This is a genomic window from Sphingomonas faeni, from assembly GCF_024273235.1.
Taxonomy (GTDB): domain Bacteria; phylum Pseudomonadota; class Alphaproteobacteria; order Sphingomonadales; family Sphingomonadaceae; genus Sphingomonas; species Sphingomonas faeni_A.
Map to the genome: position 1 here is coordinate 113,125 of NZ_JANBVH010000001.1, position 57,671 is coordinate 170,795.

Sequence of the window (57,671 nt, forward strand, 5' to 3'; positions counted from 1 at the left end):
TTGAGCGCCACGTCAGGCGCCATCTCGCCCTCGTACTCGAAACCTACCTGCCGGCCATCCAGCACCGTCACCGCATCGCGGATGTTGTCGAGCCATTCGCCCTTCGGGTTGCCGAAATTCGAATAGCTGAGGAACGCCACGCGAGGCTCGTGGCCCATCCGCCGCGCGACCGCTGCGGTCTGTTCGGCGAAGTCCGCGAGTTGCTCGGCGGTGGGCCGCTCGTTGACCGTCGTGTCGGCGATGAACACCGTGTGGCTCTGGCCGACCAGCAGGTGGATGCCGAACGGGGTCTTGCCCGCGACGGGATCGATCACGCGCCGGATCTGGCGCATCGTCTCGCCGTAGGTGCGCGTGATGCCGGTGATCATCGCGTCGCCTTCGCCGAGCTGGAGCAGCAGAGCGCCGAAGATGTTGCGGTCCTGGTTGACCATCCGCTCGCAATCGCGGCGCAGGTATCCGCGACGCTGGAGCCGCGAATACAGGAAGTCGACCATCCGCGGCACCAGCGGCGAGACGCGGCTGTTGTGCAATTCGAAGCTTTCGGGATCGGTGACGCCGAGCGCGCGCAACCGGTCGGGCACGTCGTCGCGGCCGACCAGCACCGGCGTGCCGTAGCCGCCCTCCTTGAAGGCGATGGCGGCGCGGAGGACGACCTCTTCCTCGCCTTCCGCGAAGATCACGCGCTTCGGGTGCGCGCGGGCGCCTTCGTACGCCATAGACAGCACCGAGGTGGTTGGGTTGAGGCGGGCACGCAGCGAATGGCGATACGCTTCGATGTCGAGAATCGGCTTGGTCGCGACGCCCGAGGCCATCGCCGCCTTGGCGACCGCGACGGGGACGACTTCCATCAGGCGCGGATCGAAGGGCGCGGGGATGATGTAGGTCGGGCCGAAGCTGTGGCTGACTCCGTAGGCCGCGGCGACTTCCTCGGGCACGCGTTCGCGGGCGAGTTCGGCGATCGCGTTGGCGGCGGCGATCTTCATCGCGTCGTTGATGCCGGTCGCGCGGACGTCGAGCGCACCGCGGAAGATGAACGGGAAGCCCAGCACGTTGTTGACCTGGTTCGGATAGTCCGAGCGGCCGGTCGCGACGATCGCGTCGGGGCGCGCGGCCATCGCCAGTTCGGGGCGGATTTCGGGCTCGGGGTTGGCCATCGCGAAGATGATCGGCGCGGGGGCCATGTCCTTGACCATCTCCGGCGTCAGCGAGCCCGCCGCGGAGAGCCCCAGGAACACGTCGGCGCCGACCAGCGCCTCGGTCAGCGTGCGCGTCTCGGTGATCGCGGCGTGCGCGGACTTCCACTGGTCGACGCCGTCGCGGCCCTGGTAGATCACGCCCTTGCGATCGCAGAGGATGACGTTGTCGCCGCGCACGCCCATCGCCTTGACGAGCTCGGTGCAGGCGATCGCCGCGGCGCCGGCGCCGTTGACGACGATCTTCACCTCGGACAGCTTGCGGCCCGTCAGCAGGCACGCGTTGATCAGCCCCGCGGCGGTGATGATCGCGGTGCCGTGCTGGTCGTCATGGAAAACCGGGATGTTCATCCGCTCGCGCAGGGCCTGCTCGATGATGAAGCATTCGGGCGCCTTGATGTCCTCGAGGTTGATGCCGCCGAAGGTCGGCTCCATCAGCTCGACCGCGTCGATGAAGCGGTTCACGTCCTCGGTCTTCAGCTCGATATCGATCGCGTCGACGTCGGCGAAGCGCTTGAAGAGGACTGCCTTGCCTTCCATCACCGGCTTGCTGGCGAGCGGGCCCAGATTACCCATGCCGAGGATCGCGGTGCCGTTCGAGATGACCGCGACGAGGTTACCCTTGGCGGTATAGTCGTAGACGGTGGCGGGATCGTCGTAGATCGCCTGCACCGGCACCGCGACGCCGGGCGAATAGGCGAGCGCGAGATCGCGCTGCGTCGCCATCGGCTTCGACGCGATGATCTCGATCTTCCCCGGACGGCCTTCCGAATGGAAGAGCAAGGCTTCGCGTTCGGAGAATTGGAGCGTTTCGTCGGACATGGGCGGGGGCCTCGCACGGTCGTTGGGTTTGGAGGACCTTCTAGGCAGGTGGCCGCCGTTCGTCACCCCGGACACTTCGCCCTAGCCTGGGCCGCCGCGTACCATCACCACCCCGGCCTCCGCCGGGGTGGTGATGCCGGTGCGGGGTGGTGCCCTCAAATTCCTTCTCCCCCTCGGGGAGAAGGTGGCGCGCAGCGACGGATGAGGGGCGGTTGGGGCGAGCACCCGAGCCTCACTCCCCCTCACCCTCCCACGCTTCGCGCGGGCCCCTCCCTCTCCCCCTGGGGGAGAGGGGTTTTATGACGCCGGGCTTTTCGCTACCCGCCCATCATGTCGCATCCCGCCCCTACCCCAATGATGACGCAGTATCTCGGCCTGAAGGCGGAGGCGCAGGATTGCCTGTTGTTCTACCGGATGGGCGATTTCTTCGAGCTGTTCATGGACGATGCACGGGTCGCGGCGGGGGTGCTCGACATCGCGCTGACCGCGCGCGGCGAGCATGAGGGCAAGCCGATCCCGATGTGCGGCGTGCCGGTGCATGCGGCGACGGTGTATCTGCAGCGGCTGATCAAGGCGGGGCACCGCGTGGCGATCGCCGAGCAGGTCGAGAGCCCGGCAGAGGCGAAGGCGCGCGGCGGGTCGAAGGCGCTGGTGGCGCGGGCGATCGTGCGGGTGGTGACGGCTGGGACGTTGACCGAGGAGGCGTTGCTCGACGCACGCGCGGACAATTGGTGCGTGGCGATCGGCGAGGCTGGCGGGTCGGTGGCGATCGCCGCGGCGGACGTGTCGACCGGGCGGTTCGAGATCGTCGAGGTTGCGGGGGACGCGGTTGAGGCCGAACTCGCGCGGCTTGGCGGGGCCGAGGTCGTGGCGTCGGAGGCCAGCGCGTTCGAGCAATTCGCGACCACCCTGCGGCCGAAGATCGACTTCGACAGTGGGGCTGGCGAGGCGCGGCTGAAACGGGTGTACGGCGTGGCGACGCTCGACGGGTTCGGGCAGTTCGGGCGCGCGGGGCTGGCCGCGGCGGGCGGGCTGGTCGCGTATCTGGAGCATAATGCGAAGGGCGCGATGCCCTTCCTCCGCCCGCCGCGGATCGGTCGGGCGGCGGAGACGATGGCGATCGATGCGGCGACGCGGGAGAGCCTGGAACTGACGTGCACGACCGGTGGCGTGCGGAAGGGGAGCCTGCTCGATGCGGTCGACCGGACCGTGACGGGGGCCGGCGCGCGGTTGCTGGGGGCGGATCTCGGTGCGCCGTTGATGGACAAGGCCGCGATCGATGCGCGGCTCGATCTGGTGCGGTTGTTCCATGACGATCAGGGGGCGCGGGAGCGGTTGCGGTCGACGTTGCGCGCGTTGCCGGACATCGGGCGGGCGCTCGGGCGGCTCGCGGCGGGGCGTGGCGGGCCACGCGATCTGGGGCAGTTGCGCGATGGGCTGGACGGGGCGTGGAGCCTTGGCGAGCGGATGGACGCGATCGTCGATCCGCCGGTTTTGCTGCGAGATATAGCGCCAAGGTTGCGCGGACATGGCGCGCTGATCGACCTGCTCAAGCGCGCGCTGGTGCCGTCGCCGCCGATCGAGGCGTCGGACGGCGGGTATATCGCGGCGGGCTATGATGCGGCGCTCGACGATCTGCGCGATGCGGGCGCTGGCGGGCGGCGGGCGATCGCGGCGCTGGAGGCGGAGTTTCGGACTTCCACCGGCGTTACGGCGTTGAAGATCCGGCATAATGGCGTGCTTGGGTATCATGTGGAGGTCCCGGCGCGGGCGGCTGATCCGTTGATGAAGGCGGACAGTGGGTTCACGCATCGCCAGACTCTCGCGGGCGTGGTGCGATTCAATACGCCTGCGCTGCACGAGGTCGCGGCGAAGGTGTCGCAGTCGGGCGCGCATGCGTTGGCGGCGGAAGCGGCGCATCTGGAGGAGTTGACCGCCCAGGCCCTGGCGGGGCGCGAGGCGATTGCGGCAACCGCGGATGCGTTGGCTCGGCTCGACGTTGCGGCTGGGCTGGCCGAGCGGGCGGCGGAAGGCGCGTGGGCGCGGCCTTCGCTTGTGGATCACGCGTGCTTCGAGATCGAGGGCGGGCGGCATCCGGTGGTCGAGGCGGCGGTGGCGAAGTCCGGCGACCGGTTCGTGGCGAACGACTGCAACCTGTCGGAGTCGTCGCGGCTGTGGCTCGTCACCGGGCCGAACATGGGCGGTAAGTCGACCTTCCTGCGCCAGAACGCGCTGATCGCAGTCCTCGCGCAGGCGGGGTCGTACGTGCCCGCGACCAAGGCCACCCTGGGTCTGGTCGATCGCCTGTTCAGTCGCGTCGGCGCGTCGGACAACCTCGCGCGCGGCCGCTCCACCTTCATGGTCGAGATGGTCGAGACCGCGGCGATCCTCGCACAGGCGACGCCGCGATCGTTCGTGATCCTCGACGAGGTCGGGCGCGGGACTTCGACGTATGACGGGCTGGCGATCGCGTGGGCGGTGGTCGAGGCGATCCATGAGGACAATCGCTGCCGCTGCCTGTTCGCGACGCATTACCACGAACTGACGCGGCTGGCGGAGCGCTGCGAGGCGCTGTCGCTGCATCATGTGCGTGCGCGCGAGTGGAAGGGGGAGCTGGTGCTGCTCCACGAGCTCGCGGATGGGCCGGCGGATCGGAGTTACGGGCTGGCGGTCGCGCGGCTCGCCGGGATGTCGCCGGCGACGGTGGCGCGGGCGAAGGCGGTGCTGGCGAAGCTCGAGGCCGGGCGGGCGAAGACGGGCGGGCTCGCGGCGGGGCTGGACGACCTGCCGTTGTTCGCGGCGGCGGCGCAGGTCGAGGAGGTGGCGTGCGACGTATTGCGCGAGGATCTGGCCAAGCTCGATGTCGACGCGATGAGCCCGCGGGAGGCGCTGGACGCGCTGTACCGGTTGAAGGCGCTGGCGAACGAGGGCTAGCCCTTCGTCATGCCGGGCCCTTCGGCTTCGCTCAGGAGAGCATCGTTCCGGCATCCACTGTTCCGCATGGTCGAGAGAATTGGGTACGCGGGACGGTGGGCCCCGGCCTCCGCCGGGGTGACGGGATGGGTTGGTGGCAGGGTGGTTGCTCCCCTCCCTGCAAGGGAGGGGTTGGGGGTGGGTCGGGTTCCGCATATCCCTGACGTGGTGGCACGAGCAGGCCTACCCACCCCCTGCCCCTCCCTTCCAGGGAGGGGAGTCCGTTGCGCCAGAATGCTCTCCCGCGTCCTAGTATCTCATTATGCGGCGATGCTAGGCGGCGGCCGGATTAGCGGAGCGCGGGCTTTGGGCGGACATCATCACGGGCATTCACATGGCCATGGCCATTCCGGAGCCCACTCGCACGCGGGTCATGGCCACGGGGGCCACAGCCACGCGCCGGCCTCGTTCGACCGCGCGTTCGCGATCGGTATCGGCCTAAACATCGTGTTCGTCGCGGTCGAGGCGATCGTCGGCCTGCGGATCGACTCGGTCGCGCTGCTCGCCGACGCCGGTCACAATCTGTGCGACGTGCTCGGCCTCGTCGTCGCCTGGGGCGGCACGATGCTCGCGCGCACCGCGCCGACCAAGCGCTACACCTACGGGCTGAAGGGCTCGACGATCCTCGCAGCGCTGGCCAATGCGCTGCTGCTGCTGGTCGCACTCGGCGCGATCGTGCTGGAAGCGTCCCAGCGCTTCTCCGATCCCGCGCCGACCCCCGGCCTCACCGTGTCGATGGTCGCGGGCATCGGCATCGCCGTCAACGCACTCACCGCATGGATGTTCGCGCGCGGCCGCAAGGGCGACGTCAACATCCGCGGCGCGTATCTCCACATGGCCGCCGACGCGCTCGTTTCCGCGGGCGTGGTAATCGCCGGGCTGGTGATCTGGCGGACCGGGCTGACCTGGATAGACCCGGCGGTCAGCATCGTGATCGCGTGTCTGATCTTCTGGCAGACCTGGGGCCTGCTCCGCGAAACCGTCGAGATGGCACTGTCGGCGGTCCCCCGCGGGATCGAGTTCGACCATGTCGACGAGGCATTGTGCGGCCTGCCCGGCGTGCGCGAAATCCACGATCTCCACATCTGGCCGATGAGCACCACCGAGCCTGTGCTGACCGCACATCTGGTGATGCCCGGCGGCCACCCCGGCGACGATTTCCTGAGCGATGCCAGGACGATGCTGCACGAGAAGTTCGGGATCGGCCACGCGACCCTACAGGTCGAGACCGGTGCCGGCCACGACTGTTCGATGGCGGACGCAAAGGCGGTTTGAACTTTTAGGAGAAGGCGGGGGTTTAGCTGGCATAGATCAGGAGCACTTACCCATGAAGAAGCATTTCATCGCCGCCTTGATGTCGGTCGCCGTCGTCGCCCCCGCCATGATTCCCGTCGAAGCCACCGCCCAGCGCCGTGACGACCGCCGGGACGACCGCCGAGACGACAACCGACGCGTCGATCGTAACTGGCGCGGCGACAACGACCGTAACTGGGATCCGTCGCGCAGCTATCAGAACGGTAACTATCGCGAGCGCCGCCTGGGCCGCAACGATCGCATCTATCGTGGCAAGGATGGCCGCGCATACTGCAAGCGCAACGACGGCACGACCGGTCTGGTGATCGGTGCGCTCGGCGGCGGCGTGCTAGCCAACCTGATCGGTGGCGGCACGCTCGGCACGCTGGCGGGTGCCGGTGGCGGCGCGTTGCTCGGCCGGTCGGTCGACCGCGGCAACGTGAAGTGCCGCTGAGCTTCGACCGAAGCTTGCGCGAATGACGAAGCGGCGGCCGAGCGATCGGCCGCCGTTTTCGTATCCGCCGTTTGCGTGTTCAGAGCATGCCGTAGAGCAGCGTGCCGTTCAGGCCGATGATCACTGCGGCGATCACCCAGGCGAGCGTCTTCAGCCAGACCGGGCTGACCAGATCGCCCATGATCGTGCGGTCGCCGGTGAACTTGACGAGCGGTACGACCGCGAACGGGAGTTGGAGGCTGAGCACGACCTGGCTCAGCACCAACAGCTTCGTCGCGCCCGAATCGCCGGTCGCCCCGACGACGATCACGGCGGGGACGATCGCCAGCAACCGCGTCACCAGCCGCCGCGCCCAGACCGGCATGCGCAGGTTGAGGAAGCCCTCCATCACGATCTGGCCCGCAAGCGTGCCGGTCACCGTCGAGTTCTGGCCCGACGCGAGCAGCGCGACCGCGAACAGCACGCTTGCCGCGCCCATGCCGAGCATCGGCGCCAGCAATTCATAGGCCTGGTCGATCTCGGCGACGTCGGTGCGGCCTGCGACGTGGAAGGTCGCGGCAGCGAGGATCAGGATCGAGGCGTTGATGAAGAAGGCCAGGCCGAGCGCGACGGTGCCGTCGATCGTCGCCATCGTGATCGCGTCGCGCTTGCCAGCCGCGTCCTTGGCGAACGCGCGGGTCTGGACGATCGACGAGTGGAGGTAGAGGTTGTGCGGCATCACGGTCGCGCCGAGGATGCCGATCGCGATGTAGAGCATCGCCGGGTTGGTCACGATCTCGGTGGTCGGCGCCAGGCCGCCGAGCACGCCCGCCCATTCGGGCTGCGCGAGGAACAGCTCGAAGATGAAGCAGCCGGCGATGATCACCAGCAGCGCGACGACGAACGCCTCCAGCTTGCGGAACCCGAAGCGTTGCAGCGCGAGGATCAGGAACACGTCGAGCGCGGTGAGGACGACGCCGTAGACGAGCGGCAGGCCGAACAGGAGCTTCAGCGCGATTGCGGTGCCGAGCACTTCGGCGAGATCGCAGGCGATGATCGCGATCTCGCAGAGGAACCAGAGCACAAGCGAGACCGGCTTCGAATAGTGCGCGCGGCAGGCCTGGGCGAGGTCGAGGCCGGCGACGATGCCGAGGCGGGCGGACAGGGCCTGGAGGACCATCGCCATGAGGTTCGACAGCAATACGACGGATAACAGCGTGTAGCCGAAGGCGGATCCGCCGGCGATGTCGGTCGCCCAGTTGCCGGGATCCATATACCCGACCGCGACGAGGTAGCCCGGCCCGACGAACGCGAACAGGCGCCGCCAGAAGGATGCGCCTTCGGGGATGACCACGGTGCGGTGGCTCTCGGCGAGCGAGTTGGCGAAGTCGGACGCGGGGAGATTGGGGGCTGACATCGGAGGCTGCTTTGCCGGAACGGGGGGGAGGGGACAAGCGCCCGTGTCCTTACTAACCGCCAAAGCCGCCCTCTCCTGTTCCGTCATCCCGCCCCATCCGTCACCCCGCCTAATCCCCGTCACCCCAGCGAAAGCTGGGGTATCCTGGTTGGCGGGTGTCACGACCCGAACGGGGAGATCCCAGCTTTCGCTGGGATGACGGGTGGGCGGGGAACAGAAACGGAGAAGGAGGTCAGATCACCTTCATGTCCGCCTGGTAATGATGCCACGCGAAGATCGCCGCGGCGCCGCGGTGTGGGCGCCAGGCCTCCGCCACTTCGCGCGTCAGTTTCTCGCTCGGGCGGGTTTCGTGGCCGAGGATACGCCCGATCTCGATCTGGATGGCGAGATCGCCCGCCGGCCAGATGTCCGTCCGCCCTTCCGCGAACAGCAGGTAGATTTCCGCCGACCAGCGGCCGATCCCCTTCACGCGAACCAGCGCCGCTATCGCCTCTTCGTCGTCTTCGGGCAGGTTGGCCAGGTCAAGCCGGCCGCTCGTCACCTCATCGGCGAGGCTGCGCGCGTAGCCGAGCTTCTGGCGCGAGAGGCCGGCGCTGCGCAGCGTCTCGTCGCTGGCCGCGGCGATCTTCGTCGGATCACCCGCGCCGCCGACGACCGCGTCGAGCTTGGTCCACACCGCCGCGGCCGACGCCACGCTCACCTGCTGCCCGACGATCGTGCGCAGCAGCGTCGCGAAGCCGCGCTCGCTAATGCGCGGCGCGGGGTGGCCCGCATTGCCGATCGCGACCGCGAACGCGGGCTCGATCGCGCACAGGGCCGCCATCGCGGTTTCGAGTTGGTCTGCGCTCAGGCCCATGCCGGGCGCCAAGACGCTTGATCGCGCGCGGCGGTAACGCCATGGATCGGCGAAAGTTTTTCGGAGGACAGCATGCCCAAGCTTATCGTCGTGACGCGCGAAGGGGAAGAACGCGAGATCATGGGCGAATCCGGCCTTTCGGTGATGGAAGTCATCCGCGACGCCGGGATCGACGAGATTTTGGCGCTGTGCGGCGGCTGTTGCTCGTGCGCCACGTGCCACGTCCATGTCGATCCGGAGTTTGCGGGCAAACTGAAGCCGATGGGGCCGGACGAGGATGATCTGCTCGATTCGACGAACGATCGGGATGAGTTCTCGCGCCTGTCGTGCCAGATCGAGCTGACCGAGGGCTTGGACGGCCTGAAGGTCCGGATCGCAGCGGAGGACTGATTCCCCTGTCCCTCGCCCCTCCGGGGAGAGGGAGGGAGGAGCCGTAGGCGACGGAAGGGAGAGGGGCGTTGGGATCCAGGTCCCGAGCCTCACGCCCCTCTCCCTTCCCACCGCAAGCGCGGCGGGCCCCTTCCCTCTCCCCGCAGGGGCGAGGGAGCGAATTTTACCGCGTCGTGATCGCGTACAGCGCGATCGCCGCGGCGTTCGAGACGTTGAGGCTCTCGACCTTGTCCGAGATCGGCAGTTTCGCCAGTTCGTCGCAATGCTGCTCGGTATTCTGGCGCATGCCCTCGCCCTCGGCGCCGAGCACGATCGCGACGCGCTGCGTGCCCATGGCCTCGCCCAGCGTTTGCGTCGCGTGGCCGGTCAGCCCGATCCGCCAGAACCCCGCCGCCGCAATCTCTTCCAAAGCGCGCGCGAGGTTCACGACCCGGATCCACGGCACGCTCTCAAGCGCACCAGACGCAGCCCGCGCGATCGTCCCCGATTCCGGCGGCGCATTCCGATCCGGCGTCACGATCCCCAGCGCATCGAACGCCGCCGCCGAGCGCAAAATCGCGCCGACATTATGCGGATCGGTCACGCCGTCGAGGATCACGAGCGGGCGATTGTCGTCCTTGCCGTGCTCGAGCAGGTCGGCCAACCACATGTCCTCGAGCGGCTCGACCTCGATCACCACGCCCTGGTGCGGCGCATCGCCCGGCACCAATCGCGCCAGATCCATCGCCTCGGCATAGGTCACCGGCACGTCGGCGGGCAGGTCGAACCCGGCCAGCGCCTCGCGCGTGCCGAGTATTTTGCGCACCGTGCGCTCCGGATTGGCGAGCGCAGCGCCCACCGCGTGCTTACCCCAGAAGCGGGGGCGGCCTGCCGGTGCCTTGCTCGGCCTGTGTCCCTTGCGTGCCATATTCGCTCTCTATCGTGTCTGTGTATGGGGCGTCCTTGTCGGCATTCGGCCTGCGCGGCAACACCGAAGCGCGAAACTTCGCAAAAGCTGCGTTGACACACCGGGCGCGCTTCGCCATTGAGCCGCCTCGCTTGAGAGAGCGACGTTCGCAAGAGCGGCCTGGACAGGTGGCCGAGTGGTTAAAGGCAGCAGACTGTAAATCTGCCGGAGTTTCTCCTACGTAGGTTCGAACCCTACCCTGTCCACCACCGCCCCAGCGCGGTGATGCACAAAATCCTACAGCATGAGCTCAACAGCATTAGCAGGGCGAGTTCTTCCGATCGCGGAAGGAAGTCCGCGTGACAACCGCGCATGGACGGCTAGGATCACGGCGACCGTAACGATTTCGGAAGCCGCGTGACCTCAGATCCTGCCGTACAGCTGCCCGCCATCCAAGATCTCGCCGATTCGATCCTCGACACGCTCGTCCACCGCATCGGCAAGGATGCGCAAGCCGCGCGGCCGCACGACTGGCTGGCGGCGACGATCCTGACAGTGCGCAACGACATCGTCGAACGCTGGATGGCATCGACCAAGGCGGCGCACGCGGCCGGCGCCAAGCGCGTCTATTATCTCAGCCTCGAATTCCTGATCGGCCGGCTGCTGCGCGACGCAGTGACCAACCTCCAGCGCAACGACGAGGTCACGCGCGCCCTCGCCTTGCACGGCGTCGACCTCGCCGAACTGGAGGAGATCGAACCCGACGCGGCGCTCGGCAATGGCGGGCTTGGCCGTTTGGCCGCGTGCTTCATGGAAAGCATGGCGAGCCTCGCGCTGCCGGCTTACGGCTATGGCATCCGCTACGTGAACGGCATGTTCCGCCAGCGGATCGACGATGGCTGGCAGGTCGAGATGCCCGAGAACTGGCTCGCGCACGGCAACCCCTGGGAGTTCGAACGCCGCGAGAGCGCCTATTTCGTCGGCTTCGGCGGTGAAGTAACGGCATCTGACAGCGGCCAAATCCACTGGAGCCCGTCCGAGGCGGTCGAGGCGACCGCCGTCGACACCCCCGTCGTCGGCTGGCGCGGCAAGCACGTCAATACGCTCCGCCTGTGGACCGCCCGCGCGTTCGATCCGATCAAGCTAGACCGCTTCAACGCCGGCGATTTCACCGGCGCGCTGGCGGATCAGTTGCGCGCGGAAACGCTCACCCGCGTCCTCTACCCCAACGACTCCACCGCCGCCGGCCAGGAACTCCGCCTGCGTCAGGAGTATTTCTTCTCGTCCGCGTCGATCCAGGACATCGTCCGCCGCCACATCCAGTATTTCGGCGACATCCGCACGCTGCCCGACAAGGCCGCGATCCAGCTCAACGACACGCACCCCGCGGTGTCGGTCGCCGAACTCATGCGGCTGCTGATCGACCACCACGAGTTCGACTTCGACGAGGCGTGGAAGATCACCCGCGCCACCTTCGGCTACACCAACCACACATTGCTCCCCGAGGCGCTGGAGAGCTGGCCGCTGCCGCTGTTCGAACGCCTGCTCCCGCGGCACATGCAGATCGTCTACGCGATCAACGCCAAACTGTTGCGCGAGGCGCGCAGCACGGACGGTATCGACGACCGCGCGATCGCCGCGATCAGCCTGATCGACGAGGGCGGCGAGCGGCGCGTGCGGATGGCGAATCTCGCCTTTGCCGGCTCGCACAGCGTCAACGGCGTCGCCGCGCTCCACACGCAGCTGATGAAGAAGACGGTCTTCGCCGATCTCCACAGGCTGTATCCAACCCGGATCAACAACAAAACGAATGGCATCACGCCGCGCCGCTGGCTCCAGCAATGCAACCCAGGCCTGACCGCGCTGATCCGCGACGCGATCGGCGACGGCTTCCTCGACGATGCCGAAAAGCTCGTCGATCTCGATGTTTTTGCCGAGGATTCCGCGTTCAGGGAGCGGTTTGCGGTGGTGAAGCGTTCGAACAAGGTGGCACTGGCAAATCACATCAAGGAGAGCATGGGGCTCCGCGTCGACCCGGACGCGATGTTCGACGTGCAAATCAAGCGCATCCACGAATATAAGCGCCAGCTGCTCAACATCATCGAGACGGTCGCGCTCTACGACCAGATCCGCAGCCATCCCGAACGCAACTGGACGCCGCGCGTGAAACTGTTCGCGGGCAAGGCTGCGTCGAGCTACCACAACGCGAAGCTCGTCATAAAACTGGCGAACGACGTCGCGCGCCGGATCAACGCGGATCCGTCGGTCGGTGGCCTGCTGAAGGTCGCGTTCCTGCCCAATTACAACGTGTCGCTGGCGGAGAAGATCATCCCCGCCGCCGACCTGAGCGAACAGATCTCGACTGCCGGACTCGAAGCGTCGGGCACGGGCAACATGAAGTTCGCGATGAACGGCGCGCTGACGATCGGCACGCTCGACGGCGCGAACATCGAGATCAAGGACCGCGTCGGCGACGACAACATCTTCATTTTCGGCATGACCGCGGACGAGGTCGAGGCGAAGCGCGCCAACGGCTACGATCCGCGCGCCGTAATCGACGGCTCGAACGAACTGCGCCAGGCGGTGTCGGCGATCGCGTCCGGCGTGTTTTCGCCCGACGACAAGACGCGCTACGCCGGCTTGATGGGCGGGCTGTACGAGGGCGACTGGTTCATGCTCGCCGCCGATTTCGACAGCTATGCCAACGCCCAGCGTGCCGTCGACGCGCGCTGGAACGACCGCGATGCGTGGGTCGCCTCGACCGTCCGCAACGTCGCGCGCGTCGGCTGGTTCTCGTCCGACCGCACGATCCGCGAATATGCGCGCGAGATCTGGACGGTGATGTGAAGCCACCCGAAGGCGCCATTGTTGCCCTCCTCGAAGGGCGTCACGACGACCCTTTCTCGCTGCTCGGCGTCCACAAAGGCCCGACCGGTGTGTTCGCGCGCGTCTGGCTGCCCGGCGCGGACAAGGCGGAGGCACACGCGCTCGACGGCACGACGCTCGGCACTCTCCCCCGGATCGACGACCGCGGCCTGTTCGAAGGGCCGATCGAAGGTGACCCGCAACCGGTGAAATACCATGCCGAGGCGGGCGATACCTCGTGGTGGGTCACCGACCCGTACAGCTTTGGCCCCGTCCTCGGCCCGATCGACGACCTGCTGATGGCGGAGGGGACGCATCACCGCCTCCACGACAAGATGGGCGCGCACCTCATCGAGCATGAGGGCGCGCACGGCGTCCATTTCGCGCTCTGGGCCCCCAATGCGCAGCGCGTGTCGGTGGTCGGCGACTTCAACGACTGGGACGGCCGCCGCCACGCGATGCGCAAGCGCGGCGACGTCGGCGTGTGGGAAATCTTCATCCCCGACATCGCCGAATACCGCGCGTACAAGTTCGAGATCGTCGGCCCCGACGGCAAGCTACAACCACTCAAGGCCGACCCGTTCGCGTTCGCGAGCGAACTCCGCCCTGCCAACGCCTCGATCACGCGGAAACTCGGGCACGAGTGGGCCGACACCGATCACCGCAAGCATTGGTCCTCGGTCGATCCCCGCCGCGTGCCGGTCAGCATCTACGAAGTCCACGCCGGATCGTGGGACCGCGACGCCGATGGCTGGTTCCTGACCTGGGACGCGCTCGCCGACCGACTGATTCCCTACGTCGTCGAGATGGGCTTCACGCACATCGAATTCCTGCCGATCAGCGAACACCCGTACGACCCGAGCTGGGGCTACCAGACCACCGGGCTCTACGCGCCGTCAGCCCGCTTCGGCGACGTCGATGGGTTCGCGCGGTTCGTCGACGGCGCGCATCTGGCGGGGATCGGCGTGCTGCTCGACTGGGTGCCCGCGCATTTCCCGACCGACGCGTTCGGGCTCGCGCATTTCGATGGCACCGCGCTGTACGAACACGAGGACCCGCGGCTCGGCTTCCACCCCGACTGGAACACCGCGATCTACAATTTCGGCCGGCGCGAGGTCGCGTCGTTCCTCGTCAACAACGCGCTGTTCTGGGCCGAGCGCTATCATATCGACGGCCTCCGCGTGGATGCGGTCGCGTCGATGCTGTACCGCGATTACTCGCGCAAGGCCGGCGAATGGATTCCCAACGAGCAAGGCGGCCGCGAGAATTGGGAGGCCGTCGCGTTCCTCCGCGACATGAACCGCGAAATCTACGGCCAGCATCCCGGCGTCTTCACTATCGCCGAGGAATCGACCTCATGGCCCGGCGTGTCGGCACCGGTCGGCGACGACGGCAGGAGCGGCGGACTGGGCTTCGGGTTCAAGTGGAACATGGGCTTCATGCACGACACGCTCCAGTACATGGCGCGCGATCCCCTGCACCGGAAACACCATCACGGCGAGATCAATTTCGGCCTCGTCTATGCGTTCAGCGAGAATTTCGTGCTGCCGCTCAGCCATGACGAGGTCGTCCACGGCAAGGGTTCGCTGCTGACCAAGATGCCCGGCGACGACTGGCAGCAATTCGCAAACTTGCGCGCCTATTACACGTTCATGTGGGGCTATCCGGGCAAGAAGCTGCTCTTCATGGGGCAGGAATTCGCGCAACGTCGCGAGTGGTCCGAGGACCGCGCGCTCGACTGGGACCTGCGCAACGCGCGCAGCCACGAAGGCATCCGCAATCTCGTCCGCGACCTCAACACCGTCTACCGCGAGAAGCCCGCGCTCCACGCGCGCGACTGCGAGGCGGAAGGGTTCGAATGGCTGATCGCCGACGACGCCGCCAACTCGGTGTTCGCCTGGCTGCGCAAGGCCCCCGGCGCAAAGCCGGTCGCGATCATCGCCAACATGACGCCGATCGCCCGCGCGCCCTACCGCATACCGCTGCCGCTCGACGGCCGCTGGTGCGAGATCATCAACAGCGACGCGCATGAATATTGGGGCAGTGGCCTCGGCAATCTCGGCGGCGTCGTCGCGCAGGACGGTGCGGCTTGGGTCACCTTGCCCCCGCTCGCGACGATCATGCTGGAGTTCGAAGAGTAACGCGATCTGGCAGGCATCGGAACCAGATCGGGGTTACCGGACGTTATTAATACGACCTGATAACAGAGACTGGAGAGCGAAAATGGTAGAACGGCGAGGACAGCCTCTCGCGCGCGACGCAATGGCGTACGTGCTGGCAGGCGGCCGTGGTAGCCGTTTGATGGAACTGACCGATACGCGCGCGAAACCCGCGGTGTATTTCGGCGGCAAGGCGCGGATCATCGATTTCGCGCTGTCCAACGCGATCAATTCCGGCATCCGACGGATCGGCGTCGCGACGCAGTACAAGGCGCATTCGCTGATCCGCCACCTCCAGAGCGGCTGGAACTTCCTGCGCTCCGAACGCAACGAGAGCTTCGACATCCTCCCCGCCTCGCAGCGCATCAGCGAGTTCCAATGGTACGAGGGCACCGCCGACGCGGTCTACCAGAACATCGACATCATCGAGAGCCACGCACCCGAATACATGGTCATCCTGGCGGGCGATCACATCTACAAGATGGATTACGAGCTGATCCTCCAACAGCATTGCGAGACCGGCGCGGACGTCACCATCGCCTGCCTCGAAGTGCCGCGGATGGAGGCGGTCGCGTTCGGCGTGATGGCGGTCGACGAGCATGACAACGTCACCGACTTCGTCGAGAAACCCGCCGATCCGCCCGCCGTGCCCGGCAACCCGGACATCGCCCTGGCATCGATGGGGATCTACGTCTTCCATACCAAATTGCTGTTCGACGAACTGCGCCGCGACGCCGAAACGCCCGGTTCCGCGCGCGATTTCGGCAAGGATATCATCCCGTACCTCGTCAAGCACGGCAAGGCGGTCGCGCACCGCTTCTCCGACAGCTGCGTGCGGTCGGGGCTCGAGGTCGAGGCCTATTGGCGCGACGTCGGTACGGTGGATGCGTATTGGGAGGCGAACATCGATCTCACCGACGTCGTGCCGAAGCTCGATCTGTACGACCGCAGCTGGCCGCTCTGGACCTATTCGGAGGTCACGCCGCCGGCGAAATTCGTCCACGCGGACGATGGTCGTCGCGGCGAGGCGGTGTCGTCGCTGGTCTCGGGCGACTGCATCATCTCGGGCTCGTCGATCCACCGCAGCCTGATCTTCACCGGCACGCGGGCGCATAGTTATTCGGTGCTCGATCAGGCGGTGATCCTCCCGCATTGCGTAATCGGTCGCGGTGCGCGCCTGTCGAAGGTGGTGGTGGATCGTGGCGTGGAAATTCCCGACGGCCTGATCGTCGGGGAAGATGCCGAGGCGGACGCTCAACGCTTCCGGAGGACGGACAGCGGCGTGGTGCTGGTGACCAAGTCCATGATCGACCGGCTGACCGCGTGATTTGCTTGGCGATATCTGCCCCCCTCCCTGGAAGGGAGGGGTTGGGGGTGGGTCGGCCCATTGGCAGTCGGTTCGCCCGCCCCACACCGACCCACCCCCGGCCCCTCCCTTCCAGGGAGGGGAGCAGTTGCCCCATATCAACCGGATCGCCTCGATAATGCGCGTCCTCTCCGTCGCTTCCGAAGCCTACCCCATCATCAAGACCGGCGGTCTTGCGGACGTCGTCGGCGCGCTGCCGGCCGCGCTCGCGCCACATGGCGTGGCGCTGACCACCTTCCTCCCCGGCTACCCCGCGCTCGCCGCCGTCACCAAGCGTGCGAAAGTCGTCCACCGCTACACCGACCTGCTCGGCACCGAAGCCCGCATCCTTAAAGCGAAGATCGGCGACCACCCGCTCCTCGTCCTCGACGCGCCGGCGCTCTTCGCACGCGGCGGCGGCCCCTACGGCGACGCGACCGGCGCAGACTGGCCCGACAACTGGCGCCGCTTCGCCGCCTTCAGCCGCGCCGCCGCCGATCTCGCCTCGGGTGCTGTCCCCGGTTACGACTTCGACATCCTCCACGCGCACGACTGGCAGGCGGCGATGGCCCCCGCCTATCTCCGCTACGCCCCCGGCCCGGCCAAGCCGGCGAAAACCGTCGTGACGATCCACAACATCGCGTTCCAGGGCCGCTACGGCTACGATATCTTCGCCGACCTCGCGCTGCCTGACATCGCCTTCGCGCTCGACGGCGTCGAATATTATGGCGGCGTCGGCTATCTTAAGGCGGGGCTCGAGGCCGCCGATGCGATCACCACCGTCAGCCCGACCTACGCCGCCGAAATCCGCCGCGCCGAATTCGGCATGGGCCTCGAAGGCCTGATCAACGATCGCGCCGGCCGCGTCGTCGGGATCGTCAACGGCATCGACCCCGCCGTCTGGAACCCCGAGACCGACGCGGCCCTGCCCGCCCGCTACACCGCGCGCACGCTCGCCCGCCGCCGCACCAACAAGCGCGCGATCGAGACGTTGTTCGGCCTCGACACCGACGACGGTCCGCTCTTCACCGTCGTCAGCCGCCTTACCGGGCAAAAGGGCATGGACGTGCTCGCCGGCGCGCTCGACGAACTCGTCGCGCTCGGCGGTCGTCTCGCATTGCTCGGCTCGGGCGACGCGGACCTCGAGCGCGCGTTCCTCGCCGCCGCCGAACGCCACCCCGGCCGGATCGGCGTCCGCATCGGCTATGACGAACCCGTCTCGCACCTGCTGCAAGGTGGCGCCGACGCGATCCTGATCCCGTCGCGGTTCGAACCGTGCGGCCTGACCCAGCTCTATGGCCTCGCTTACGGCTGCATCCCCGTCGTCGCGCGCACCGGTGGTCTCGCCGACACCGTGATCGACGCGAACGAAGCCGCGATCGCCGCGGGCGTCGCCACCGGCGTGCAGCACGACGGCGTCACGCCGGAAGCGCTCAGCCACGCGCTGCGCCGAACGCTCGCCCTCTATGCACGCCCCGATCGCTGGGCCATGTTGCAGCGCAACGCGATGCGCGCGGACTTCTCGTGGGACGAGAGCGGCCGCCGCTACGCAAACCTTTACGCCAAGCTCCTGGAGCCCGCATGATCCGCACAGTACCGACCACGCCCTACACCGACCAGAAACCCGGCACGTCGGGCCTGCGCAAGAAGGTGAAGGTCTTCCAGCAGCCGAATTACGCCGAGAATTTCGTCCAGAGCGTGTTCGACGTGGTGGCGGACAAGGCCGGTGCGACGCTGGTGATCGGTGGCGATGGCCGCTTCCTCAACCGCGAAGTCATCCAGGTCGCGATCCGCATGGCGGCGGCGAACGGCTTCGGGCGGGTGATCGTCGGTCGCGGCGGTATCCTGTCGACGCCTGCCGCGAGCCACATGATCCGCAAGCGCGGCGCGATCGGCGGGTTGGTCCTCTCGGCCAGCCACAACCCCGGCGGTCCCGACGAGGATTTCGGGATCAAGTACAACATCGCCAATGGCGGCCCCGCGCCCGAGGGCGTCACCGACGCGATCAACGCGCGGACACTCGAGATCGACCGCTGGCTGACCGTCGACGCCGAAGACATCGACCTCGACACCGACGGCGAAGTCACGGTCGGTACGATGCCGGTCGAGGTCGTCGACCCGGTCGAGGACTACGCCGCCCTCATGGAGACGCTGTTCGACTTCGACGCGATCCGTGCCGCCAAGCTGACGATGGCATTCGACGCGATGAGCGCAGTCACCGGTCCCTACGCGACCGAGATCCTCGAACGTCGCCTCGGCTTCGCGCCCGGCACCGTCCGCAACGGCGAGCCCCTCCCCGATTTCGGCGGCCACCACCCCGACCCCAACCTCGTCCACGCGCACGAACTCTACGAGACGATGATGGCCCCCGACGCGCCCGATTTCGGCGCGGCGTCGGACGGCGACGGCGACCGCAACCTGATCATCGGCAAGCATCGCTTCGTCACCCCCTCCGACAGCCTCGCCATGCTGGCCGCCAACGCGCACCTCGCGCCCGGTTACGCAGGCGGGCTCAAGGGCATCGCCCGCTCGATGCCAACCAGCGCCGCCGCCGACCGCGTGGCCGAAGCGCTCGGCATCCCCGCCTACGAAACGCCGACCGGGTGGAAATTCTTCGGCAACCTGCTCGACGCCGGCATGGCGACGATCTGCGGCGAGGAGAGCGCCGGTACCGGCTCCGATCACGTCCGCGAGAAGGACGGCCTGTGGGCGGTGCTCCTATGGCTCAACATCCTCGCCGTCCGCGGTGAAAGCGTCGACGCGATCGCGCGCGATCACTGGGCGAAGTTCGGCCGCAACTATTATGCCCGCTACGATTACGAAGGCATCGAGACACCGCGCGCCGACGCGTTGATGGCGGCCTTGCGCGCGAGCCTCGCCACCCTCCCCGGCCAGCAGTTTGGCGACCTGACCGTCGAGACCGCGGACGAGTTCGCCTATACCGACCCGACCGACGGCTCGATCAGCCGCAACCAGGGCGTCCGCATCCTGTTCGCGGGCGGCAGCCGCGTGGTGTTCCGCCTCTCGGGCACCGGCACCACCGGCGCGACCTTGCGCGTGTACCTCGAACGCTACGAACCCGTCGGCGGCGACCTCGACCGCGACACCGGCGAGATGCTCGCCAGCATCGTCGCCGCGGCGGAGTCGATCGCGGGAATCGCCCAGCACACCGGCCGCACCGCACCGGACGTCGTTACCTGATGCGGTACGGCCTGCTCGCGCTATCGACCCTGCTGGTCGCGGCATCGCCCGCGCCGCAATCGCCTGCGCAGATGTTCGGCCCGCTCTACAAGGCGGTGCAGATGCGCGGGCTGTTCCCGGATTCGAAGACCTTCGCCGACGCGACGCCCAAGCGGCCGGCGAAGGCGATCCTCGCCGACTATGCGAAATGCCGCTGCGACGCAGAGCCCGCGCTGCGCCGGTTTGTCGCGGCGAATTTCACGATCCCGACCACGCCCGCCGCGCCGCCATCGGCCGAGCGGCTGACGCTGAAGGCGCACATCGACGCGCTCTGGCCGCAATTGACGCGCACGCAGACGAGCGTCCCCGCCGGCTCCTCCGCGCTGACCCTGCCGAGGCGCTACGTCGTCCCCGGCGGCCGTTTCCGCGAGATGTATTACTGGGACAGCTATTTCACGCTGCTCGGCGTCCAGCGCTCCGGACGGCAGGATCTGGTCGAGGACATGGTGGTCGATTTCGGCAGCCTGATCGACCGCTACGGCCATATCCCCAACGGCACGCGCACCTACTATCTCAGCCGCTCGCAACCGCCGTTCTTCTACCTGATCGCCGGCCTGTCGCGCGATCCCAGGACGCTCGCAACCCGTAACCGCCAGCTTCGCGCCGAACACGCATTCTGGATGGCCGGCGCCGAGACGCTGAAGCCCGGCCAGCAATCGCGCCGCGCCGTCCGCCTGCCCGACGGGGCGCTGCTCAACCGCTACTGGGACGACCGCGACGATCCCCGCGACGAGAGTTATCGCGAGGACGCCGAGCTCGCCGACCGCACGCCGTCGCGCAACCGCGGCGAGCTCTTCCGCGACCTGAGGGCGGCGGCGGAAAGCGGCTGGGACTTCTCGTCGCGCTGGCTGGCCGACGGGCGCACGCTCGCGACGATCCGCACCACCCGGTTCGCACCGGTCGATCTCAACAGCCTGATGGTCGGCATGGAGCAGGCGATCGCCGCCAACTGCCGCACGCTCGGCGACACCGCATGCGCAACGTCTTACACCGCCCGAGCGACCGCGCGCGCTGCCGCGATCCGCCAGCATCTGTGGAACGGCCGCTTCTTCGCCGACTACGACCTCGACACCAACCGCGCGAACGACTTCGCCAGCGCCGCGATGGCGTTCCCGCTGTTCGCCAAGGTCGCCACGCCCGATCAGGCCAAGGCGACCGCCACCGCACTCCGCCCGGCCGTCGGCGAAGGCGGCCTGCGCACGACGCTGATCGGCAGCGGCCAGCAATGGGACGACCCGAACGGCTGGGCACCACTCCAATGGATCGCGATCCAGGGCTTGCGCGGCTACGGCGAGACCGCGCTTGCGGACCGGATCACCAAGGCCTGGCTCGCCTCGGTCGATCGCGAATATCAGGCGAGCGGCAAGCTGCTGGAGAAATACGACGTGGTCGAGCGCAAGCCCGGCGGCGGCGGCGAATATCCCAACCAGGATGGCTTCGGCTGGACCAATGGGGTCACGCGCGCGCTGATGGCGGATCGCCCGTGACGCGGCGCCGCCGCAGCGCGCTGTACATGCCCGCGTCGAATGGTCGGGCGATCGCCAAGGCACGGACGCTCGATTGCGACGTCGTCATTCTCGACCTGGAGGATGCGGTCGCGCCGGACGAGAAGGCCGCTGCGCGTGACCGGGTCATCGACGCAGTGCGCGAAGGCGGGTTCGGCGCGCGTGAGCTTGTCGTGCGGATCAACGGCCTCGGCACGCCGTGGTACGCGGACGACGTCGCTGCGGTCCGCGGCATGGGCGTCGACGCCGTGCTCGTACCCAAAGTGGCCTACCCGTCCGATCTGGAGGCAATCCGCACGTCGCTGGGCGAAGCGGGCCCGCCGATCTGGGCGATGATCGAGACCTGTGCCGCGATCCTGTCACTCCCTGCGCTGTCGCAAGCGGCTTGGGGGTCGCGGCTGACGGCGCTGATCGCGGGTACCAACGATCTGGCCAAGGACATGCGGTGTCGTCTCGGGCCGGATCGCATGCCGCTGATCCCCGCGCTCACGGCAACCGTCATGGCCGCGCGGGCAGCGGGGATCGTGGCGCTGGACGGCGTGTGCAACGCGCTCGACGACCCGGCGCGGTTTGGCGCGGAATGCGCGCAGGGGGCGATGCTGGGGTTCGAGGGGAAGACGCTGATCCATCCGTCGCAGATCGACGCGGCGAACGCGGGTTTCGGTCCCAGCGAGGACGAACTGGCGTGGGCGCGGGCGATCGTGGCGGCATTTGCCAGGCCGGAGAATGCCGACAAGGGCGCGATCCGGCTGGATGGCCAAATGGTCGAGCGGCTGCATCTGGCCGAGGCGGAAGCGGTGCTGACCCGCTGAGGGAGACTTCGATCCTCCCCTGCAAGGGGAGGTGGCTGGCGCTTGCCAGACGGAGGGGTGAAACCCTGTCGACAGCGCGATACCCCTCCGTCAGTCCTGCGGACTGCCACCTCCCCTTGCAGGGGAGGATCGAAGTCTTGGCTAGCCGTTTGCCTTCTTCCGTCGGGTCTCCCAACCCTTCTTCGCCGCAGCGGACTTCGCCGCATCGCTACGCCCCGCCGCCTGCTTCCCGCCACTCCGCGCAGACGCCTGCATATCGGGCTTGCCGCGACCCGAGCCGGACTTGTTACCCCCGCCCGAATCCTTGTTCACCGTAGCCCAGGCCCGTGCTTCGGCTTCAGGCTCCGGAACACCCTTAGCCGCATAGCCGTCCGCGATATGCGCGGCCTTGCGCTTCTGCTTGTCGGTGTACGCGTCCTTGTCGCCCTGTGGCATCGCCGCTCTCCTCGTCAGAGAGCGTCAACGCTCAAAGCAACGGGTCGTTCAGCGGCCGATCCAGTCCGCCACTTCGGTTGCGACCTGATTGGCCGCCTGGTTGATCCCGGCCGCAGCCGACGTCGCATCGATCGCCGACACCGGCACCCGCGCCTCGAAGCGGCGCTTCTCGACCGACGTCTTGCCCGCGCGCATCAGCGACGCGTCGTACGTCACGACCGCCTCGCGAGTCGTCGCATCGAGCCCGAACGACCGCAGCTCGCCGCCGAGCAGACCGCCCGGGTCGCCGATCGACTGCGCCGTCGACAGCACGACCAGCCCGGTCCGCGACGAGACCGTATCCGACACCAGCCGTGCGAACAGGCGCGCCGGCGGCTCCGCCCATTGCGCATCGGTGACGTACGCGATCGAGGTCGGCGTCGCCTGCACGGGCACGCGCGCGGTCGCGAGCGACTGCGGCACGACCGGCGTCTGAATCGTGATCGACTTGGCGGTCGCCGAATCCTGGTTCTGGCCGACCGGCACCGACGAAACGCTCGTCAGAGTCAGCAGCGTGGGCGGCGGTTTCGCGCCGAAGCTGATGCACCCGGCGAGTGGCAGCATCGCGATCAGGATGAGCGGTGTCTTCATGGCGTGCCTCACTTACCCTTGTAATCCGGGAGCTTCTGCTGCCCGATCAGCGAACTCGCACCCTGCTGATCGACCTTCTCGGCGACCGACGACAATGCCGCCGCAGTCGTCCGCAGGTCGTGGACCAGACGGTTGGCCTCGGGGATGGTCGTCTTCGAGAACGCCTGCAAGCCCGGCCGCGCATCGCCGATCGCGGCGTTGAGCGTGTCGGCGCTCTGCTGCGCGGAGGTGATCGCCTTGTTCAGGTTCGCCATCGCCGGCTTGACCTCCTCGGACAGGACGCCGTTGGTGGTCTTGGCGAGCACGCCGAACTGCTGCGCGGCATCGCCCGCCTGCTGGATCGCGACGCGGGTCTGCGCGAGCGTCGCGGCGATCTCGGGACCACGATCGGCGAGCGCATCGGTCAGCCGGTTGGTATTCTCGAGGATGCCGGCGATCGACGCCTGGTTGCGGTCGGTCAGCAAGCCCGTAAGACGCTCGGTCAGCGTCGACAGGCGCTCGAGCAACTGCGGTGCCGAGTTCAGGATCGCGCCCAGGCCACCCTGCTTGGTCGGGATGACCGGCACGCCGTACGGGCAAGGCTGGCCGTTGACGTCGGGGCACGAGACCGGCGGCGCACCCTTGCGCGCACCATCGAGCGAGACCTGGCTGACGCCGGTGAAACCGACGCCCGAGATCGACGCGGTCGTGCCCTGCAGCACCGGCGTCTCGTCGTTGACGCTGATCCGGACGCGGACGAACTGCGGATCGTTCTTCCACAGCGAGATCGTCTTCACCTGCCCCGACGGCACGCCCGAGAACACGACGGCAGAGCCGCGCGCGAGCCCGTCGACCGACTGGCGGAAGAAGATGTCGTATTCCTTCTCTTCCTTGCCGCCCAGCCGCGCGATCCACACGGTGAACAGCGCCAGCAGCGCCAGCAGGATCAGCACGACGGCGCCGACTAGGACGTGGTTCGAACGGGTTTCCATCAGCGCGTCCTTGCTTCTTTCTCGGCGTATGTCGCGTCGGCGTCGTCCGGCGCGGACTGCTTGGACTGGACTTCAGTAGGGTGTCGGGCTGCTTGCTCGTCGGCGCGCTCGTGCGCCTCCTGCGTCGCGACCGCGGCACGGCCGCGGGGCCCCTTGAAATATTCCTCGATCCACGGGTGATCGAGCGCGATCAGTTCGTCGATCGTGCCGACCGCGATGACCTTCTTGTCGGCGAGCACCGCGACCCGGTCGCAGATCGCATACAGCGTATCGAGATCGTGCGTGATCAGGAACACCGTCAGCCCGAGCGTCTTCTGCAACGACTGGGTAAGATCGTCGAACGCCGCCGCACCGATCGGGTCGAGCCCCGCAGTCGGCTCGTCGAGGAACAGCAGTTCGGGATCGAGCGCCAGCGCACGGGCGAGGCCGGCACGCTTCTTCATGCCGCCCGACAGCTCGGCGGGAAACTTGTTCGCGGCGTCTGCCGGCAAGCCGGTCATCACCACCTTGTACGATGCAATCTCCGCGAGCAGCGCGGGCGACAGATCGGGGTAGAATTCGCGCAACGGCACTTCGACGTTCTCGGCGACGGTCAGCGTCGAGAACAGTGCACCGCCCTGGAACAGCACGCCCCAGCGCTTGCGGATCTCGGTCGCCTCGGTTTCCTCGCGGCCGATATTGGGCTCGCCGAACACCGTGACCTCGCCCGCGACCGGGGTCTGGAGACCGATGATCGAGCGCATCAGCACCGACTTGCCGGTGCCCGAGCCGCCGACCACGCCGAGGATCTCGCCGCGCCTAACGTCGAGGTCGAGTCCCTCATGCACGACCGAGTCGCCGAATGCGTTCTTCAATCCCCGGACGGAGATGATGTTGTCGCTGGTATCGTCAGTGTTGCGGGCCATCAGTCCCAACCCAGCCAGGTGAAGAAGACCGCGAAGAACGCGTCGAGGACGATCACCAGGAAAATGCCCTGGACGACCGCCGACGTAGTGCGCAGGCCGACCTGTTCGGCGTCCGATTCGACCTGCATGCCCTGGAAACAGCCCGCGATCGCGATGATCGCGCCGAAGACGGGCGCCTTGATCAGCGAGATGTAGAGATCGGTGATCGGCACGACTTCGCGGATACGCGCGATGAAGGTGACCGGCGGAATGCCGAGCTGGACCCAGCACAGCAGGCCACCGCCGATGATCGCGATCACCGACGCGTAGAAGCCGAGCAGCGGCATCATCACGATCGCGGCCAGCACGCGGGGCAGCACCAGCGCCTCCATCGGCGACACGCCGATGGTGCGCATCGCGTCGATCTCTTCGGTCAATTTCATCGTGCCGAGCTGGGCGGCGAACGCCGAGCCCGAGCGACCGGCGACCATGATCGCGGTCATCAGCAAACCGAGTTCGCGGATCGTCAGGCGGCCGACGAGGTTGATCGTGAAGACTTCGGCACCGAACTGGCGGAGCTGGACCGCGCCCTGCTGGGCGATGACCATGCCGATCAGGAAGCTCATCAGCCCGACGATGCCGAGCGCGGCGACGCCGACCACTTCGAAGCGCTGGACGACCGCGTTGAAGCGGAAGCGCTGCGGATGACGGATGACGCTGCCGAACGCGACCGTGGTCGCACCGAGAAACCCGAGCAACCCGAGCATCGTCTTGCCCGACAGCACGACCGCGTCGCCGATCTCGCCGAGCACGCGGCTGACCGCGCTGACCTTGGCGGGCCTGGCGGCGAGCGGCTGGTCGGAGGCGACGACCTGATCGAACAACGCTTGGTCGTTGGCGTCGAGCCCGTCGATCGTCGCATCGCTGCGGGCGGCAAAGCGGTGGACGATCCAGGCACCGATCGTGTCGATCCGGTCGACCCCACTCAGGTCAACACGCTTGACCGACGACGCATCGACCGCCTCGAGCCGATCGGGCAGATTGCCGATCTTCGCGAGCGACAGATCGCCGGTAAAGCGAAGCGTGCCGGTATCGGCACCGTCCTGCTGGAAATCGGCCATCGCGCTCATCGGGGGCACCTTTGCGGCAAAGTGACTGGATCGGCAAGATGAATGCGGCGTAAGTCGCGACGATGACCGAATTGCCTCCTGCCCGCCCATCCGGCCCGCCGGCCTCCGAGCCGTCCGCCCGGCCAAGCGTCCACCTCGCCATCTACGACATGGACAAGACGATCACCCACATGCCGACCTGGACGCCGTTCCTGCTCCACACTGCGCGGAAGAGCGGGGCGCCGTGGCGGCTGGCGCTGGTGCCGTTCGCGGGCGTGGCGGCGCTTGGTTATGTCGGGCGCCTCATCAGCCGGGGTCGGTTGAAATACGTGATGCAGCGGATGATGCTCGGCAAGCGCATGACGCCCGCGCAGGAACGCCGCAGCGCCGAGGCGTTCGCCGACCGGGTGGTGCGCGACGGCGTGTTCGCGAGCGCACGCGCGCGACTCGAGGCGGATCGGGCGGCGGGCTACAGGCTGGTGATGGCGACCGCATCGTATCGATTCTATGTCGAGGCGATCGCGCAGCGACTGGGCTTCGACGCGGTGATCGGCACCGAAAGCTTGCGCGATGCAAACGGCAATCTGCTCGCGGGGATCGACGGCGAGAATTGCTACGGCCCGGCGAAACTGCGGATGATCGAGGCTTGGATGGCGCGCGAGGGAATCGCACGGGAGGACGCGCATGTGCGGTTTTATTCGGACCACGTCTCCGACGCGCCGACGTTCGACTGGGCGGACGAGCCGTTCGCAGTGAATGCGCACGGGCCGTTGCGGTTGCTGGCGACGGCGAAGGGCTGGCCCATGCCGGATTGGGAGCGGTAGCGCTGGCGTTCAGAGAGAGGGGCAGGAAGGTAGTTTTGCAGGCTCGAGGCATTACCCCACTCACCACCCCTTTCCCTACCTACCACCCCGGCGGAGGCCGGGGCCCAATTGGGGAACGTTGCTGAGTCCCGCTGTGCGCCGTTACCGCGACCTTGCCAATTGGGCCCCGGCCTCCGCCGGGGTGGCAGCGGCAGGCTCGGCTGGGGGAAAAGCGCGGGCGCTCATGACAGTCGTGACGCGAAGAGCGCGCGAGACGGCGCTGAGGCGGTATCGCCGTGCAAAACCGTCCAACACGTCCAACAAACTGCGGTGCTTATTACCCTCGCCCCTCCGGGGAGAGGGAGGGGCCCGCGCGCTCTTGCGCGTGGGAGGGTGAGGGGCGTGAGGCCCGGAACGTCCGCCCCAAAACCCCTCACCCTCCCGTCGCCTGCGGCTCCTCCTTCCCTCTCCCCGAGGGGGAGAGGGAGAGCGGCTCGACCATCTCCGCTCGCCGCGATCCTACAGCAAAACATCGACGCTGTGGATCACCAGCCCGACCAGACCGCCGACGATCGTGCCGTTCACCCGGATATACTGCAAGTCGCGCCCGACCGCGTTTTCCAGGCGGCTGGTGATCGTGTCGGCGTCCCAGCTGCGGACCGTTTCGGACACAAGCTTGACGATGCCGTCGCCGTAGTCCGCCGCCGCGCCGACTGCCGCCCTCCGCACGAAGCGGTTGATCGTGCGCGACATGCGGGGGTCGTGCTGCAGCGTCTCGCCAAGCTGGCGGAGGACGTCGCCGAGCTTGCCGGCCATCGCGCGCTCGGGGTCGCGGGCGATCGCCAGGAGCGCACCGCGCGCCTGTTCCCACAGACCGTCCAACCAGCGTTGCATCGCCGGATTGTCGAGCAGGTCGCTCTTCATCGTCTCGACCCGCTCGCGCATGCGGCGATCATATTGGAGATCCCAGGCGAGGCGATCGAGCCCCTCCTCCGCCTTCAGCCTGAGCGGATGCTCGGGGTCCTCGGCCATCTCGGCGAGCAGCTTGTCGAAGCCGCTGATGAGTTTGTCGGCAACCGTCGTATCCAGCCCGGTCCAGCGCAGGATCGAGCCCGCCTTGTCATGGACCATCGCGCGGACGAGATGATCGTTCGCCGCCAGCGTCTTGGCCGCCCAGCGGATCGCGCTTTCGAGCAGCGGCGCGTGGCGGCGCTCGGCGATCGCGGCCTTGAGCAATTGACCGAGGATCGGCGAGACTTCGGTTTCCCGCAGGCGGGCGCCGATCCCTGCCTTGACCATCCCGCCGAGCCGCGCCGGATCGAGGCCTTCGAGGATTTGCGCGACCAGCTTCGACGCACCCTGCCGGAAGCGGCCCCCTGCCCCCTCCGGCGGATCGGTGAGCCAGCGGGCGATCGCCCCCGCCACGTCGAGCCGGCGGGTGCGTCGCGCGATGACGACCGGGATCAGGAAGTTCGCCCGGAGGAACTGCGCGAGCGTATCGCCGATCCGATCCTTGTTGCGCGGCACGATCGCGGTGTGGGGTATCGGCAGGCCGAGCGGGTGGCGGAACAGCGCGGTGACCGCGAACCAGTCCGCCAGACCGCCGACCATCGCCGCCTCGGCAAACGCGCGGACGAACCCGAACGCCGGGTGGACGGGGACGAGCGCGCGGCTGGCGAAGAACGTCGCGGCCATGAGCACGAGCAGGCCGGTGGCGACGATCCGCATGCGGACGAGCGCCGGTGGAGGTGCTTCGCCGGCCGGGCGCATACGGGGTAAAAGCGTCATGCCCGTAACAATCCCCGGGCGCCCCGAATGTTCACGCCGCTGCGGCGGTTCGGGTGCCCGGGTGCAGAAGGGCGTGCCGTAGGTCGATCACTCGGCGGGTTGCGTGCCGTCACCCCGTTCGCCATGCCCGAGCTTGCCGGTCGCCGGCCCGAGCAGCGGCCCCGGATGGGGTCCGGCGATCTCGATCACGTCGTCGCCATTGTCGCCCGGACGATAGGTGAGCAGGCGACGGCTCAGCCGCGGCCCGACATAGCGCTCGATCCCGACCGCCAGGCTGAACGCCGCGGGGATGATCAGCAGGGTCAGCAGCGTCGACAGCGCGAGGCCGCCGATCACGACCGTGCCCATCGGCGCGCGCGACGACGAATCGCCGCTGAGCGACATCGCGGTCGGCACCATGCCCGCGACCATCGCGACCGTCGTCATCACGATCGGCTGTGCACGCTTGTGGCCGGCATCGATGATCGCGGTGAACGCGTCGACGCCCTTGCTCATCTCGTCCAGCGCGAAGTCGATCAGCAGGATCGAGTTCTTGGCGACGATGCCGAGCAGCATCAGCAGGCCGATATACACCGGCAGCGACAACGGCTGCCCGGTCGCCCACAGCGCGAGCAGCCCGCCAAGCGGTGCGAGCAGCAACGACCCCATGTTGACGAACGGCGGCAGCACGCGGCGGTACAGCAGCACCAGCACCGCGAACACGAGGAAGGTGCCCGCGATCACCGCGGTGATGAAGTTGGTGATCATCTCGGCCTGCCACTTGCTCTGGCCGAGCGTGAGTTCGCTGACGCCGACCGGCAGGTTCTTCATCGAGGGCAGCGCGTGAACCTGCTTCATCGCGTTCGAGATCACGACGCCGGGTGCGAGATCGGCGCCGAGCGTGATCTGGCGCTGCTGGTTGACGCGGTCGATCTTGGTCGGGCCCGAGCCGAGGCCGATATCCGCGACCAGGTTGAGCGGCACCGAGCCACCCGATGCGGTCGACACGGGCAGGTTCTGGATCGTCGACAGGCTGGTCCGCGCCGACTGATCGAGCGCGACGCGAATCGGGATCTGGCGATCGGAGAGCGAGAAGCGCGCCGAGTTCTGGTCGATATCGCCGAGCGTCGCGATCCGGATCGCCGACGACAGCGCCTGCGTGGTCACGCCGAGATTGGCGGCGAGATCGAAGCGGGGACGGATGACGATTTCCGGGCGCTGCATCCCGCCCGACACGCGCGGCGCGGTCAGCGACTTGAGCGAGCCCATCTCGGCGACGATCTTGTCCGCCGCCTGTTGCAGCTTGGCGGGATCGCTGCCGCCAAGGACGATCGTCACGTCACGACCGCTGCCACCCCAGCCGGACTGAGACCGGAACGACACGCGTGCATCGGGGATCGCGGTGAGTTGCGGCGCCAGGCGGCGTTCGAAATCGACCGACTTCTCCTTGCGATCCTCGCGCAGGTTGGCGGTCACGGTGCCGCTGCCGACGCGGGTGCGGGCATACACCGTGCTGACCGCGGGCTGCTGGCCGAGCAGGGCGCTGACCCGTGCGACCACCGCATCGGTCTGCGCCAGCGTGGTGCCGGGCACCATCTCGATCTGCGCGGTCGCATCGTCCTCGTCGCGGGTCGGCTGGAACTGCGAGGGGATGACGGTGAACATGAACAGTGTCAGCGCGAAGGCGACCACGCCCGCGCCGATCGCCCACATCCGGTGATCCATCACGCGGTTGAACATCTTCCGCGTGCCGCCGCGCGCGCGCCATGCCGCGGCCTTGCGGCTGTCGAGCGTCCAGTGGAGCGTGCGGACGTACCAGTCCATGATCTTGCCCTCGCCGTGGCTGGCATGGCCGAACGACTTGAGGAAATACGCCGCGATCATCGGCGTCACGAGACGTGCCACCGCGAGGCTCATCAGCACGGCCGCGACCACCGTCAGGCCGAAATTCTTGAAGAACTGCCCCGCGATACCCGGCATCAGCGCGACCGGCAGGAACACCGCGACGATCGCCATCGTCGTCGCAAGCACGGCGAGACCTATCTCGTCGGCGGCATCGATCGACGCCTGATAGGCGGACTTGCCCATGCGCATATGCCGGACGATATTCTCGATCTCGACGATCGCATCATCGACCAGCACACCCGCGACCAGGCTGAGCGCGAGCAAAGTCATGCCGTTCAGGTCGAAGCCGAGCAGGTCCATGAACCAGAAGGCGGGGATCGCCGATAGAGGGATCGCGAGCGCGGAGATCGCGGTCGCGCGCCAGTCGCGCAGGAAGATGAACACGACGATGACGGCGAGGATCGCGCCCTCGATCATCGCGTGAATCGCGCTTTCGTACTGCGCTTCGGTATAGTCGGTGCTGGTGTAGCGCTGGACGAACTTGACCGACGGGTTGCGCTTTTCGAGCGCGCGCAGCTTCTCGACCGCGGCGTGATAGACAGTGACGTCGGACGCGCCCTTGGCACGCTGGAAATCGAAGGTGATCGCCTGGCGTCCGTCGACCGTCGCGCGGCTGCGCTGCTCGGCATAGAGATCGCGGACCTGCGCGATGTCCGCCAAACGGACGGTGCGGCCATTGCCAACGTTGATCTGCGTCTGACCGAGGTCGCTCGCGTCGCGCGCGTTGCCGAGCACGCGGATCGACTGTTCGGACCCGGCGATTTCGGCACGCCCGCCCGCCGCGTTCAAATTGACCTGACGCAACTGCAAATTGACCTGGCTTGCGGTCAGCCCCTGGCTCTGCAGCTTGAGCGGATCGAGGATGACGCGAATCTCACGGCTCACGCCGCCATTGCGGCTGATCGTCGCCATGCCGGGGATCGACAGCAGCTCCTTGGTAACGGTGTCGTCGATGTACCAGGAGAGCTGTTCGACGGTCATGTCGGTGGTGATCGCCGCGAAGCTCGCGACGTCGTTGCCGCTGGTATTCGCGCGGTACACCTGCGGCTCGAGGATCCCCTCGGGCAGGTCGCTGCGGATCTGTGCGATCGCATCGCGGACGTCGTTCACCGCGCGGTCGATCGGGGTCCCGATGGTGAGCTGGATCACCGTTTCAGAATTGCCTTCGGTAACGGTCGAGTTGATCTCGTCGATGCCCTGGAGCGAGCGCACCGCCGCCTCGACGCGCTGCGTGACCTGCGTCTCCATCTCGGTCGGCGCCGCGCCCGGCTGGTTGACGACGACGACCGCGATCGGGAAGTCGATGTCGGGATCGCGGTTCACGTCCATCCGCATGAAGCTGACGACGCCCGCAAGCATCAGGGCCAGGAACAGGACGATCGGCGGAACCGGGTTGCGGATCGACCAGGCCGAGATGTTGCGGAAGTTCATGGCTCTCAGCTCGCCTTCTTGATGATCGGCTTGACCGTCTGGCCGGGTGCGAGGAAGCCGCCCGCGGACTGTACGACGCGCTCCGAGCCGTCGAGGCCGCCGACGATCGTCACGCCGGCATCGGAGACCTGGCCGATCTTCACGTTGCGCCGGACGATCTTGTCGCCCGGGCCGACGATATAGACGTAATTGCCCTTTTCGTCGCTCTGCAGCGCGGAATCGGGAAGCAGAGGCGCCTGCGTCACGCCGCCGACGATGGTCGCCGCGGCGAACCCGCCGGGGCGCAGGGCGGGATCATATTTGACCGCGATGCGCGCGATGCCCTGGCGGGTCTGCGGATCGATGACGGGCGAGACCTGCCATACTTCGCCGGGATAGCCCTGCGTGGTGCCGACCGGCACGACCGTCGCGCGCGCGCCGACGTGCAGGCCGGTCAGGTCCGCTTCGCTCAACTGCGCGCGCATCTCCATCTGGCCGCCCATCGCCATGCGGAACAGGACGCCCGCCGATGGTCCGACGATCTGGCCGGCCTCGACGCCGCGGGTCAGCACCAGGCCGGCGGCGGGGGCGCGGATATCGAGCCGGCCGTTGCGCGCGCGCGCCTCGCCGAGCGTCGCCTGCGCCACCTTCACCCGCGCCGCCGCCGCATCGCGGGTCGCCGCCTTGCGCTGCAGATCGGCCTTCGAGATGAAACCGCGATCGACGAGCTGCTTCGCCCGGTCGAGTTCGGCCTGCGCGATCGTCTCGTCCGAGCGCGCGACGCTGACCGAGGCGGCGAGCGACGCCGCGGTCTCGTTCTGGACCGAGCGATCGACCGTCGCGAGCACCTGGCCCGCCGCGACCCAGGTGCCGGGTTCGACCAGCACGCGCGTGATCATGCCGCCCTCGCCCGCGACGCCGACCGGCATCTCGCGTCGCGCCGCCAGCGTGCCCGTCGCGGAGATCGTCCGGTCGACCGCCTGCCGGCCCGGCACGACCACCGACACGGTCGGCAATTGCGCGCCCGGAGTCGCGGCCGCGACGTCCTTCTTGCCGGACTTGAAGGCATAGACCGCGACCGCGATCGCCAGCACGACGATGATCAGGATGATGATGTTGCGACGGCGATGCGAGGGTGCACTATAGTCCGGCAACGCCAGTGGCTCTTCGCTCTCGCCACCGATCATCTTCGTCTCGTAATTCATGCGCGTCACAATCCCAATTCCGACCGGTCTTGTCTCGACCCGCTTCGCCATTCGCACGCTGTGTTATCTGAATAAGTCACCGTGCTCAAGCCCCTCGACGAGCACGGGCTCGAAGACATGCTTCGAATCCGATCTATCCGCAATGACGTTCGCAGAGTTTGGGACGTTCGAAGAGTTTGGCGACGTTCAGCTTGCGTTGACGTGCTCGGCGCCACACGCCGACATATTACTACACGGGAGACATAGTCATGAAGATCGCAACGTTCCTTACCACGCTGGCCGGCGTCGCCGTCGCGTTGCCGGGAACTGCCGCCATCGCGCAGACCCCGCCGACCACGGTCGAGCCGATGGTTCCGGCGGCGGGCACCGTGCTCGACGTGACGGCGGAGGGCCGCACGACCCGCGTGCCCGATCTCGCGACGATCCGTGCGGGCGTCGTCTCGCAATCGACGACCGCGGCAGCCGCGCTCACCGACAATGCGCAGCGGATGGCGAAGGTGCTTGCGGCGCTGAAGCGGGCAGGCGTGGCGCCACGCGATATCGCGACGTCGTCGGTCCAGCTTTCGCCGCAATATCGCTATGCCGACAACCAGCCGCCGGCGATCACCGGCTACCAGGCGACCAACACCGTCTCGATCCGCTTCCGCGACGTGGCGAAGTCCGGCGCGATCCTCGATGCGCTGGTGGCGGAGGGCGCGAACCAGATCGACGGGCCGAACCTGTCGATCGACAAGCCCGAGGCGGCGCTCGACGAAGCGCGGGCCGATGCGATTGCGCAGGCCAAGCGTCGCGCGGATCTCTACGCGAAGGCGGCGGGGCTACGGGTGTCGCGGATCGTCTCGATCGCCGAATCGGGTCAGGATACCGGCGGTTCGCCGCAGCCGATGATGATGATGGCGCGCGGCGCGATGGCCAAGGACAGCACGCAGATCGCACCGGGCGAGAAGGACGTGACGGTCACGGTATCGGTGCGGTTCCTGCTGAACTGACGTCCAACTGCTCCCCTCCCCGAAAGGGGGGGGCTGGGGTGGGTAGGCTCGCTCGTGCCGCGAGCGTTCGAACACATGGAACCCGACCCACCCCCGACCCCTCCCTTCCAGGGCGGGGAGAAGATTTGCAGATCGTGCCCAGTCTCCACGCACGAAATAATGGGCCGCCCGGTTGCCCGGACGGCCCTCTCTATTTCGCGTGACGATCCATCTTCGATCCTCCCCCGCAAGGGGGAGGTGGCGCCGAAGGGGGCGGAGGGGGGGCGGACACGAAACGTAGGTTTCCCTTTCCTCCCCCTCCGTCTGGCAAGGGCCAGCCACCTCCCCCTGGCGGGGGAGGATCGGGCGAGAAGGACGTGACGGTCACGGTGTCGGTGCGGTTCCTGCTGAACTGACCCGCATCACGATCCTCCCTGCATCTTCGATCCTCCCCCGCAAGGGGGAGGTGGCGCCGAAGGTGACGGAGGGGGCGGACACGAAACGTAGGTTTCCCTTTCCTCCCCCTCCGTCTGGCAAGGGCCAGCCACCCCCCTTGCGGGGGAGGATTACAGCGCCATCCCACACGCCCACGCACGAAAAAAGGGCCGCCCAGTTGCCCCGGACGGCCCTTCGATTTCGCGTGACGATGCGAAGCTTAGCGGACGCTACCGCGACGCACGAGGTTCACGATCGCGAGCAGGATGATCGCACCCAGCAGCGACACCAGGAACGACGTCAGCGTAAGCGGCTGGTTGTTGATCGAACCACCCGACAGGATCAGGCCGCCGATGAAGGCGCCGACGATGCCGACGACGATGTTCAGGAAAATGCCCTGCTGCGCGTCGGTGCGCATGATCATGCTAGCGATCCAGCCAATGACACCGCCGACGATCAGCCAAAGAATGAGACCCATGATATTTTCCCTCCGTTGAACCCGTATCCGGGCGATGGCGGAAAGACGAGCGAGCGGGGATTTTTGTTCCGCCCGCGTTTTGAGTTTTAGGCCTCAGTACTTTTGCTGGCGCTCGTACAACGACTTATAGTGCTGGATGCGGGTGACGCGAAGTCCCGGCATGCCCGACCGGTCGATCGCGCGCTGCCAACTGGCGAACTCCTCGACGGTCAGGCCATAGCGGGCGCAGACGTCGTCGACGCTGAGCAACCCGCCATTCACCGCCGCGACCACTTCGGCCTTGCGACGCACCACCCACCGCGTGGTGCTGGGCGGCGGCAGCGTCTCCAGCGTCAGTTGTTCGCCCAAGGGCCCGATGACCTTGCCGGGACGGATTTTCTGGTTCTCGATCATTTGAAACCTCTGGTCGGGGCGGGGGGCCCCCTCTCGATACGCACACACGACCTGTAATCGCAGGCCCTGAAGATCGGCTGAAACGCCGCGGTAAACAGCATCTTCATTCGCCCTTCCACCGGGTTAAGGCCGCTGCCATCGGCCCGTTGAACGCGCCATGAAGCGGCGCGAACAATTTCGGATCAAGCGTCGCCCGAGCAAAGCTCGCCTGCACGACCGCCGTCGGGCTTGCCGCCTGCCGGGCAGCGACTCCGACGATCAGGACAGCGAGATCACCGGGAAGAACGGTGAGTTCGGTGTCACGATCGAAACGAGGAAAACTCAGGTCCAACGGGATACTCGCGGCAACGTCTGGGACGACCTGTATATCGCGAGGGGGTGAAGGGACGGTAAAGCCGCGACCCGAGTTTTGCGAAAGTGTCGGAATTTTCCAATCACTGGTCCCGTTTTTCCCTCCGCTCGTCCTGATCCAGATCAAACGGTGCATCTTTTTGCAACGGGCGCCGCAGACGCTTATGTAGCGATCATGGAACAATCCGATTTTCAGCTCGGGCCCGATACGGCCGGAAAGCGCATCGTCGTGGCGATGTCCGGCGGCGTCGACAGCTCGGTCGTCGCCGCGCTCGCGCACGCCACCGGCGCCGAGACGATCGGCGTGACGCTGCAGCTCTACGACCACGGCGAGGCGATCGGCCGCGCCGGCTCGTGCTGCGCGGGCCGCGATATTCGCGATGCCCGCGCGGTGTGCGACCGACTCGGCATCGCGCATTACGTGTTCGATCACGAGACGAGTTTCCGCGAACAGGTGGTCGACAAGTTTGCCGACGAATATCTTGCCGGGCGGACGCCGATCCCGTGCGTCCAGTGCAACATGGGGCCGAAGTTCACCGACCTGCTGAAGCTCGCGCGCGATCTCGGCGCGGATTGCCTCGCCACCGGACATTACGTGCGCCGGGTCGAGGGGGTGGACGGTGCAGAACTCCACCGCGGGGCCGATCCGGCGCGCGACCAGAGCTATTTCCTGTTCGCGACCACGCAGACGCAGCTTGATTACTTACGGTTTCCGCTCGGTGGTTTGCCCAAGGCGCGGGTGCGCGAGATCGCGGCGGAGCTGGGGCTCGGAGTCGCGGCCAAGCCCGACAGCCAGGACATCTGCTTCGTGCCCGACGGCGATTATGCGGGGCTGGTGAAGAAGCTGCGACCCGAGGCGGCGGAGACCGCGGGCGATATCGTCGATCTCGGCGGCGCCAAGCTCGGCGAGCATCGCGGGCTGATCCACTTCACCGTCGGCCAGCGGCGAGGGCTGGAGATCGGCGGCAGTCCCGAGCCACTCTATGTCGTGCGGGTCGAGCCGGAGACGAAGCGGGTCGTGGTCGGTCCGCGGCGTGCGCTCGCGGTCGAGGCGGCGCGGATGACGGATATCAACTGGCTGGGTGGCGATTTCGCCGGGCCTTTGACGGCGAAGGTGCGCTCGATGGCCAAGCCTGTCCCTGCCCGTCTGGTCGGCGACCGCGTGGTGTTCGATGCGCCCGAATATGGCGTGGCGCCTGGCCAAGCAGCGGTGCTGTATGCGGGCGAGCGCGTGCTCGGCGGCGGCTGGATCGCGGACACCGAAGCGGCACTCGCCGCCGCCTGACGCGTTGGGGCGGCATGGATATCGAAACCTTGCGCCGCCAGATGGAAGCCGCCGCCGCCGCGATGGATTTCGAGACCGCGGGTCGCCTGCGCGATCAGATCAGCGTGTTGCGCGGTGGTGGCGAGGTGGCGGACACCGCCGGACTCACGCGGCAACAGCCCGGCGCGATGGGGCTTGGCACGAGCCAGCAACGCATGACGCCACCGCCGGGCTGGGTGAAACCGAAAAAGCCCGATCCGATGACCAAGGGGCGCAAGCGGTAGCATTTCTTAGCCCCCCTCCCTGGAAGGGAGGGGCTGGGGGTGGGTCGGTTTGGGGCGGGTGTCACGCCCGCCAAGCGGCCGACCCACCCCCGACCCCTCCCTTTCAGGGAGGGGTGAAGATTGTGACGGATTGGCCAGCGATCACCGCTCGCGCTGCCCTTCCAATCAAGGCAGCAGGAACGTACCCTCGATCGTCGTCACGCACGCGCCGCCCAGCACCACGCGATCACCCTCGAGCCGGCACGACAGCTTCCCGCCCCGCGCGCTCGCCTGATACGCGGTGAAGCTGTCGCCCAAAGTCTGCGCCCAATACGGCACCATCACCGCATGCGCCGAGCCCGTCACCGGATCCTCGTTAATCGCGTAATAGGGCGTGAAGACGCGGCTGACGATGTCGGTCGCCTTCCCGCGCGCGGCGACGATGGCCACGATCGGGAATTTCGCCAGCGCGGCGAAGTCGGGTTTCAGGTCGCGCACCACCGCCTCGTCATCGACGATCACCAGCGCATAGCCCTTCTCGTGCCACAACGTCTCGACCGGCGCTGCGACGTTCAGCGCCGCGACGATCTCCGGGATCGCCTTCGGGCTCGGACCCCAGGCCGGCAACTCCAGCGTGTAGCCGCTGTCCGCCCGCGCGACCTCCAGCATCCCCGCCTGCCGCGTCCGGAACCGCACCCGGTTGAGCGCGGTGTCCGACGACAACACAAAATGCCCGCTCGCCAGCGTCGCGTGGCCGCACAGCGCGACCTCCGCCCCGGGCGTGAACCAGCGCAGGTCGAAATCCACGCCCTCGTCATCGGATGCGACGATGAACGCCGTCTCGCTCAGGTTGTTCTCCTGCGCGATGTTCAGCAGCACGGCGTCGTCGAGCCAGGCCGACAGCGGCATCACGGCCGCCTGGTTGCCGCCGAACGGCGTGTCGGAAAACGCATCGATCTGCGCGAACGGTATTCTCATGCCCTGGGCTCCTTAGACACGCTTGCGGAACCCCGTACGGGTCAGACGCGCTTGCCGAACCAATGCGGCGTCACGTCCGCTTCGACCAGCGGATTGTCGGTATCGACATGCCCCTCGGGATCGAGATGGATCAGCACCTCGACCTTGGGGAAGGCGGTGCGCAAATTTCGCTCGACCGCCTCGACGATGTCGTGCGCATTGGCCACCGTCAGGTCGCGCGCGACCTCCATGTGGAACTGCGCGAAGTCGTGGCTGCCCGAGCGCCGCGTGCGAAAATCGTGGATGCCGCGAATCCCCGGCTGGCGCGCCGCCACGTCGAGGAACTGCGTGCGCAGATCCTCGGGCCATTCCTTGTCCATCAGCTGGTCGATCGCGTTCGACGATGCCTGGAACGCACCCCAGGCGAGCCACAGCGCGATGACGATGCCGAAGATCGGATCCGCGCCGCTCCACCCGACATATTGATCGAGCACCAGCGCGACGATCACCGAGCCGTTGAGCAGGACGTCGGACTGGTAATGGACGTTGTCCGCGAGGATCGCGACCGAGCCGGTCTGGCGGATGATGCGGCGCTGATAGGCGAGCAGGAACACCGTCGCGACGATCGCGATCACCGACACGCCGATACCGAACTCGGCGCCGGTGGTCGGCTGCGGATCGGCGAAGGCGAGGATCGCGCGCCAGGCGATGCCGACCGCCGAGGCGGTGATCAGCATGACCTGGAACAGCGCCGCGAGCGCCTCCGCCTTGCCGTGGCCGAAGCGGTGGTCGTGATCCGCGGGCGTCGCCGCGAGGCGCACGCCGTACAGCGTGACGAGCGATGCGAGCAGATCGAGCGCGGTGTCGGCGAGCGAGCCGAGCATCGCCACCGAGCCCGTCGACCACGCCGCAAAGCCCTTCAGCAGCAGCAGGAAACACGCCATCGCGACGCTGGCGAGCGCCGCGCGAGTTGCGAGGGGTATGACCCTGCGGCGTTCGTCCTGCGTCATGGGAACAGCAGCCCTGCGCTCCAGCCGCCGTCTTCGCGCACGAACAGCCGGCGCTCATGGAGGCGGTGTTCGCGGTCCTGCCACAGCTCGATACGGTCGGGGGCGATCCGGTAGCCGCCCCAATGCGGCGGGCGCGGCACGTCGCTGCCCTCGAACCTCGCCTGCATCTCGGCGAACCGCTGCTCGAACGTCTCGCGCGAATCGAGCGGGCGCGACTGGTCCGACGCCCAGGCGCCAAGCTGCGAATCGCGACCGCGCGAGGCGAAATAGGCGTCCGACTCGGCATCGCTCACCAGGCTCACGGGGCCTTCGATCCGGACCTGCCGGCGCAGCGACTTCCAGTGGAAGAGCAAGGCGGCATAGCGGTTGACGGCGAGGTTGCCCGCCTTGCGACTTTCGCGGTTGGTGTAGATCACGAAACCGTCGGGGCCGTGCCCTTTCAACAGCACCATCCGCACCGACGGACGGCCCTCCGCATCCGCGGTGGCGAGCGCTACCGCGTTGGAGTCGTTGATTTCTGTTTCCCGCGCCTCGGCATACCAGGCGTCGAACAGGGCGATCGGATCTTCGGACATGGCTGCGCCATAGCGAAACTTCGGCCCGAGCGAAACCGCGCGAGGGAACGACTCCGCCTCGCCGATGATTGATTACGGACTCGAATCGTTTCCGCAACGAAGGAACACCCAAGGTGGCAGCGCGCGCGTATTGGCAGGGGCAGATCCGGCTGGCCCTCGTCTCGATCCCGGTCGAGATCTATTCCGCGACCAAGTCCGGCGCGGCGGTGTCGTTCAAGCAGATCCACGAGCCGTCCGGCCAGCCGATCCATTACGACAAGGTCGTCACCGGCGTGGGCCCGGTCGATGCCGACGAGATCATGAAGGGCTATGAGGTCTCGAAAGGCGAATACGTGCTGCTGGAGCAGGACGAGATCGATGCGGTGAAGCTCGAATCGAAGAAGACGCTGGAGCTGACCCAGTTCGTCGACGCGAGCGAGATCGACGTGCTGTATTACGAGAAGCCGTATTTCGTGGTGCCCGCCGATGATCTGGCGGAGGAGGCGTTCATCGTGCTGCGCGAGGCGTTGAAGCGGACGAAGAAGGTTGGGCTCGGACAACTGGCCATGCGCGGGCGCGAATATGTCGTCAGCCTGAAGCCGTGCGGGCGCGGGATGGTGCTGGAGACGCTGCGCTACGCCGACGAGGTGCACAAGGCGCAGGGCTATTTCCGCGATATTCCCGACGACAAGCCGTCCGAGGAACTGCTGGAACTGGCCGAGGCGTTGATCGGGAAGCGCAGCGGCGACTTCCACCCGCAGGAGTTCCACGATCGCTATGTCGACGCGCTGAAGGACCTGATCGAACGCAAGCGCAAGGCGAACGGGAAGAAGATCATCGAGGACAAGGACACGGGGACGAAGACCGGCTCGAACGTGGTCGACCTGATGGCGGCGTTGAAGAAGTCGATGGAGAAGAGTGGGGGGAGTGCGGAGAAGGCACCGGCGAAGAAGGCTCCCGCCAAGCGCGCGCCGGCGAAGACTGCAGCGAAAACCCCGGCGAAGAAACGTGCCTAAACTCCCCTCCCTGGAAGGGAGGGGTTGGGGGTGGGTCGCCCACCGGATCAGCGCCCCGCCCGCCAAGCGGCCGACCCACCCCCGGCCCCTCCCTTCCAGGGAGGGGTGAAAGATGGTCGACGATCCCCTCGCGCTCTACAATTCGAAGCGGAACTTCTCCAAGACCGCCGAGCCCGCCGGCACGCTAGCCCCCGGCAACGGCAACAGCTTCATGGTCCAGAAGCACGACGCCACGCGCCTCCACTGGGACTTCCGCCTGGAGATCGACGGCGTCCTCAAAAGCTGGGCCGTCACCCGCGGCCCCAGCCTCGACCCCGACGAAAAGCGCCTCGCGGTCCGTACCGAGGACCACCCGCTGAGCTACGCGACCTTCGAAGGCACGATCCCCGCGGGCGAATATGGCGGCGGCACGGTGATGCTATGGGACCGCGGCACATGGTCGCCGATCAAGGGCAAGTCCGCGAAGGATCTCGACAAGGGCCACCTCCATTTCGTCCTCGATGGCGAGCGGATGAAGGGCGAATGGCTGCTGATCCGGCTCAAGCCGCGCGCAAAGGAGAAGCGCGAGAACTGGCTTCTCCGCAAGATCGACGATGCGGCGGCGGGCGGCACGGACACGCTGGTCGAGGAAGCGCTCACCAGCGTCGCGACCGGCCGAACGATGGTAGAGATCGAAGAGGGCAAAAAACCGGCACGCTCCCCCCACCCGTCATCCCAGCGAAAGCTGGGATCTCAAGCGGCAAAAACGGGACAGGAGCCGCGGGAGACCCCAGCTTCCGCTGGGGTGACGAACTTGGCGGGGCGCGGCGCCGTCAAGCTACCCGAGTTCCACGAGCTCCAACTCTGCACTTTGGTAGACACCGTCCCCACCGGCTCCGCGTGGCTCCACGAGGTAAAATACGACGGCTACCGCGCGCTCGTCTCGATCGCCAACGGCAAGGCAAAGGTCTTCACCCGCACCGGCCTCGACTGGACCGACAAGTTCGCCGCGATCGCCGACGCCGCCGCCAAACTCCCGGTCAAATCGGCGCTGATCGACGGCGAGATCGTCGCGTTCAAGGACGGCCGCCCCGATTTCTCGACCTTGAAGGACGCCATCTCCGCCGGCGGCGACATGACACTCTTCGCGTTCGACCTGCTCGCCATCGACGGCGAAGACCTCACCGGCCTCTCGAACCTAGACCGCAAGGCGCGCCTGCAACCGTTGATCCCGGAGGACGAGGACCGCCTCCGCTACTCCGACCACGTCATCGGCGCAGGCGAGCAACTGTTCGAAACGATGTGCCGCGAAGGCCTCGAAGGCATCGTCTCGAAACGCGCCGACGCACCCTATGCGGGCAAGCGGACCAAGGCGTGGCTCAAGGTCAAATGCACGCACCGCCAGGAGTTCGTGATCGTCGGCTGGCTGCCCTCGGACAAGAAGCGCGGCTTCAAGTCGCTATTGCTCGGGGTGCGCGAGGGCAAAGGCTATCGCTATGCGGGGAAAGTCGGCACCGGGTTCGACCAGGCGCTGATGGACGACATCCGCGACAAGCTCGACGCGCTCGATCGCAAGACGCCGACGGTCGAGGCGCCCAAGGCAGCGGTCCGCGGCGCGAAGTGGGTGACGCCGAAACTGGTCGCCGAGGTCGCCTTCGCCGAAGTCACCCCCGACGGCGTGCTCCGCCATTCGAGCTTCATCGGCCTACGCGAGGACAAGGCGGCGAAGGACGTCGTCGCCGAAACCCCTGCCCCGCTGCCGGACGCCGCACCCACGACGAGCATCAAGGTCAGCAGCCGCGACCGCGTGATCTTCGACAAGTCGGAGGTCACCAAGGGCGATCTGGCCGATTATTACGTCGCGGTGTCCGGCATCATGCTGCCGTTCGCCGCCAACCGCCCGATCAGCCTCGTCCGCTGCCCGCAAGGCCGCTCGCGCGCGTGCTTCTTCCAGAAACACGACGCGGGGAGCTTCGGCGACGCTGTCCACCAGGTGCCGATCCGCGAGAAGGACGGCTCGACCGAAGACTATCTCTATGTCGACGATGCGGACGGGCTGGTCGCGTGCGTGCAAATGGGGACGATCGAGTTCCACGGCTGGGGTTCGTCGAACGCGACCTTGGAGAAGCCCGACCGCCTCGTGTTCGATCTCGATCCCGACGAGGGGCTGGACTTTGGCGACACGAAGAAGGCGGCCGAGCATCTGAAGAACCAGCTCGCCGAACTGGGGCTGGTCAGCTTCCCGATGCTGTCGGGGGGCAAGGGCGTGCACGTCGTCGTGCCGCTCACGCCTGAAGCCGAGTGGCCGGCGGTGAAGGATTTCGCGGATCGGTTCGCGCGAGCGATGGCGGGGGCCGAGCCCGAGCGGTTCGTCGCGACGATGGCGAAGGCCAAGCGCAAGGGGCGGATCTTCATCGACTGGCTGCGCAATCAGCGCGGGAGCACCGCGGTGATGCCGTATTCGGCGCGTGCGAGAGCTGGGGCGCCGGTGGCGGCACCGGTGTCGTGGAGCGAGTTGCGGGATATTGAGACGGCGGCGCGCTGGGGTGTGCGGGACGGGGCGGAGTTGATCGCGCGTTCCGGGTCGCGGGCGTTGGCGGGCTGGGGCGTGGCGGATCAGGTGCTGCCGGATTTGTGAGCGCCCCACCCAAGCCACCACCCCGGCGAAGGCCGGGGCCCAATTGGAAAGGTGGTCGTAACCGCGCGATGCCCTCAATTAGCAACGTCCCCCAATTGGGCCCCGGCCTTCGCCGGGGTGGTGGTGTTGTTGAGGAGACGGTGGCTCCCTCTCACCGTTCCCTCGCGAACGCGGGGGTCCAGGGTAACTGCACGCAGCGTCTGTGATTCCTGGACCCCCGCGTTCGCGAGGGAACAGGAGTAAGGCATGGCGTACGTGACAATTTATGTTGCACCGCCGCGTTGAAAGGTGAAACACCGCCGCCAGTATTCAGGGGCTCGAAACATTGGAAACCGCGACGCAACCGGCGACCCCCGCCGCCAATACGGCGTTCGACGCGACGGTCCATGCCGAGCGCTGGATCGCCGACTATTGCGCGCGCAGCACCCGCGCCGACGTGCTCTGCCCCGCTGAAGACGGTAGCGCCGACCCCGCCTGGGCCGCGATGTTCGCAGAGCTGGCCACGGTCGCCTCGGACGATCTCGGCCACATCCGCGAACGCGTCCAGCGCCACGCGGTCGATATCGGCACGGGCTTCCGGATCGCCGACGAACCCGACGAGCGCCCCTGGCCCGTCTCCCCCGTCCCGCTGCTGATCGAGGCCGGCGAATGGGCCGGCATCGAGCGCGGCGTGATACAGCGCGCGACGCTGATGGAGACGGTGGTCGCCGACCTCTACGGCGAGGGAAAATTGGTCGCCGACGGCCACATCCCCGCGGCGCTCGTCACCGGCAGCCCGTTCTTCCTGCGGCCGATGATCGGGCTCGATCCACCCGGCGGCCGGCACCTCGATTTCATCGCGATCGACCTCGGTCGTGGGCCGACCGGCGAATGGCGCGTGCTGGCCGATCACCTGCGCGCGCCCGCCGGCGCCGGTTACGCGCTGGAGAACCGCATCGCCGTCAGCCGGACGCTCGGCGGGTTGCAGGATCGGTTGAACGTTCAGCGCCACGCGCCGTTCTTCGCCGCATTCCGCGCCGGAATCGCGGCGATGTGCAAGCGGACCGATCCGCGGATCGGGCTGCTGACGCCCGGCCGGTTCAACCCGAGCTATCCCGAGCAAGCACATCTCGCGCGCTATCTGGGGCTGTTGCTGGTCGAGGGGGCCGATCTCGCCGCGCTCGAGGACAAGGTGTATGTCCGCACGATCGGCGGGCTCAAGCGGATCGATGCGCTGTGGCGGCGGCTCGACCCGCGACTGCTCGATCCGCTGGCGTTCGACACGCATTCGCAGATCGGCGTGCCCGGCCTGATCGACGCGTACGCGGCCGGCAACGTCGTGCTGTCGAACGCGCCGGGCTCTGCCGTGCTGGAGGCGCCCGCATTCTCCGCATTCCTGCCGCAGCTGGCGAAATCGTTGCTAGGCGAGGACCTGATCCTGCCAAACATCGCGACGTGGTGGTGCGGGCAGGACGGCGCGCGCGCGCAGGTCGAAGCCAATTTCGACCGCCTGCTGATCGGGCCCGCTTTCCACGCGCGCCCGCTCGGCATGACCGGCGGGCCGACCACCGGTGCCGACATCACCGGCGAAGACCGGGCGCGCCTGCTCGCCGACATGGCGAATCGTCCGCAGGATTATGTCGGGCAGGAGCTCGTACAGCTCTCGACGATGCCGGTCGTGGTCGGCGACGCGCTGGTCCCCCGCCCCTTCACCCTGCGCGTGTTTGCAGCACGCGGTGGCGACGGCGAATGGACAGTCCTCCCCGGCGGGTTCGCGCGGATCGGCGAGCACCCCGACGCGCGGGCGGCCGTCATGGGCGAAGGCATCTGGTCCGCCGACGTCTGCGTCTATGGCGCCGAGCCGGTCGCGCCGGTGTCACTGCTGACCGCGCCCGATTCGCTCCACGTCCGCCGCAATCCGGGGACGTTGCCGAGCCGGGTGGCGGACAATTTCTACTGGCTCGGGCGCTATCTGGAACGCGGCGAAGCGCTGCTCGGCGCGATCCGCGTGATGCTTGGCAACTCGATCGACGTCGACGGCGGCGCCGTGCTGTCCCCCGCCACGGTCGGCAAGCTGGTGGGGCTGATCGTCGGGGCGGGCAGCGCGCCGCACCCGCCGTCGCTGCGCCGCGCCGACCTGACCGCGCTCGCCCGCACCGCGATGGAGGACGAGGCGTGGCAGTCGATCCTGACGCTCAACCGGCACGCGCGCGAAATCGGCGAGGGATCGCGCGACCGGTTGTCGGCGGACATGGTGCGGTTGCTCGAAGCGCCCTTCCCCACGCATCGCGGGATGCTCGAGAGGGCAGGGTCGCTGCAACGGCGCTATGCGGCGATCGCGGGGCTATCGGCGGAGCATATGGGGCGGACGGCGGCGTGGCGGTTCCACGATCTCGGGCGGCGCGTGGAGCGAGCGATGGCGATGGCGCGCGCGATCCGGTTGTTCGGGATGCCGGGGGTGTCGCCGGACGACCTGTCGGTGCTGCTCGACCTGGCCGACAGCCAGATCAGCTATCGCCAGCGCTATCCGACCGGGATCGCACGCGTGCCGGTGATGGATCTGGTCGCGCTCGATCCGGGCAATCCGCGCTCGTTGGCGTTTTCGGCGGAGCGGATCGCGGCGCGGTTGGCGGAATTGCCGGTGCTCAGCGACGACGAGATGGCGGAGCCGCAACAGGCGCAGGCGACCGGATTGCAGGCGATCGTGATGACCGCGACCGCGGCCGAGCTGGATGCGGAGACGCTGGGGGATATCGAGCGGCGGCTCGGTGCGGTGTCGGATGCGTTGGCGCGGCGGTATTTTTTGCAGGGAGCGGAGCCGTTGCGGACCAGTGGGCTGACCTTGGCGTGAGGGGTGGCGTGATAGTGGGCAACACACTCCCTCTCCCCTCCGGGGAGAGGGTCGGGGTGAGGGGCTGTTCCGGGCGCCGCACTGCTTGGCTACCCCTCACCCCAGCCCTCTCCCCGGAGGGGAGAGGGAGCAGATCATGATCTACGATATCCGCCACGTCACGACGTTCGACTACGGCGTCAGCGTCAAATTCGCGCGCTGCAATCTGCGGTTGAAGCCGATCGACTGGCCGGGGCAGCGGCTCGACTCGTACGCGCTGTCGGTGCATCCGGCCGGGCGGACCAGCGCCGCGCGGGCCGAGGCAGGGCTCGCCAACGTGACGCGGCTGGTGGTCGACAGTCCGGTCCGGCACCTGACGATCGAGAGCCGGTCGCGGATGACGGTCGACCGACTCGTGCCGGTGCCCGACGCGAGCGATCCGACGCTGGGCGAAATCGCGACGATGGCACGGGCGAGCACAGATCTCTCCGCGGCGAGCCCGGCGAACTACATCTACCCCTCGCCGCTGATCCCGCTCGACCAGGCCATCGCGGACTATTGCGCGGTCGATCTCGATCCGTCGCGCGGCGCGCTGGAGGCGGGGATCGCGCTCGCGCGGCGGATCCAGGAGGAGTTCGAGTTCGATGCGGACGCGACGCTGGTCGATACCCCGCCGCACGAGGCGTTCCTGCAACGCAAGGGCGTGTGCCAGGATTTCGCGCAGATCATGATCACGGGCTTGCGGGCGGCGGGGCTGCCTGCGGCGTATGCGTCGGGGTATATCCGGACGATCCCGCCCGAGGGTCAACCACGGCTGGTCGGGGCGGATGCAACGCATGCCTGGGTGCTGCTGTGGTGCGGGCCGGTGCGCGGCTGGGTCGGGGTCGACCCGACCAACGGGATCTGGATGGCCAGCGACCACATCGTGATGGCGGTCGGGCGGGACTATGCGGAGATCGCGCCGGTGGATGGCGTGGTGCTCGGCTCGGGCGCGCAGAATATGGATGTGAGCGTGGATGTCGCGCCTTTGGACGAAGCGGTGCAGGCCTGACACTCAGGCGTTCTCGCTACGAAAGCGGGAAAGCAGTAGCCGCGAACACTATCCCTGGGACCCTGGGCTCCCGCCTTCGCGGGAGAACCGATAGGGGGAGACCGGCAACAGTCTTCCTGATGCAGGAATTGCGTTGCGGGCGCCCTCGCCCCACATAGACGCGCAAGTAAGAATGGGGACGTAAGTGGCCGATCCGTACAAGACCCTGGGTGTAGCGCGCGACGCGACCGAAGCCGACATCAAGAAGGCGTATCGCAAGCTCGCCAAGGAGCTTCATCCCGATCGCAACAAGGACAATCCGAAGGCGTCCGAGAAGTTCAGCCAGGTCACCAACGCGTACGACCTGCTGAACGACAAGGACAAGCGCGCGCGGTTCGATCGCGGCGAGATCGATGGCGACGGCAACCCGGCCGCGCCGTTCGGGTTCGGCGGCGGTGGCGGGCGGGCGCATCCCGGCGGCTTCCGCAGCGAAGGCTATGAGAGCGGCCCCGGTGGTCCCGACATGAGCGACATCTTCGAGGGGCTGTTCGGTGGCGCGCAACGTGGCGGCGGCGGCGGATTCTCCGGCGGCTTCGGCCGGCGGCCGCAGCCCAAGGGCGAGAACGTCGCGTATCGTCTGCAGGTCCCGTTCGTCGAGGCGGCAACGCTGGAGCCGCAGCGCGTGACGCTGTCCGACGGCAAGACGCTCGACCTCAAGCTCCCCGCGGGCGTCGAGACGGGCACGCAGATGAAGCTGGCCGGCAAGGGCGAGCAGGGTTCGGGCGGCGCGGGCGACGCGATCCTGACGATCGAGGTCCAGCCGCACAAGTTCTTCACGCGCGATGGCGACGACGTCCGGCTGGAGCTGCCGATCACGCTGGCCGAGGCCGTCCTGGGCGGCTCGATCAAGGCGCCGACGGTCGACAAGCCGGTGATGCTGACGATCCCCAAGGGCACGACGTCGGGCAAGACGCTGCGCCTCAAGGGCAAGGGTTTCCACAAGAAGGGCGGCACGCGGGGCGACCAGCTGGTCACGCTGATGATCGACATTCCGGCAAGCGATGCGGCGCTCACTGCGTTCGTCGAGAGCTGGGATGGGCGCGCGGCGGGGAACCCACGAGGGTCCATGGGCGTCTGAACGCCTTGTGAATGATAATAGCCTTACCCCCGAAGCCCGCTCCCACGATCATGGCGCGGCCCGTACCCGACTGAACCGTGGCATGGCGAAGGTCAGGCCCGGCAGTTACGCGTTCGAGGTTTTCAAGCGGGCAGCGATCGGCGTGTTCAACGACGGGTTCATCCATGCGGGGAACCTCGCCTATCTCGCTCTGATGACGGTGTTTCCGTTCTTCATCGTCGCCGCGGCGATCCTGTCGATCTTCGGGCAGAGCGTCGAGACGGTGCGCGCGGTCGAATCGTTCCTCAACGTGCTGCCGCCCAATGTCGCCGACCTGTTGCGCAAGCCGATCGCCGACGTGCTCGCCGCGCGGACCGGGTCGCTGTTGTGGCTGGGCGCACTCGTCGGGTTGTGGACCGTCGGCAGCTTCGTCGAGACGATCCGCGACATCTTCCACCGCGCGTACGGGAACAAGGCGACCGCGCCGTTCTGGAAATCGCGGCTGGGATCGTCCGCGGTTATCGTCGGATCGGTGATCATCGCGCTGCTGTCGTTCCTCGTCCAGGGTATCCTGACCGCGGCCGAGCAGTTCATCTACCGCCTCGTGCCCTTCGCGCAGGATGCCGCGGGCTGGGTCGGGCTGTCGCGGCTGATCCCCGGCCTGCTGATGTTCGGCGCGCTGTACCTACTGTTCTATTCGGTGACGCCGTCGCGCTATCGCTATTCGAAATGCCCCAAATGGCCGGGCGCCTTGTTCACAACCGCCTGGTGGGTCAGCGCGACCGCGTTGCTGCCGGTGATCCTGTCGCGGCTCGGCGGCTACGACCTTACCTATGGCAGTCTGGCGGGCGTCGTCATCATGCTGTTATTTTTCTATGTCATCGGGCTCGGGCTGGTATTCGGCGCCCATCTCAACGCGGCACTGGCGGAACCACCCGAAACAACGCTAGAGCAACCCGCTACGGATATGCAGGTATAGGCGGGGATGGCGTGAACGGTTTGATGGCGGGCAAGCGTGGGCTGATCATGGGCCTGGCGAACGACAAGTCGCTGGCCTGGGGGATCGCCAAGAAGCTGTCCGAGGCGGGCGCGGAACTCGCGTTCAGCTATCAGGGCGAGACGATGGAGAAGCGCGTACGCCCGCTCGCCGAGCAGCTTGGCGTGGCGCGACTTTTCGATTGCGACGTGTCGGACATGGGTGCGCTCGACGCGACCTTCGACAAGCTGGCGGAAGAATGGCCCACGATCGACTTCGTCGTCCATGCGATCGGATTTTCGGACAAGAACGAGCTGCGCGGGCGGTTCGTCGATACCAGCCTCGACAATTTCCTGATGACGATGAACATCTCGGTCTATTCGTTCGTCGCGGTGGCACAGCGCGCGGCCAAGATGATGACCGAGGGCGGTGCGATGCTGACGCTCAGCTATTACGGCGCCGAGAAGGTCATTCCGCACTATAACGTGATGGGGGTCGCCAAGGCGGCGCTCGAGACCAGCGTGCAGTATCTCGCGGTCGACCTTGGCCGCGACAATATCCGCGTGAATGCGATCTCGGCGGGGCCAATCAAGACGCTGGCGGCGAGCGGCATCGGCGACTTCCGCCTGATCCTGAAGTGGAACGAGCTGAATTCGCCGCTGAAGCGCAACGTGACGATCGACGACGTCGGCGGCGCGGGGCTTTACCTGCTGAGTGACCTGGCGAGCGGTGTGACGGGCGAGACGCATCATGTCGACGCCGGCTACAACGTGATCGGCATGAAGGCCGAAGACGCCCCCGATATCGCGCTAGTCTAACCCCTCTCCCCCTCCGGGGAGAGGGAGGGGCCCATGCAAAGTATGGGAGGGTGAGGGCAAGATGAGGCAACACGACGGCACAGAGGCACTAAACCGAGCCCGTGAGCTAAGGCGCAACGTGACCGAAGCAGAAGACAGGCTGTGGTACCACCTCCGCAGCCGCCGCCTCGGCAATTTTAAGTTCCGTCGCCAAGTCTGGATCGGCCCCTTCATCGCCGACTTCCTCTGCATGGACGCGAGGCTAGTCGTCGAGGTAGACGGCAGCCGGCATAGCGACGACCTCGCCTATGACGACAGCCGAACCGCCTTCCTCGCGACCAAGGGATATCGTGTGATCCGTGTCTGGAACAACGACGTGATGCAGCGGATGGACGGTGTGCTTGCCGCTATCCTTTATGGCCTTACGGGCGTGCCCTCACCCTCCCATGCTTTGCATGGGCCCCTCCCTCTCCCCGTTGGGGAGAGGGGGAAGTGAGTTTCAATACGTTTGGACGGCTGTTCCGCTTTACCACCTGGGGTGAGTCGCATGGGCCTGCACTGGGTGCGGTGGTCGATGGGTGCCCGCCGGGGATTGGGCTGAGCGAGGCCGATATCCAGCCCTGGCTCGACAAGCGTCGCCCCGGCACGTCGCGCTTCACCACGCAGCGGCGGGAGCCCGACACCGTCCGCATCCTCTCGGGCGTGTTCGAGGGTCGCACCACCGGGACGCCGATCAGCCTGATGATCGAGAATGTCGACCAGCGCTCGAAGGATTATTCCGATGTCGCCAAGGCCTATCGCCCCGGCCACGCCGATTACGCCTATGACGCAAAATACGGGTTTCGCGATTTCCGGGGTGGTGGCCGCTCGTCCGCGCGCGAGACTGCGGCACGCGTCGCCGCCGGTGCGGTCGCGCGGCTCGTCGTGCCCCAGGTCCGCGTCCGCGCCTGGGTCGAGGCGATCGGTGGCGATGCGATCGACCCGGCGAAGTTCGACGATGCGCAGATCGACCAGAACCCTTTCTTCTGCCCCGATGCCGACGCCGCGCTCCGCTGGGAGGCGCTTGTCGATGCGGCACGCAAGTCAGGCTCGTCGCTCGGGGCCGTGATCGCGTGCGAGGCGATCGGCGTGCCCGCAGGCTGGGGCGCGCCGCTCTATGCCAAGCTCGATTCCGAACTCGCCTCCGCCTGCATGAGCATCAACGCGGTCAAGGGAATCGAAATCGGCGACGGGTTCGCTGCCGCCGCGTTGTCAGGCGAGGCTAATGCGGATCCGATGCGTCCCGGTGTCGATGGTCCTGAGTTTCTTGCCAACCATGCAGGCGGGATCGCCGGCGGGATCGCGACCGGCCAGCCGATCCGCCTGCGCGTGGCGTTCAAGCCGACCAGCTCGATCCTCACCCCGGTCGAGACGATCAGCCCGACCGGCGAAGCCGCGACGATCGCCACCAAGGGGCGTCACGACCCGTGCGTCGGCATCCGCGGAGTCCCCGTCGTCGAGGCGATGGTGGCGCTCGTGCTGGCCGACCAGGCGTTGCTGCATCGGGGTCAGTGCGGCTGACGACGGAACATTACGCAGCACTGAAGCGCTTGCTCTTCAATAACTTAGGAGAGTGACAATGCGTATTCTGACTTCGATCGCAGCCGCAGCCCTGATTATTCCGGGCGTGGCGATGGCCCAGACCGGCACCACGGGTGGCACGATGGGCAGCGGCACGATGGGCGGTTCGACCATGGGCGGCACGACCGGCGGCATGTCGACCGGCACGATGGATCAAGCGAATCCTTCGACGACCACGCAGTCGACCACAACGCGCACGCAGCGTGGCACGAAGGCGCGTAGCCGTACGAGTGGGACGACGTCGGGCACGATGAACGGCACGACCCGCGGTACCGGGACAACGGGCAGCACGATGTCGGGCACGACCGGCAGCACGATGGGCGCCGATACGATGGGCGGCACGACCGGCACCACGACGGGTACGACGGGCGGTACCATGGGTGGCACGACCGCCGGTGGCACGATGGGTTCGACCACGGGTGGAATGACCGGCACGACGACGCCGCGCTGATCCAACCGTTCTCACGTAAATGAAAAGCCGGGCGAGCGATCGCCCGGCTTTTTGCGTATCAGTCCGAGAACGGATCGCGGACGAGGATCGTGTCGGCACGTTGCGGGCTGGTCGAAACCAGAGTCACCGGGCAGCGGATCAGCTCTTCGATCCGGCGGATATACTTGATCGCCTGTGCGGGCAGGTCGGCCCAGCTGCGCGCGCCGGCGGTCGTCTCCTGCCAGCCTTCCATCGTCTCGTAGATCGGCTCGACCAGCGCCTGGTCCGCCGCATGCGCGGGGAAGTAATCGAGCGTCTCGCCGCGAAGCTTGTAGCCGGTGCAGATCGACACGGTCTCGAACCCGTCGAGCACGTCGATCTTGGTCAGCGCGATTCCCGTGATGCCACCGACCGCCGCCGCCTGGCGCACCAGCACCGCGTCGAACCAGCCGCAGCGCCGCTTCCGCCCCGTGACGGTGCCGAACTCATGCCCGCGGACGCCGAGGCGCTCGCCGGTCTCGTTCTCGAGCTCGGTCGGGAACGGTCCCGAGCCGACCCGCGTCGTGTACGCCTTGGCGATGCCGAGCACGAAGCCGACCGCGGATGGCCCGAGGCCCGACCCGCCGGCTGCGGCGCCCGCGATGGTGTTGGACGAGGTGACGAACGGATACGTACCGTGGTCGACGTCGAGCAGCACGCCCTGCGCGCCCTCGAACAGGATCCGCTTGCCGGCCGAGCGCGCGGCATTGAGGTCGCGCCAGACGGGCTTGGCGAACGGGAGGACGAAGCCGGCGATCTCGCGAAGTTCCGCGATCAGGCGGGCGCGGTCGATCGGCGGCTCGCCGAAGCCGGCGCGTAGCGCGTCGTGATGCGCGGTCAGGCGATCGAGCTGCGGCCCGAGATCGTCGAGGTGGGCGAGATCGCACACGCGGATCGCACGGCGACCGACCTTGTCCTCATAGGCAGGCCCGATGCCGCGACGAGTCGTGCCGATCTTGCCGGCGCCGCTCGCATCCTCGCGCAGGCCGTCGAGATCGCGGTGGAACGGCAGGATCAGCGCGCAGGTATCGGCGATCCGCAGCGTCTCCGGGGTCGCGACGACGCCCTGAGCACCCAACCGCGCGATCTCGTCCTTCAGCGCCCAGGGATCGAGCACCACGCCGTTGCCGATGAACGACGGCGTGCCGCGGACGATGCCCGACGGCAGCAGCGACAGCTTGTAGACGTTGTCGCCGACGACGAGCGTGTGGCCGGCGTTATGCCCGCCCTGGAACCGCACGACCATGTCGGCGCGCTCGGCGAGCCAGTCGACGATCTTGCCCTTGCCTTCGTCGCCCCATTGCGCGCCGATGACTGCTACGTTGGCCACTATCGTGTCTCCAAGTATATGGCGGGACCAGTATCCAGCCAGAGTGAAATCAGTGTCGACACCCCGGATTTAGTCCGGGGTCCACCGTCGCGCGTGATCGACCATCGATTGGTTTGCGGCACGGTGGATGCCGGAACAGGTCCGGCATGACGGGGTCGTTCGTTCGCGCAGCGCCTACAGCGCGCGGGGCTCGCCCGCCACCCAAAGATGTGTGCAGACTTGTGCTTCGGGGGTGTCGCCGGCGTCTAAGGCGGCGACGGTGACCCAGCCCTGCGCGCGCATTGCCGCGCCTTCGCTGGCTTGGGTGCCGAACGGGAGGAAGAGGCGGCGGCGGTCGACGGTGGCGGTGCGCTCGACCAGGGCGTCGGCGTAAAGCGAGAAGCCGGTGGCGGCTTCCTCGGCGCCGTTCTCGTGGACGACCGTGTAGGTGCCGCCGCGGCCGACTTCGCGGGCGCTACCATCGGCAAAAAGCGAGAAGCCGAGCCAGGTCTGGTATTCGAAGCCGTGCCGCTCGGTCGGATCGAGCGTGAGCGCGACGCGGCCGTCGAGTGCTTCGGCGATGCGGGCGAGACCGTCGAGGCGGGAGGCGAGTGCACCGGTGGTGTCGAAGGCGCGGAGGCGGTCCATGGCTTGCGCAAACGGGCCAGCGGCTTCGATCAGTGGGAGATAGGCGGGTGCAAGTGCGGCGACGGCGCCGGCGTCCTTGGCATCGAGCCGGTCGCGCAAGGTGGCGATCTGCTCGGGTGCGACGGGGAGCGGGCCGGCGGCGAGCGTCGGTACCAGGTCGGGGAGCGTGAAGTCGATCGACGCGCCGGTCACGTCGGCGGCGGCGATCATGTCGGCCGCGACCGCGACGAGTTCCTGCGCGGCGGCGACCGAGTCGAGGCCGATGAGTTCGCAGCCGATCTGCCGGGTCTCGCGGGCGGGCGCGAGCTGCGAGGCGCGCAGTTTCAGCACGGAGCCGGCGTAGCTGAGGCGCACCGGGCGCGGGTGGTGGCCCATGCGGGTGGCGGCGATCCGCGCGACCTGCGCGGTGATGTCGGGGCGGATCGCGAGGGTGCGCTGCGACACCGGATCAACGAAGCGCACCGCGTCGTGGAGGCCGCCGGCCTTGAGCCGCATCTCAAGACCGTCGGCAAATTCGGCGAGCGGCGGGTCGACGCGTTCGTAGCCGTGCAGGCGCGCGGCTTCGAGCACGCGGGCCTCCAGTGCCGCTGCCGAATCGGCGAACGGCGGGAGGCGATCTCGGAAGCCTTCGGGGAGGAGTGCGGTCATCGTATCTGGTCCACGCGCGTCACCAGTGCATCGCCGAGCACCTGCAAAACGCCTTCGAGATTGGTCATCACATCGGTATTGGCGAAACGGATCACCCGATATCCCTGCTCTTCCAGCCACGCCGTCCTGCGGGCGTCGCGTGCTTGGTCGGTGTGCGTATCCCCGTCAAGCTCGACGACCAGCATGTGCGAACGTGCGACGAAATCCGCGATAAACGCGCCGATCACGACCTGGCGGGTGAACTTCACGCCTTGGAAGCGCTTGGCGCGAACCTGATGCCACAGCCGCATTTCCGGACCGGTCTGTCCAGACCGCATGACCTTCGCACGGCCCAGCATGACGTCGTCGGTCTTGGGCACTGCTCCCTCTCCCCTTTGGGGAGAGGGCCGGGGAGAGGGGCGCCCCAAACGCCATCTCTCGGTACTGCCCCTCTCCCCTACCCTCTCCCCAAGGGGAGAGGGAGTCTTGTCAGAAGTTGAGGCCCATTGCGGTCTTTACGCCTGGCAGCGCGCGGACCTTCGTCAACAGGTCGGGGGTCACCGCCTCGTCGACCGAGAGCAGCAGCACCGCCTCGCCACCCGCCGAACGCCGCCCGAGATGGAACGTCCCGATGTTCACCCCGGCCTCGCCCAACGCCGTCCCGAGACGACCGATGAACCCAGGCGCATCCTCGTTGACGACGTACAGCATCGGCCCGGCCAGATCCGCCTCGATCTTGATCCCCAGCAGTTCCACCAGACGCGGCGCCGAATCGCCGAACAGCGTGCCGGCCACCGACCGCTCGCCGTCCTCGGTCTTCACCGAGACGCGCAGCAGCGTGTGATAGTCCGCCTCGCGCTCGGTACGGACTTCGCGGACCTCAAGGCCACGCTCGCGCGCCAGCACCGGTGCGTTGACCATGTTGACGGTCGCGGTCTGCGTCTGGAGATAGCCGGCGAGCACCGCACTAGTGATCGGCTTGGGGTTCAGATCGGCCGCCGCGCCCTCGGTATGCACCGAGATCCGCGACACCGCGCCGGTGGTCAGCTGCCCGACCAGCGAACCCAGCTTCTCCGCGAGCGCCATGTACGGCTTCAACTTCGGCGCTTCCTCGGCCGACAGCGACGGCATGTTGAGCGCGTTGGTGACGCCGCCCGACATCAGGAAATCGGCCATCTGCTCGGCGACCTGGATCGCGACGTTGACCTGCGCCTCGGTGGTCGACGCGCCGAGATGCGGCGTGCTGATGAAGTTCGGCGTGTTGAACAACGGCGATGCCTTGGCGGGCTCCTCGACGAACACGTCGAGCGCCGCACCGCCGACCTGCCCTGAATCGAGCGCCGCCTTCAGCGCGACCTCGTCGATCAGGCCACCGCGGGCGCAGTTGATGATCCGCACGCCCTTCTTGGTCTTGGCGAGCGCCTCGGCCGAGAGGATGTTGCGCGTCTGGTCGGTCAGCGGCGTGTGCAGCGTGATGAAGTCGGCGCGGGCGAGCAGTTCGTCGAGCGTGACCTTCTCGACACCGATCTCGATCGCGCGCTCGGGCGTCAGGAACGGGTCGAACGCGACGACCTTCATCTTGAGGCCGCGCGCACGGTCGGCGACGATCGAGCCGATATTGCCCGCACCGATCAGGCCGAGCGTCTTGGACGTCAGCTCGACGCCCATGAAGCGGTTCTTCTCCCACTTGCCGGCCTGCGTGGAAGCGTCAGCTTCCGGGAGTTGCCGGGCGAGCGCGAACATCAGCGCGATCGCGTGCTCGGCGGTGGTGATCGAGTTGCCGAACGGGGTGTTCATCACGACCACGCCCTTCGCCGAGGCGGCGGGGATGTCGACGTTGTCGACGCCGATCCCGGCGCGGCCGACGACCTTGAGGTTGGTGGCGTGCTCGAGGATTTCCTTGGTAACCTTGGTCGAGCTGCGGATCGCGAGGCCGTCATACTCGCCGATCATCGCCATGAGTTCGGCAGGCGTCTTGCCGGTGATCTCGTCGACCTCGACGCCGCGTTCGCGGAAGATTTGCGCCGCGCGGGGATCCATTTTGTCGGAGATGAGGACTTTTGGCATGGGATTGCTCCTGGGAATTTCGGGGGAATTGGGGTGCCGCCTTCCGTTCCGATCCTCACCGCCTCCCCGTCATCCCGGCGGACGCCGGGACCCACGGTTGCGGTTCGCTTCATGGGCGACTGCGCCGTGTCCATGGGTCCCGGCGTGCGCCGGGATGACGGAATGGGGGGTGTTGGTTGGAGGGAGGGCTAAAAGAGGCGCGGTAGCTGGTCAGCCGGCCTTGGCGGTCGCGTAGGCCCAGTCGAGCCAGGGGCCGAGCGCCTCGATATCGGCGGTATCGACGGTCGCGCCGCACCAGATACGCAAGCCCGGAGGCGCGTCGCGATAGCCGGCGACGTCATACGCCGCGCCAGCCTTTTCCAGCGCCGAGGCCATCGCCTTGATCAACGCCTCGTCCGCACCCTCGACCGTGAGGCATACGCTGGTCTTCGACCGCGTTGCCGGATCGGCGGCGAGGTGCCCGAGCCAATCGCGCTCATCGACGATCTTGTCGAGCGCCGCGGCATTGGCATCCGACCGCTTGATCAGCCCGTCTTCGCCGAGCGACTTCGCCCATTCGAGGCTGAAGATCGCATCCTCGACCGCGAG

General features: G+C 67.4%; 48 protein-coding genes and 1 tRNA gene (2 of these 49 only partly in view). 26 read left to right on the forward strand and 23 right to left on the reverse strand.

All coding sequences use genetic code 11. The features are described 5' to 3' along the window. Positions 1–2,015, reverse strand: the 5' portion of a protein-coding gene (locus tag NLI89_RS00540) for an NADP-dependent malic enzyme (protein ID WP_254685200.1). The gene continues 241 nt to the left of window position 1, outside the view; the window shows 2,015 of its 2,256 coding nt (coding positions 1–2,015); the start codon lies at positions 2,013–2,015; its stop codon lies beyond the left edge, outside the window. 354 nt (positions 2,016–2,369) lie between these two features. On the opposite strand from NLI89_RS00540, the gene mutS reads away from it, so the two are divergent. From mutS to NLI89_RS00555, 3 genes are all read left to right on the forward strand, one after another. Then, positions 2,370–4,949 carry a DNA mismatch repair protein MutS gene (gene mutS / locus NLI89_RS00545; protein WP_254685281.1) on the forward strand — a complete coding sequence of 860 codons (2,580 nt, stop codon included), beginning with the start codon at positions 2,370–2,372 and terminating at the stop codon, positions 4,947–4,949. Positions 4,950–5,294: 345 nt separating this feature from the next. Beyond that, positions 5,295–6,263, forward strand: coding sequence for a cation diffusion facilitator family transporter (locus NLI89_RS00550; RefSeq protein ID WP_439144453.1), 969 nt, complete (start codon positions 5,295–5,297; stop codon positions 6,261–6,263). A gap of 52 nt (positions 6,264–6,315) precedes the next feature. Beyond that, positions 6,316–6,735: a glycine zipper 2TM domain-containing protein gene (locus NLI89_RS00555; RefSeq protein ID WP_254685202.1), complete on the forward strand. Its 420-nt coding sequence runs from the start codon at positions 6,316–6,318 to the stop codon at positions 6,733–6,735. A 79-nt stretch (positions 6,736–6,814) separates the two neighbouring features. Here NLI89_RS00555 and NLI89_RS00560 read toward each other — a convergent pair whose 3' ends face one another. After that, positions 6,815–8,131 (reverse strand): Nramp family divalent metal transporter, encoded by a 1,317-nt coding sequence (locus NLI89_RS00560; RefSeq protein WP_254685203.1) that lies wholly within the window; start codon positions 8,129–8,131, stop codon positions 6,815–6,817. Between the two features lie 232 nt (positions 8,132–8,363). Further along, entirely contained in the window at positions 8,364–8,987 is a 624-nt protein-coding gene (locus tag NLI89_RS00565; RefSeq protein ID WP_254685204.1) for a DNA-3-methyladenine glycosylase family protein, read from the reverse strand. 72 nt (positions 8,988–9,059) lie between these two features. Between NLI89_RS00565 and NLI89_RS00570 the strand changes: the two genes are divergently transcribed. Then, positions 9,060–9,377 (forward strand): 2Fe-2S iron-sulfur cluster-binding protein, encoded by a 318-nt coding sequence (locus NLI89_RS00570; protein WP_254685205.1) that lies wholly within the window; start codon positions 9,060–9,062, stop codon positions 9,375–9,377. Positions 9,378–9,540: 163 nt separating this feature from the next. On the opposite strand, the gene rlmB is transcribed toward NLI89_RS00570, so the two are convergent. Continuing rightward, positions 9,541–10,284 carry a 23S rRNA (guanosine(2251)-2'-O)-methyltransferase RlmB gene (gene rlmB, locus NLI89_RS00575; protein ID WP_254685206.1) on the reverse strand — a complete coding sequence of 248 codons (744 nt, stop codon included), beginning with the start codon at positions 10,282–10,284 and terminating at the stop codon, positions 9,541–9,543. A 161-nt stretch (positions 10,285–10,445) separates the two neighbouring features. On the opposite strand from rlmB, the gene NLI89_RS00580 reads away from it, so the two are divergent. The 8 genes from NLI89_RS00580 (at position 10,446) to NLI89_RS00615 (ending at position 22,189) form a co-directional block, all read left to right on the forward strand. Continuing rightward, positions 10,446–10,532 (forward strand) — tRNA-Tyr (locus NLI89_RS00580). A gap of 148 nt (positions 10,533–10,680) precedes the next feature. Further along, complete coding sequence (locus NLI89_RS00585) at positions 10,681–13,110, forward strand: glycogen/starch/alpha-glucan phosphorylase (RefSeq protein WP_254685207.1); 2,430 nt, start codon at positions 10,681–10,683, stop codon at positions 13,108–13,110. Further along, the gene (glgB, locus tag NLI89_RS00590) at positions 13,107–15,269 is read left to right on the forward strand and encodes a 1,4-alpha-glucan branching protein GlgB (protein WP_254685208.1); all 2,163 of its coding nucleotides are present in this window, start codon (positions 13,107–13,109) and stop codon (positions 15,267–15,269) included. Before NLI89_RS00585 ends, glgB begins: the two co-directional genes overlap by 4 nt. A gap of 82 nt (positions 15,270–15,351) precedes the next feature. After that, a complete protein-coding gene (gene glgC / locus NLI89_RS00595) occupies positions 15,352–16,614 on the forward strand; it encodes a glucose-1-phosphate adenylyltransferase (RefSeq protein WP_254685209.1) in 1,263 nt (420 codons plus the stop codon). A 157-nt stretch (positions 16,615–16,771) separates the two neighbouring features. Next, complete coding sequence (glgA, locus tag NLI89_RS00600; protein WP_254685282.1) at positions 16,772–18,217, forward strand: glycogen synthase GlgA; 1,446 nt, start codon at positions 16,772–16,774, stop codon at positions 18,215–18,217. After that, the gene (locus tag NLI89_RS00605) at positions 18,214–19,833 is read left to right on the forward strand and encodes an alpha-D-glucose phosphate-specific phosphoglucomutase (RefSeq protein WP_254685210.1); all 1,620 of its coding nucleotides are present in this window, start codon (positions 18,214–18,216) and stop codon (positions 19,831–19,833) included. The genes glgA and NLI89_RS00605 overlap by 4 nt, the downstream gene beginning before the upstream one ends. Continuing rightward, complete coding sequence (gene treA, locus NLI89_RS00610; RefSeq protein WP_254685211.1) at positions 19,833–21,359, forward strand: alpha,alpha-trehalase TreA; 1,527 nt, start codon at positions 19,833–19,835, stop codon at positions 21,357–21,359. The genes NLI89_RS00605 and treA overlap by 1 nt, the downstream gene beginning before the upstream one ends. Beyond that, positions 21,356–22,189: a CoA ester lyase gene (locus tag NLI89_RS00615; RefSeq protein ID WP_368077229.1), complete on the forward strand. Its 834-nt coding sequence runs from the start codon at positions 21,356–21,358 to the stop codon at positions 22,187–22,189. The genes treA and NLI89_RS00615 overlap by 4 nt, the downstream gene beginning before the upstream one ends. Before the next feature lie 141 nt (positions 22,190–22,330). Here the strand turns inward: NLI89_RS00615 and NLI89_RS00620 are convergent, their stop codons facing one another. From NLI89_RS00620 to NLI89_RS00640, 5 genes are read right to left on the reverse strand one after another with little or no spacing between them, the layout of a single operon-like run. After that, positions 22,331–22,624, reverse strand: a complete 294-nt coding sequence (locus NLI89_RS00620; RefSeq protein WP_254685212.1) for a plasmid stabilization protein — start codon at positions 22,622–22,624, stop codon at positions 22,331–22,333. A gap of 48 nt (positions 22,625–22,672) precedes the next feature. Then, positions 22,673–23,254 (reverse strand): ABC-type transport auxiliary lipoprotein family protein, encoded by a 582-nt coding sequence (locus tag NLI89_RS00625; protein WP_187504560.1) that lies wholly within the window; start codon positions 23,252–23,254, stop codon positions 22,673–22,675. An 8-nt stretch (positions 23,255–23,262) separates the two neighbouring features. Next, the gene (locus tag NLI89_RS00630) at positions 23,263–24,225 is read right to left on the reverse strand and encodes an MlaD family protein (protein WP_254685213.1); all 963 of its coding nucleotides are present in this window, start codon (positions 24,223–24,225) and stop codon (positions 23,263–23,265) included. Next, the gene (locus NLI89_RS00635) at positions 24,225–25,130 is read right to left on the reverse strand and encodes an ABC transporter ATP-binding protein (protein ID WP_254685214.1); all 906 of its coding nucleotides are present in this window, start codon (positions 25,128–25,130) and stop codon (positions 24,225–24,227) included. Before NLI89_RS00635 ends, NLI89_RS00630 begins: the two co-directional genes overlap by 1 nt. Continuing rightward, the gene (locus NLI89_RS00640; RefSeq protein WP_254685215.1) at positions 25,130–26,239 is read right to left on the reverse strand and encodes an ABC transporter permease; all 1,110 of its coding nucleotides are present in this window, start codon (positions 26,237–26,239) and stop codon (positions 25,130–25,132) included. Before NLI89_RS00640 ends, NLI89_RS00635 begins: the two co-directional genes overlap by 1 nt. 62 nt (positions 26,240–26,301) lie before the next feature. On the opposite strand from NLI89_RS00640, the gene NLI89_RS00645 reads away from it, so the two are divergent. Further along, positions 26,302–27,042 carry an HAD family hydrolase gene (locus NLI89_RS00645; protein ID WP_302675532.1) on the forward strand — a complete coding sequence of 247 codons (741 nt, stop codon included), beginning with the start codon at positions 26,302–26,304 and terminating at the stop codon, positions 27,040–27,042. Between the two features lie 498 nt (positions 27,043–27,540). On the opposite strand, the gene NLI89_RS00650 is transcribed toward NLI89_RS00645, so the two are convergent. The 3 genes from NLI89_RS00650 to NLI89_RS00660 all read right to left on the reverse strand — a co-directional run bounded on the left by NLI89_RS00650 (position 27,541) and on the right by NLI89_RS00660 (position 33,308). After that, positions 27,541–28,809, reverse strand: a complete 1,269-nt coding sequence (locus NLI89_RS00650; protein WP_254685216.1) for a DUF445 domain-containing protein — start codon at positions 28,807–28,809, stop codon at positions 27,541–27,543. Between the two features lie 87 nt (positions 28,810–28,896). Next, positions 28,897–32,124 (reverse strand): efflux RND transporter permease subunit, encoded by a 3,228-nt coding sequence (locus tag NLI89_RS00655; RefSeq protein WP_254685217.1) that lies wholly within the window; start codon positions 32,122–32,124, stop codon positions 28,897–28,899. A 5-nt stretch (positions 32,125–32,129) separates the two neighbouring features. Then, positions 32,130–33,308, reverse strand: a complete 1,179-nt coding sequence (locus NLI89_RS00660) for an efflux RND transporter periplasmic adaptor subunit (RefSeq protein WP_254685285.1) — start codon at positions 33,306–33,308, stop codon at positions 32,130–32,132. Between the two features lie 248 nt (positions 33,309–33,556). On the opposite strand from NLI89_RS00660, the gene NLI89_RS00665 reads away from it, so the two are divergent. Then, positions 33,557–34,297, forward strand: a complete 741-nt coding sequence (locus NLI89_RS00665) for an SIMPL domain-containing protein (protein ID WP_254685218.1) — start codon at positions 33,557–33,559, stop codon at positions 34,295–34,297. 634 nt (positions 34,298–34,931) lie between these two features. On the opposite strand, the gene NLI89_RS00670 is transcribed toward NLI89_RS00665, so the two are convergent. From NLI89_RS00670 to NLI89_RS00680, 3 genes are all read right to left on the reverse strand, one after another. Next, positions 34,932–35,189 (reverse strand): GlsB/YeaQ/YmgE family stress response membrane protein, encoded by a 258-nt coding sequence (locus NLI89_RS00670; RefSeq protein ID WP_254685219.1) that lies wholly within the window; start codon positions 35,187–35,189, stop codon positions 34,932–34,934. A 93-nt stretch (positions 35,190–35,282) separates the two neighbouring features. Further along, positions 35,283–35,582 (reverse strand): CtrA inhibitor SciP, encoded by a 300-nt coding sequence (gene sciP / locus NLI89_RS00675; protein ID WP_254685220.1) that lies wholly within the window; start codon positions 35,580–35,582, stop codon positions 35,283–35,285. 103 nt (positions 35,583–35,685) lie between these two features. After that, on the reverse strand, positions 35,686–36,069 hold the full coding sequence (locus tag NLI89_RS00680; RefSeq protein ID WP_254685221.1) for a hypothetical protein: 384 nt from the start codon (positions 36,067–36,069) through the stop codon (positions 35,686–35,688). Positions 36,070–36,108: 39 nt separating this feature from the next. On the opposite strand from NLI89_RS00680, the gene mnmA reads away from it, so the two are divergent. Together mnmA and NLI89_RS00690 are read left to right on the forward strand one after the other, a co-directional pair. Then, entirely contained in the window at positions 36,109–37,218 is a 1,110-nt protein-coding gene (gene mnmA / locus NLI89_RS00685; RefSeq protein WP_254685222.1) for a tRNA 2-thiouridine(34) synthase MnmA, read from the forward strand. Positions 37,219–37,232: 14 nt separating this feature from the next. Beyond that, positions 37,233–37,481 carry a UvrB/UvrC motif-containing protein gene (locus NLI89_RS00690; protein WP_254685223.1) on the forward strand — a complete coding sequence of 83 codons (249 nt, stop codon included), beginning with the start codon at positions 37,233–37,235 and terminating at the stop codon, positions 37,479–37,481. 165 nt (positions 37,482–37,646) lie between these two features. Here the strand turns inward: NLI89_RS00690 and NLI89_RS00695 are convergent, their stop codons facing one another. From NLI89_RS00695 to pdxH, 3 genes are read right to left on the reverse strand one after another with little or no spacing between them, the layout of a single operon-like run. Beyond that, positions 37,647–38,438 carry a PhzF family phenazine biosynthesis protein gene (locus NLI89_RS00695; protein ID WP_254685224.1) on the reverse strand — a complete coding sequence of 264 codons (792 nt, stop codon included), beginning with the start codon at positions 38,436–38,438 and terminating at the stop codon, positions 37,647–37,649. Positions 38,439–38,479: 41 nt separating this feature from the next. Beyond that, positions 38,480–39,427, reverse strand: coding sequence for a cation diffusion facilitator family transporter (locus NLI89_RS00700; RefSeq protein WP_187505028.1), 948 nt, complete (start codon positions 39,425–39,427; stop codon positions 38,480–38,482). Further along, complete coding sequence (gene pdxH, locus NLI89_RS00705) at positions 39,424–40,002, reverse strand: pyridoxamine 5'-phosphate oxidase (RefSeq protein ID WP_254685225.1); 579 nt, start codon at positions 40,000–40,002, stop codon at positions 39,424–39,426. The genes NLI89_RS00700 and pdxH overlap by 4 nt, the downstream gene beginning before the upstream one ends. Positions 40,003–40,115: 113 nt before the next feature. Between pdxH and NLI89_RS00710 the strand changes: the two genes are divergently transcribed. The 10 genes from NLI89_RS00710 (at position 40,116) to NLI89_RS00755 (ending at position 52,414) form a co-directional block, all read left to right on the forward strand. Further along, the gene (locus NLI89_RS00710; protein WP_254685226.1) at positions 40,116–40,997 is read left to right on the forward strand and encodes a non-homologous end joining protein Ku; all 882 of its coding nucleotides are present in this window, start codon (positions 40,116–40,118) and stop codon (positions 40,995–40,997) included. A gap of 112 nt (positions 40,998–41,109) precedes the next feature. Beyond that, complete coding sequence (ligD, locus tag NLI89_RS00715) at positions 41,110–43,614, forward strand: DNA ligase D (protein ID WP_254685227.1); 2,505 nt, start codon at positions 41,110–41,112, stop codon at positions 43,612–43,614. A 325-nt stretch (positions 43,615–43,939) separates the two neighbouring features. Continuing rightward, entirely contained in the window at positions 43,940–46,444 is a 2,505-nt protein-coding gene (locus NLI89_RS00720; protein WP_254685228.1) for a circularly permuted type 2 ATP-grasp protein, read from the forward strand. Between the two features lie 136 nt (positions 46,445–46,580). Next, positions 46,581–47,474 (forward strand): transglutaminase family protein, encoded by an 894-nt coding sequence (locus tag NLI89_RS00725; protein WP_254685229.1) that lies wholly within the window; start codon positions 46,581–46,583, stop codon positions 47,472–47,474. A gap of 184 nt (positions 47,475–47,658) precedes the next feature. Then, on the forward strand, positions 47,659–48,591 hold the full coding sequence (locus NLI89_RS00730; RefSeq protein WP_254685230.1) for a DnaJ C-terminal domain-containing protein: 933 nt from the start codon (positions 47,659–47,661) through the stop codon (positions 48,589–48,591). Between the two features lie 82 nt (positions 48,592–48,673). Next, a complete protein-coding gene (locus NLI89_RS00735) occupies positions 48,674–49,549 on the forward strand; it encodes a YihY/virulence factor BrkB family protein (RefSeq protein WP_254685231.1) in 876 nt (291 codons plus the stop codon). A gap of 23 nt (positions 49,550–49,572) precedes the next feature. Continuing rightward, complete coding sequence (fabI, locus tag NLI89_RS00740) at positions 49,573–50,364, forward strand: enoyl-ACP reductase FabI (protein ID WP_056054995.1); 792 nt, start codon at positions 49,573–49,575, stop codon at positions 50,362–50,364. Positions 50,365–50,482: 118 nt separating this feature from the next. After that, positions 50,483–50,839: a DUF559 domain-containing protein gene (locus NLI89_RS00745; RefSeq protein ID WP_254685232.1), complete on the forward strand. Its 357-nt coding sequence runs from the start codon at positions 50,483–50,485 to the stop codon at positions 50,837–50,839. Beyond that, positions 50,836–51,903 carry a chorismate synthase gene (gene aroC, locus NLI89_RS00750; protein WP_254685233.1) on the forward strand — a complete coding sequence of 356 codons (1,068 nt, stop codon included), beginning with the start codon at positions 50,836–50,838 and terminating at the stop codon, positions 51,901–51,903. The genes NLI89_RS00745 and aroC overlap by 4 nt, the downstream gene beginning before the upstream one ends. Before the next feature lie 58 nt (positions 51,904–51,961). Then, positions 51,962–52,414, forward strand: a complete 453-nt coding sequence (locus NLI89_RS00755; protein ID WP_254685234.1) for a hypothetical protein — start codon at positions 51,962–51,964, stop codon at positions 52,412–52,414. Between the two features lie 58 nt (positions 52,415–52,472). Here NLI89_RS00755 and NLI89_RS00760 read toward each other — a convergent pair whose 3' ends face one another. From NLI89_RS00760 to NLI89_RS00780, 5 genes are all read right to left on the reverse strand, one after another. Continuing rightward, positions 52,473–53,762 carry an adenylosuccinate synthase gene (locus NLI89_RS00760; RefSeq protein WP_056061123.1) on the reverse strand — a complete coding sequence of 430 codons (1,290 nt, stop codon included), beginning with the start codon at positions 53,760–53,762 and terminating at the stop codon, positions 52,473–52,475. Between the two features lie 174 nt (positions 53,763–53,936). Further along, a complete protein-coding gene (locus tag NLI89_RS00765) occupies positions 53,937–55,037 on the reverse strand; it encodes an ATP phosphoribosyltransferase regulatory subunit (RefSeq protein WP_254685235.1) in 1,101 nt (366 codons plus the stop codon). Continuing rightward, positions 55,034–55,396 carry an endonuclease domain-containing protein gene (locus tag NLI89_RS00770; protein ID WP_439144454.1) on the reverse strand — a complete coding sequence of 121 codons (363 nt, stop codon included), beginning with the start codon at positions 55,394–55,396 and terminating at the stop codon, positions 55,034–55,036. The genes NLI89_RS00765 and NLI89_RS00770 overlap by 4 nt, the downstream gene beginning before the upstream one ends. Positions 55,397–55,505: 109 nt before the next feature. Next, positions 55,506–57,083, reverse strand: a complete 1,578-nt coding sequence (gene serA / locus NLI89_RS00775; RefSeq protein WP_254685236.1) for a phosphoglycerate dehydrogenase — start codon at positions 57,081–57,083, stop codon at positions 55,506–55,508. Between the two features lie 210 nt (positions 57,084–57,293). Further along, positions 57,294–57,671 carry the 3' portion of a phosphoserine transaminase gene (locus tag NLI89_RS00780; RefSeq protein ID WP_254685237.1) on the reverse strand. Its footprint extends 777 nt past the window's final position, so the window shows 378 of its 1,155 coding nt (coding positions 778–1,155); its start codon lies off the right edge, out of view; its stop codon occupies positions 57,294–57,296.

Excerpts from the sequence above, each read along its gene's own strand:
- NLI89_RS00555 (WP_254685202.1), top strand. The coding sequence starts at position 6,316 with ATGAAGAAGCATTTCATCGCCGCCTTGATGTCGGTCGCCGTCGTCGCC.
- NLI89_RS00620 (WP_254685212.1), bottom strand. The coding sequence starts at position 22,624 with ATGCCACAGGGCGACAAGGACGCGTACACCGACAAGCAGAAGCGCAAG.
- glgA (WP_254685282.1), top strand. The coding sequence starts at position 16,772 with ATGCGCGTCCTCTCCGTCGCTTCCGAAGCCTACCCCATCATCAAGACC.
- NLI89_RS00625 (WP_187504560.1), bottom strand. The coding sequence starts at position 23,254 with ATGAAGACACCGCTCATCCTGATCGCGATGCTGCCACTCGCCGGGTGC.
- rlmB (WP_254685206.1), bottom strand. The coding sequence starts at position 10,284 with ATGGCACGCAAGGGACACAGGCCGAGCAAGGCACCGGCAGGCCGCCCC.
- NLI89_RS00565 (WP_254685204.1), bottom strand. The coding sequence starts at position 8,987 with ATGGGCCTGAGCGCAGACCAACTCGAAACCGCGATGGCGGCCCTGTGC.
- NLI89_RS00665 (WP_254685218.1), top strand. The coding sequence starts at position 33,557 with ATGAAGATCGCAACGTTCCTTACCACGCTGGCCGGCGTCGCCGTCGCG.
- NLI89_RS00690 (WP_254685223.1), top strand. The coding sequence starts at position 37,233 with ATGGATATCGAAACCTTGCGCCGCCAGATGGAAGCCGCCGCCGCCGCG.
- NLI89_RS00650 (WP_254685216.1), bottom strand. The coding sequence starts at position 28,809 with ATGACGCTTTTACCCCGTATGCGCCCGGCCGGCGAAGCACCTCCACCG.
- mnmA (WP_254685222.1), top strand. The coding sequence starts at position 36,109 with ATGGAACAATCCGATTTTCAGCTCGGGCCCGATACGGCCGGAAAGCGC.
- pdxH (WP_254685225.1), bottom strand. The coding sequence starts at position 40,002 with ATGTCCGAAGATCCGATCGCCCTGTTCGACGCCTGGTATGCCGAGGCG.
- ligD (WP_254685227.1), top strand. The coding sequence starts at position 41,110 with ATGGTCGACGATCCCCTCGCGCTCTACAATTCGAAGCGGAACTTCTCC.
- NLI89_RS00635 (WP_254685214.1), bottom strand. The coding sequence starts at position 25,130 with ATGGCCCGCAACACTGACGATACCAGCGACAACATCATCTCCGTCCGG.
- serA (WP_254685236.1), bottom strand. The coding sequence starts at position 57,083 with ATGCCAAAAGTCCTCATCTCCGACAAAATGGATCCCCGCGCGGCGCAA.
- NLI89_RS00695 (WP_254685224.1), bottom strand. The coding sequence starts at position 38,438 with ATGAGAATACCGTTCGCGCAGATCGATGCGTTTTCCGACACGCCGTTC.
- NLI89_RS00605 (WP_254685210.1), top strand. The coding sequence starts at position 18,214 with ATGATCCGCACAGTACCGACCACGCCCTACACCGACCAGAAACCCGGC.
- NLI89_RS00660 (WP_254685285.1), bottom strand. The coding sequence starts at position 33,308 with ATGAATTACGAGACGAAGATGATCGGTGGCGAGAGCGAAGAGCCACTG.
- NLI89_RS00680 (WP_254685221.1), bottom strand. The coding sequence starts at position 36,069 with ATGCACCGTTTGATCTGGATCAGGACGAGCGGAGGGAAAAACGGGACC.
- NLI89_RS00640 (WP_254685215.1), bottom strand. The coding sequence starts at position 26,239 with ATGAGCGCGATGGCCGATTTCCAGCAGGACGGTGCCGATACCGGCACG.
- NLI89_RS00755 (WP_254685234.1), top strand. The coding sequence starts at position 51,962 with ATGCGTATTCTGACTTCGATCGCAGCCGCAGCCCTGATTATTCCGGGC.
- NLI89_RS00645 (WP_302675532.1), top strand. The coding sequence starts at position 26,302 with ATGACCGAATTGCCTCCTGCCCGCCCATCCGGCCCGCCGGCCTCCGAG.
- NLI89_RS00700 (WP_187505028.1), bottom strand. The coding sequence starts at position 39,427 with ATGACGCAGGACGAACGCCGCAGGGTCATACCCCTCGCAACTCGCGCG.
- NLI89_RS00735 (WP_254685231.1), top strand. The coding sequence starts at position 48,674 with ATGGCGAAGGTCAGGCCCGGCAGTTACGCGTTCGAGGTTTTCAAGCGG.
- mutS (WP_254685281.1), top strand. The coding sequence starts at position 2,370 with ATGATGACGCAGTATCTCGGCCTGAAGGCGGAGGCGCAGGATTGCCTG.
- NLI89_RS00670 (WP_254685219.1), bottom strand. The coding sequence starts at position 35,189 with ATGGGTCTCATTCTTTGGCTGATCGTCGGCGGTGTCATTGGCTGGATC.
- NLI89_RS00655 (WP_254685217.1), bottom strand. The coding sequence starts at position 32,124 with ATGAACTTCCGCAACATCTCGGCCTGGTCGATCCGCAACCCGGTTCCG.
- NLI89_RS00630 (WP_254685213.1), bottom strand. The coding sequence starts at position 24,225 with ATGGAAACCCGTTCGAACCACGTCCTAGTCGGCGCCGTCGTGCTGATC.
- fabI (WP_056054995.1), top strand. The coding sequence starts at position 49,573 with ATGGCGGGCAAGCGTGGGCTGATCATGGGCCTGGCGAACGACAAGTCG.
- sciP (WP_254685220.1), bottom strand. The coding sequence starts at position 35,582 with ATGATCGAGAACCAGAAAATCCGTCCCGGCAAGGTCATCGGGCCCTTG.
- NLI89_RS00765 (WP_254685235.1), bottom strand. The coding sequence starts at position 55,037 with ATGACCGCACTCCTCCCCGAAGGCTTCCGAGATCGCCTCCCGCCGTTC.
- NLI89_RS00560 (WP_254685203.1), bottom strand. The coding sequence starts at position 8,131 with ATGTCAGCCCCCAATCTCCCCGCGTCCGACTTCGCCAACTCGCTCGCC.
- NLI89_RS00570 (WP_254685205.1), top strand. The coding sequence starts at position 9,060 with ATGCCCAAGCTTATCGTCGTGACGCGCGAAGGGGAAGAACGCGAGATC.
- NLI89_RS00725 (WP_254685229.1), top strand. The coding sequence starts at position 46,581 with ATGATCTACGATATCCGCCACGTCACGACGTTCGACTACGGCGTCAGC.
- treA (WP_254685211.1), top strand. The coding sequence starts at position 19,833 with ATGCGGTACGGCCTGCTCGCGCTATCGACCCTGCTGGTCGCGGCATCG.
- glgC (WP_254685209.1), top strand. The coding sequence starts at position 15,352 with ATGGTAGAACGGCGAGGACAGCCTCTCGCGCGCGACGCAATGGCGTAC.